This window comes from Pseudomonas sp. GD04091 (assembly GCF_029836165.1).
Lineage (GTDB): Bacteria > Pseudomonadota > Gammaproteobacteria > Pseudomonadales > Pseudomonadaceae > Aquipseudomonas.
The window spans coordinates 55,320-111,500 of sequence record NZ_JAOEBG010000007.1; the positions used below are offsets into that span (position 1 = coordinate 55,320).

The 56,181-nt window shown below is 65.4% G+C and carries 53 protein-coding genes (2 of these 53 running past the window's edge); 29 read left to right on the top strand and 24 right to left on the bottom strand.

What is annotated here, in order from left to right:
• Window positions 1-1,117: the 5' portion of an aldehyde dehydrogenase gene (locus N7422_RS11220; RefSeq protein ID WP_279806597.1), read on the bottom strand. It extends 404 nt beyond the left edge of the window; the window shows 1,117 of its 1,521 coding nt (coding positions 1-1,117); the start codon lies at window positions 1,115-1,117; its stop codon lies off the left edge, out of view.
• Between the two features lie 268 nt (window positions 1,118-1,385).
• On the opposite strand from N7422_RS11220, the gene N7422_RS11225 reads away from it, so the two are divergent.
• From N7422_RS11225 to N7422_RS11240, 4 genes are all read left to right on the top strand, one after another.
• Entirely contained in the window at window positions 1,386-3,344 is a 1,959-nt protein-coding gene (locus tag N7422_RS11225; protein WP_279806598.1) for a sigma-54-dependent Fis family transcriptional regulator, read from the top strand.
• A 66-nt stretch (window positions 3,345-3,410) separates the two neighbouring features.
• Window positions 3,411-4,760 (top strand): UDP-N-acetylmuramate:L-alanyl-gamma-D-glutamyl-meso-diaminopimelate ligase, encoded by a 1,350-nt coding sequence (mpl, locus tag N7422_RS11230; RefSeq protein WP_279806599.1) that lies wholly within the window; start codon window positions 3,411-3,413, stop codon window positions 4,758-4,760.
• Window positions 4,757-5,386: a flavin prenyltransferase UbiX gene (ubiX, locus tag N7422_RS11235; protein WP_279806600.1), complete on the top strand. Its 630-nt coding sequence runs from the start codon at window positions 4,757-4,759 to the stop codon at window positions 5,384-5,386. Before mpl ends, ubiX begins: the two co-directional genes overlap by 4 nt.
• Window positions 5,383-5,670, top strand: coding sequence for a YceK/YidQ family lipoprotein (locus N7422_RS11240; RefSeq protein WP_279806601.1), 288 nt, complete (start codon window positions 5,383-5,385; stop codon window positions 5,668-5,670). The genes ubiX and N7422_RS11240 overlap by 4 nt, the downstream gene beginning before the upstream one ends.
• A 79-nt stretch (window positions 5,671-5,749) precedes the next feature.
• Here N7422_RS11240 and N7422_RS11245 read toward each other — a convergent pair whose 3' ends face one another.
• From N7422_RS11245 to N7422_RS11255, 3 genes are all read right to left on the bottom strand, one after another.
• Window positions 5,750-6,394: an oxidoreductase gene (locus N7422_RS11245; protein ID WP_279806602.1), complete on the bottom strand. Its 645-nt coding sequence runs from the start codon at window positions 6,392-6,394 to the stop codon at window positions 5,750-5,752.
• A 28-nt stretch (window positions 6,395-6,422) separates the two neighbouring features.
• Complete coding sequence (locus N7422_RS11250) at window positions 6,423-8,156, bottom strand: C13 family peptidase (protein WP_279806603.1); 1,734 nt, start codon at window positions 8,154-8,156, stop codon at window positions 6,423-6,425.
• Between the two features lie 138 nt (window positions 8,157-8,294).
• Entirely contained in the window at window positions 8,295-8,750 is a 456-nt protein-coding gene (locus N7422_RS11255) for a MaoC family dehydratase (protein WP_279806604.1), read from the bottom strand.
• A 150-nt stretch (window positions 8,751-8,900) separates the two neighbouring features.
• Between N7422_RS11255 and N7422_RS11260 the strand changes: the two genes are divergently transcribed.
• From N7422_RS11260 to N7422_RS11270, 3 genes are read left to right on the top strand one after another with little or no spacing between them, the layout of a single operon-like run.
• Window positions 8,901-9,263, top strand: a complete 363-nt coding sequence (locus N7422_RS11260; RefSeq protein ID WP_279806605.1) for a CidA/LrgA family protein — start codon at window positions 8,901-8,903, stop codon at window positions 9,261-9,263.
• Window positions 9,260-9,976, top strand: a complete 717-nt coding sequence (locus tag N7422_RS11265) for an LrgB family protein (RefSeq protein ID WP_279806606.1) — start codon at window positions 9,260-9,262, stop codon at window positions 9,974-9,976. The genes N7422_RS11260 and N7422_RS11265 overlap by 4 nt, the downstream gene beginning before the upstream one ends.
• Window positions 9,977-9,985: 9 nt before the next feature.
• Window positions 9,986-10,576 (top strand): LON peptidase substrate-binding domain-containing protein, encoded by a 591-nt coding sequence (locus N7422_RS11270; protein ID WP_279806607.1) that lies wholly within the window; start codon window positions 9,986-9,988, stop codon window positions 10,574-10,576.
• Window positions 10,577-10,630: 54 nt separating this feature from the next.
• On the opposite strand, the gene N7422_RS11275 is transcribed toward N7422_RS11270, so the two are convergent.
• Entirely contained in the window at window positions 10,631-11,947 is a 1,317-nt protein-coding gene (locus N7422_RS11275) for a bifunctional DedA family/phosphatase PAP2 family protein (protein WP_279806608.1), read from the bottom strand.
• 3 nt (window positions 11,948-11,950) lie between these two features.
• Complete coding sequence (locus tag N7422_RS11280; protein WP_279806609.1) at window positions 11,951-12,643, bottom strand: DNA-3-methyladenine glycosylase; 693 nt, start codon at window positions 12,641-12,643, stop codon at window positions 11,951-11,953.
• Between the two features lie 306 nt (window positions 12,644-12,949).
• On the opposite strand from N7422_RS11280, the gene N7422_RS11285 reads away from it, so the two are divergent.
• From N7422_RS11285 to N7422_RS11345, 13 genes are all read left to right on the top strand, one after another.
• On the top strand, window positions 12,950-14,221 hold the full coding sequence (locus N7422_RS11285) for a glutamate-5-semialdehyde dehydrogenase (RefSeq protein WP_279806610.1): 1,272 nt from the start codon (window positions 12,950-12,952) through the stop codon (window positions 14,219-14,221).
• 1 nt (window position 14,222) lies between these two features.
• On the top strand, window positions 14,223-14,882 hold the full coding sequence (gene nadD, locus N7422_RS11290; RefSeq protein ID WP_279806611.1) for a nicotinate-nucleotide adenylyltransferase: 660 nt from the start codon (window positions 14,223-14,225) through the stop codon (window positions 14,880-14,882).
• 44 nt (window positions 14,883-14,926) lie between these two features.
• Window positions 14,927-15,355: a ribosome silencing factor gene (gene rsfS, locus N7422_RS11295; RefSeq protein WP_011535846.1), complete on the top strand. Its 429-nt coding sequence runs from the start codon at window positions 14,927-14,929 to the stop codon at window positions 15,353-15,355.
• Between the two features lie 9 nt (window positions 15,356-15,364).
• Window positions 15,365-15,832, top strand: a complete 468-nt coding sequence (rlmH, locus tag N7422_RS11300; RefSeq protein ID WP_011535845.1) for a 23S rRNA (pseudouridine(1915)-N(3))-methyltransferase RlmH — start codon at window positions 15,365-15,367, stop codon at window positions 15,830-15,832.
• 17 nt (window positions 15,833-15,849) lie between these two features.
• Complete coding sequence (mrdA, locus tag N7422_RS11305) at window positions 15,850-17,748, top strand: penicillin-binding protein 2 (RefSeq protein WP_279806612.1); 1,899 nt, start codon at window positions 15,850-15,852, stop codon at window positions 17,746-17,748.
• Between the two features lie 38 nt (window positions 17,749-17,786).
• Entirely contained in the window at window positions 17,787-18,890 is a 1,104-nt protein-coding gene (gene rodA, locus N7422_RS11310) for a rod shape-determining protein RodA (RefSeq protein WP_279806749.1), read from the top strand.
• 17 nt (window positions 18,891-18,907) lie between these two features.
• Window positions 18,908-19,918, top strand: coding sequence for a lytic murein transglycosylase B (gene mltB / locus N7422_RS11315; RefSeq protein WP_279806613.1), 1,011 nt, complete (start codon window positions 18,908-18,910; stop codon window positions 19,916-19,918).
• Entirely contained in the window at window positions 19,919-20,917 is a 999-nt protein-coding gene (locus tag N7422_RS11320; RefSeq protein ID WP_279806614.1) for a septal ring lytic transglycosylase RlpA family protein, read from the top strand.
• Between the two features lie 273 nt (window positions 20,918-21,190).
• Window positions 21,191-22,351 carry a D-alanyl-D-alanine carboxypeptidase gene (locus tag N7422_RS11325; RefSeq protein ID WP_279806615.1) on the top strand — a complete coding sequence of 387 codons (1,161 nt, stop codon included), beginning with the start codon at window positions 21,191-21,193 and terminating at the stop codon, window positions 22,349-22,351.
• A gap of 73 nt (window positions 22,352-22,424) precedes the next feature.
• On the top strand, window positions 22,425-22,700 hold the full coding sequence (locus N7422_RS11330; protein WP_279806616.1) for a DUF493 domain-containing protein: 276 nt from the start codon (window positions 22,425-22,427) through the stop codon (window positions 22,698-22,700).
• Entirely contained in the window at window positions 22,700-23,347 is a 648-nt protein-coding gene (gene lipB, locus N7422_RS11335) for a lipoyl(octanoyl) transferase LipB (RefSeq protein ID WP_279806617.1), read from the top strand. The genes N7422_RS11330 and lipB overlap by 1 nt, the downstream gene beginning before the upstream one ends.
• A gap of 2 nt (window positions 23,348-23,349) precedes the next feature.
• Window positions 23,350-24,366, top strand: a complete 1,017-nt coding sequence (gene lipA, locus N7422_RS11340; protein ID WP_279806618.1) for a lipoyl synthase — start codon at window positions 23,350-23,352, stop codon at window positions 24,364-24,366.
• A gap of 99 nt (window positions 24,367-24,465) precedes the next feature.
• A complete protein-coding gene (locus N7422_RS11345; protein ID WP_279806619.1) occupies window positions 24,466-25,404 on the top strand; it encodes an LD-carboxypeptidase in 939 nt (312 codons plus the stop codon).
• 102 nt (window positions 25,405-25,506) lie between these two features.
• Here the strand turns inward: N7422_RS11345 and N7422_RS11350 are convergent, their stop codons facing one another.
• The 5 genes from N7422_RS11350 to leuS form a co-directional block, all read right to left on the bottom strand.
• Window positions 25,507-26,820 carry a lytic murein transglycosylase gene (locus tag N7422_RS11350; RefSeq protein WP_279806620.1) on the bottom strand — a complete coding sequence of 438 codons (1,314 nt, stop codon included), beginning with the start codon at window positions 26,818-26,820 and terminating at the stop codon, window positions 25,507-25,509.
• Window positions 26,821-26,881: 61 nt separating this feature from the next.
• Window positions 26,882-27,046, bottom strand: coding sequence for an alternative ribosome rescue factor ArfA (arfA, locus tag N7422_RS11355; protein WP_028690395.1), 165 nt, complete (start codon window positions 27,044-27,046; stop codon window positions 26,882-26,884).
• Between the two features lie 88 nt (window positions 27,047-27,134).
• Window positions 27,135-28,172 carry a DNA polymerase III subunit delta gene (holA, locus tag N7422_RS11360; RefSeq protein ID WP_279806621.1) on the bottom strand — a complete coding sequence of 346 codons (1,038 nt, stop codon included), beginning with the start codon at window positions 28,170-28,172 and terminating at the stop codon, window positions 27,135-27,137.
• 37 nt (window positions 28,173-28,209) lie between these two features.
• On the bottom strand, window positions 28,210-28,815 hold the full coding sequence (lptE, locus tag N7422_RS11365) for an LPS assembly lipoprotein LptE (protein WP_279806622.1): 606 nt from the start codon (window positions 28,813-28,815) through the stop codon (window positions 28,210-28,212).
• 54 nt (window positions 28,816-28,869) lie between these two features.
• Window positions 28,870-31,476 (bottom strand): leucine--tRNA ligase, encoded by a 2,607-nt coding sequence (leuS, locus tag N7422_RS11370; protein WP_279806623.1) that lies wholly within the window; start codon window positions 31,474-31,476, stop codon window positions 28,870-28,872.
• Between the two features lie 238 nt (window positions 31,477-31,714).
• Here leuS and N7422_RS11375 point away from each other — a divergent pair, with 238 nt between their 5' ends.
• Together N7422_RS11375 and N7422_RS11380 are read left to right on the top strand one after the other, a co-directional pair.
• Window positions 31,715-32,029 (top strand): hypothetical protein, encoded by a 315-nt coding sequence (locus tag N7422_RS11375; RefSeq protein WP_279806624.1) that lies wholly within the window; start codon window positions 31,715-31,717, stop codon window positions 32,027-32,029.
• A 129-nt stretch (window positions 32,030-32,158) separates the two neighbouring features.
• On the top strand, window positions 32,159-32,920 hold the full coding sequence (locus N7422_RS11380; RefSeq protein WP_279806625.1) for a YdcF family protein: 762 nt from the start codon (window positions 32,159-32,161) through the stop codon (window positions 32,918-32,920).
• A 66-nt stretch (window positions 32,921-32,986) separates the two neighbouring features.
• Here N7422_RS11380 and lnt read toward each other — a convergent pair whose 3' ends face one another.
• From lnt to N7422_RS11420, 8 genes are all read right to left on the bottom strand, one after another.
• Window positions 32,987-34,504, bottom strand: coding sequence for an apolipoprotein N-acyltransferase (lnt, locus tag N7422_RS11385; RefSeq protein ID WP_279806626.1), 1,518 nt, complete (start codon window positions 34,502-34,504; stop codon window positions 32,987-32,989).
• Window positions 34,505-34,512: 8 nt separating this feature from the next.
• Window positions 34,513-35,352, bottom strand: coding sequence for an HlyC/CorC family transporter (locus tag N7422_RS11390; RefSeq protein WP_279806627.1), 840 nt, complete (start codon window positions 35,350-35,352; stop codon window positions 34,513-34,515).
• A gap of 26 nt (window positions 35,353-35,378) precedes the next feature.
• Entirely contained in the window at window positions 35,379-35,852 is a 474-nt protein-coding gene (gene ybeY, locus N7422_RS11395) for an rRNA maturation RNase YbeY (RefSeq protein WP_279806628.1), read from the bottom strand.
• Window positions 35,845-36,843 carry a PhoH family protein gene (locus N7422_RS11400; RefSeq protein ID WP_279806629.1) on the bottom strand — a complete coding sequence of 333 codons (999 nt, stop codon included), beginning with the start codon at window positions 36,841-36,843 and terminating at the stop codon, window positions 35,845-35,847. The genes ybeY and N7422_RS11400 overlap by 8 nt, the downstream gene beginning before the upstream one ends.
• A gap of 181 nt (window positions 36,844-37,024) precedes the next feature.
• Window positions 37,025-37,570 carry a tetratricopeptide repeat protein gene (locus tag N7422_RS11405; protein WP_279806630.1) on the bottom strand — a complete coding sequence of 182 codons (546 nt, stop codon included), beginning with the start codon at window positions 37,568-37,570 and terminating at the stop codon, window positions 37,025-37,027.
• A gap of 208 nt (window positions 37,571-37,778) precedes the next feature.
• Entirely contained in the window at window positions 37,779-39,062 is a 1,284-nt protein-coding gene (gene hemL / locus N7422_RS11410; protein WP_279806631.1) for a glutamate-1-semialdehyde 2,1-aminomutase, read from the bottom strand.
• 17 nt (window positions 39,063-39,079) lie between these two features.
• A complete protein-coding gene (gene thiE, locus N7422_RS11415; RefSeq protein WP_279806632.1) occupies window positions 39,080-39,703 on the bottom strand; it encodes a thiamine phosphate synthase in 624 nt (207 codons plus the stop codon).
• Window positions 39,704-39,717: 14 nt separating this feature from the next.
• Complete coding sequence (locus tag N7422_RS11420; protein WP_279806633.1) at window positions 39,718-40,515, bottom strand: hydroxymethylpyrimidine/phosphomethylpyrimidine kinase; 798 nt, start codon at window positions 40,513-40,515, stop codon at window positions 39,718-39,720.
• 265 nt (window positions 40,516-40,780) lie between these two features.
• On the opposite strand from N7422_RS11420, the gene N7422_RS11425 reads away from it, so the two are divergent.
• From N7422_RS11425 to N7422_RS11440, 4 genes are all read left to right on the top strand, one after another.
• A complete protein-coding gene (locus N7422_RS11425) occupies window positions 40,781-42,772 on the top strand; it encodes a hybrid sensor histidine kinase/response regulator (protein ID WP_279806634.1) in 1,992 nt (663 codons plus the stop codon).
• 108 nt (window positions 42,773-42,880) lie between these two features.
• Window positions 42,881-44,533, top strand: coding sequence for an acyl-CoA dehydrogenase family protein (locus N7422_RS11430; protein WP_279806635.1), 1,653 nt, complete (start codon window positions 42,881-42,883; stop codon window positions 44,531-44,533).
• 101 nt (window positions 44,534-44,634) lie between these two features.
• Window positions 44,635-46,098, top strand: a complete 1,464-nt coding sequence (gene amn / locus N7422_RS11435) for an AMP nucleosidase (RefSeq protein ID WP_279806636.1) — start codon at window positions 44,635-44,637, stop codon at window positions 46,096-46,098.
• A gap of 6 nt (window positions 46,099-46,104) precedes the next feature.
• Entirely contained in the window at window positions 46,105-46,734 is a 630-nt protein-coding gene (locus tag N7422_RS11440) for a pseudouridine synthase (RefSeq protein WP_279806637.1), read from the top strand.
• A 54-nt stretch (window positions 46,735-46,788) separates the two neighbouring features.
• Here the strand turns inward: N7422_RS11440 and N7422_RS11445 are convergent, their stop codons facing one another.
• The 3 genes from N7422_RS11445 to N7422_RS11455 all read right to left on the bottom strand — a co-directional run bounded on the left by N7422_RS11445 (window position 46,789) and on the right by N7422_RS11455 (window position 49,031).
• Entirely contained in the window at window positions 46,789-46,992 is a 204-nt protein-coding gene (locus N7422_RS11445; RefSeq protein ID WP_023378567.1) for a DUF2788 domain-containing protein, read from the bottom strand.
• A 53-nt stretch (window positions 46,993-47,045) separates the two neighbouring features.
• Window positions 47,046-47,522 (bottom strand): Lrp/AsnC family transcriptional regulator, encoded by a 477-nt coding sequence (locus tag N7422_RS11450; protein ID WP_003249795.1) that lies wholly within the window; start codon window positions 47,520-47,522, stop codon window positions 47,046-47,048.
• Between the two features lie 312 nt (window positions 47,523-47,834).
• Entirely contained in the window at window positions 47,835-49,031 is a 1,197-nt protein-coding gene (locus N7422_RS11455; protein ID WP_279806638.1) for an MFS transporter, read from the bottom strand.
• 197 nt (window positions 49,032-49,228) lie between these two features.
• Here N7422_RS11455 and N7422_RS11460 point away from each other — a divergent pair, with 197 nt between their 5' ends.
• Together N7422_RS11460 and N7422_RS11465 are read left to right on the top strand one after the other, a co-directional pair.
• Window positions 49,229-50,053 carry a DUF6515 family protein gene (locus N7422_RS11460; RefSeq protein WP_279806639.1) on the top strand — a complete coding sequence of 275 codons (825 nt, stop codon included), beginning with the start codon at window positions 49,229-49,231 and terminating at the stop codon, window positions 50,051-50,053.
• A gap of 191 nt (window positions 50,054-50,244) precedes the next feature.
• Entirely contained in the window at window positions 50,245-52,932 is a 2,688-nt protein-coding gene (locus N7422_RS11465) for a hypothetical protein (RefSeq protein ID WP_279806640.1), read from the top strand.
• 125 nt (window positions 52,933-53,057) lie between these two features.
• Here the strand turns inward: N7422_RS11465 and N7422_RS11470 are convergent, their stop codons facing one another.
• Window positions 53,058-53,927, bottom strand: a complete 870-nt coding sequence (locus N7422_RS11470; protein WP_279806641.1) for a cation diffusion facilitator family transporter — start codon at window positions 53,925-53,927, stop codon at window positions 53,058-53,060.
• Window positions 53,928-53,952: 25 nt separating this feature from the next.
• Window positions 53,953-54,372 carry a polyribonucleotide nucleotidyltransferase gene (locus tag N7422_RS11475; RefSeq protein WP_279806642.1) on the bottom strand — a complete coding sequence of 140 codons (420 nt, stop codon included), beginning with the start codon at window positions 54,370-54,372 and terminating at the stop codon, window positions 53,953-53,955.
• Window positions 54,373-54,491: 119 nt separating this feature from the next.
• On the opposite strand from N7422_RS11475, the gene hrpB reads away from it, so the two are divergent.
• Window positions 54,492-56,181, top strand: the 5' portion of a protein-coding gene (gene hrpB / locus N7422_RS11480) for an ATP-dependent helicase HrpB (RefSeq protein WP_279806643.1). 839 nt of this gene lie beyond the right edge of the window; the window shows 1,690 of its 2,529 coding nt (coding positions 1-1,690); it begins with the start codon at window positions 54,492-54,494; its stop codon lies beyond the right edge, outside the window.

Below are 56,181 nucleotides of genomic sequence, written 5' to 3' on the forward strand. Positions count from 1 at the left end.
CGACCTTGCCGCCGATCAACAGCTCGGCGCCTTCCTCCTGGGCAATCTGCAGGTACGACTGGATCTTCTCGAACTGCTGCTGCGAGGCCTGCGCGCCGACCATGGTCTCGGTGTCCAGCGGGTCGCCGCGCTTGATCTGCAGCACCTTCTTCATCACCACTTCCATGAACTGCGGGTAGATCGACTCCTGCACCAGGGCGCGTGACGGGCAGGTGCACACTTCGCCCTGGTTGAAGAACGCCAGCACCATGCCTTCGGCGGCCTTGTCGATGAAGGCCGGCTCGGCCTGCATGATGTCCTCGAAGTACACGTTGGGCGACTTGCCGCCCAGTTCGACGGTGGACGGGATGATGTTCTCGGCGGCGCATTTCATGATGTGCGAGCCGACCGGGGTGGAGCCGGTGAAGGCGATCTTGGCGATGCGCTTGCTGGTGGCCAGGGCTTCGCCGGCTTCGCGGCCATAGCCTTGCACCACGTTGAGCACGCCCTTGGGCAGCAGGTCGCCGATCAGCTCGAGCAGCACGGTGATGCCCAGCGGGGTCTGCTCGGCGGGCTTGAGCACCACGCAGTTGCCGGCGGCCAGGGCCGGTGCCAGCTTCCAGGCGGCCATCAGCAGCGGGAAGTTCCACGGGATGATCTGGCCGACCACGCCCAGCGGCTCATGGATGTGGTAGGCCACGGTGGTTTCGTTGATCTCGGCGGCGCCGCCTTCCTGGGCGCGGATGCAGCCGGCGAAGTAGCGGAAGTGATCGACCGCCAGCGGGATGTCGGCGTTGAGGGTTTCGCGGATCGGCTTGCCGTTGTCCCAGGTTTCGGTGATGGCCAGCACTTCGAGGTTCTGCTCGATGCGGTCGGCGATGCGCAGCAGGACGTTGGAGCGGTCCTGCACCGAGGTGCGGCCCCAGGCGTCGGCGGCGGCATGGGCGGCGTCGAGGGCCTTGTCGATGTCCTCGGCGGTGGAGCGGGGGAATTCGGCGATCGGCTGGCCGTTCACCGGCGAGGTGTTGGTGAAGTACTCACCCTTTACCGGAGGAACGAACTCACCACCGATGTAGTTGCCGTAGCGGCTCTTGAAGGACACCTTCGCGCCCTCGGTACCGGGATGTGCGTAACGCATGGTGTGTCTCCTGGTCGTTGTGATTGTTGCGGAGTTTCAAAGCGTAGAGCAAAGGTCGGGCCAGTGCCTTGAGGTGCTTTTGAATCAATGACTTGGATCAGGGTTGTTGAGGGTTCGGCGAATGCCTTGTGCCAGCGCCGGCACGGCCCTGGTGACACTTTGTACCGTTTGCGACACAGGACGTGACCGTAGGGTCGGCGCACCGTTGCAATGCGCTCCCGCCTGGAGGATGCTGGCGCAACGCTCTATCTGCGGAGAACAACAAGAAATGCAGAGCAACCCGTTCAGCCGCCATGCCCAGCAAGTGCTCACGGTCGCCCACGGCCAGGCCAGCGGGCCGGGCAGCGACCCGTCCATCGCCCGCTCCTGGCTGCGCTGCCTGGAGGACTATCACCTCGACCCTGCGCGGGCCCAGGCCCCCGTCGTGCTCGAGCACGGCCGCCTGCTGGAGAGCCGCGAGCGCCTGCGCCAGGTGCTGCGGATCGCCGACAACGAGATGAACAGCCTGCACCAGCAGTTGTCCGGCAGCGGACATGCGGTGCTGCTCACCGATGCCCGCGGGGTGATCCTCAATTGCGTCACCGCGCCCAGTGAGCGGCGGATCTTCGAACGCGCCGGGCTGTGGCTCGGCGCCGATTGGAGCGAGGCCCGCGAGGGCACCAACGGCATCGGCACCTGCCTGGTCGAGCGTCAGGCCCTTACCATTCATCAGGACGAGCACTTTCGCGGCCGCCACACCGGGCTGACCTGCTCGGCCAGCCCGGTGTTCGATCCCCACGGCGAACTGCTGGCGGTGCTCGATGTGTCGTCGGCGCGGCCGGACGTTTCGCGACAGAGCCAGTTCCATACCATGGCGCTGGTCAATCTCTCGGCGAAAATGATCGAAAGCTGTTATTTCCTGCGCCACTTCGAGCAGCAATGGCTGCTGCGCTTTCACTTGCAGGCCGAGTCGGTCGGGTTGTTCAGCGAAGGCCTGCTGGCCTTCGATGGCGACGGGCGGATCTGCGCCGCCAACCAGAGCGCGTTGAACCTGCTGGGTACCATCCGTGGCGGCGTGCTGGGCAAGGCGGTGGAGAGCTTCTTCGCCTGCGGCCATGACGAACTGTTCGGCCGCGCCACGCCACAAGGCAGTGCCGTCTGGCCACTGCATACCCGGGATGGTCGCCAGGTGTTCGCCAGCCTGCGTGGCCAGGCGCGTGCGCCGGCCTGGTCGGTGGCGGCGGCGCTGCCCATGGCCGCCGAACCGGGCATCTGCCTGCTCGACCCAGCCCTGCAGAGTGATTTCCAGCGTGCGGTACGGGTGTTCGAGCGCGATGTGCCGTTGCTACTGCGCGGCGAGACCGGTTGCGGCAAGGAGGCCTTCGCCCAGGCCGTGCACCAGGCGAGCGCCCGGCGGCTCAAGCCGTTCGTGGCGATCAACTGTGCCTCGATCCCGGAGAGCCTGATCGAGAGCGAACTGTTCGGTTATCGCGGCGGCAGTTTCACCGGCGCGCGCAAGGAGGGCATGCGTGGCAAGCTGCTGCAGGCCGATGGTGGCACCTTGCTGCTGGACGAGATCGGCGACATGCCGCTGGCGCTGCAGACGCGCTTGCTGCGGGTGATCGAAGAGCGCCAGGTGGTGCCGATCGGCGGCGAACCTCAGGCGGTGGATGTGCGGATCATCAGCGCCACCCACCGCGACCTGCTGGAGCGGGTGGAGCGGGGCAGTTTCCGCGAAGACCTCTATTACCGCCTCAATGGCCTGGAAGTGGCGCTGCCGGCGCTGCGCGAGCGCAGCGACAAGGCACAGTTGCTGGACTTCCTGCTGGCGCAGGAGGCCGACGGGCAGCCCATCGAGATCGAGCCCGGGGCGCGGCAGGCGCTGCTGGACTTCGCCTGGCCCGGCAACGTGCGGCAGTTGCGCAATGTGCTGCGCACGTTGGTGGCCTTGTGCGAAGAGGGGCGAGTCGAGTATCGGGATCTCCCACGGGTGGTGCGTAGCGCGGGAGCGGGCTTGCCCCGCGATGGCGTACGAGCAGACAACGCCAATGACCCTGCCGACGCCATCGCGGGGCAAGCCCGCTGCCACGATGGCAGTGCCTGTCTTGAGGGCGCCGAGCGCCAAGCATTGCTCGGCGCGCTGGAGGCAAATCACTGGCACATGACCCGCGTCGCCGAGCGCCTGGGTATCAGCCGCAATACCTTGTATCGAAAACTGCGCAAACACGGCATCGCCAGGGGCGGTTGAGCGAAACAGCGGGTGCGATTTCCCTCGCCCTGGGCTACCCTGCCTCGACGTTTTGCGAGGTCGATCATGCACATTCATATTCTCGGTATTTGCGGCACTTTCATGGGTTCGCTGGCGGTGCTGGCCAAGGAGCTGGGCCACCGTGTCACCGGTTCCGACGCCAACGTCTACCCCCCGATGAGCACCCAGCTCGAAGCCCAGGGCATCGAACTGACCCAGGGTTACGATCCGGCCCAGCTGGAACCGGCTCCCGACCTGGTGGTGATCGGCAATGCCATGTCGCGGGGCAATCCGGCGGTGGAGTACGTGCTGAACAAGGGCCTGCCGTATGTCTCCGGCCCGCAGTGGCTGGCCGACCATGTGCTGCAGGGGCGTTGGGTACTGGCGGTGGCCGGCACGCACGGCAAGACCACCACCAGCAGCATGCTGGCTTGGGTCCTGGAGCATGCCGGCATGAGCCCGGGCTTCCTGATCGGCGGCGTGCCGCAGAACTTCTCGGTGTCGGCGCGCCTGGGCGATACACCGTTCTTCGTGGTCGAGGCCGATGAGTACGACAGCGCGTTCTTCGACAAGCGCTCCAAGTTCGTCCACTACCACCCGCGCACCGCGATTCTCAACAACCTCGAGTTCGATCACGCGGACATCTTCCCCGACCTGGCGTCGATCGAGCGGCAGTTCCACCATCTGGTGCGTACCATCCCCAGCGAAGGCCTGGTCATCCACCCGACCACCGAGCAGGCGCTGGAGCGCGTGATTGGCATGGGCTGCTGGACCCCGGTACAGACCACTGGCGAGGGCGGGCAGTGGCAGGCGCGCCTGCTCAGCGCCGACGGTTCGCGCTTCGAGGTGCTGTTCGAAGGTGAGGCGCAGGGTGTCGTCGACTGGGCGCTGACTGGCCAGCACAACGTCGCCAACGCCCTGGCCACCTTGGCCGCCGCCCGCCATGTCGGCGTGGCGCCGGCCATGGGCATCGAAGGCCTGAGCGCGTTCAAGAGCGTCAAGCGGCGCATGGAGAAGGTCGCCGAAGTGCAGGGCGTGACCATCTATGACGACTTCGCCCACCACCCGACCGCCATCGCCACCACCCTCGACGGCCTGCGCAAGCGCGTCGGCGAGGCGCCGGTGATCGCGGTGATCGAACCGCGCTCCAACTCGATGAAGCTTGGCGCTCACCGTGACGGCCTGCCGGAAAGCGTCAACGATGCCGACCAGGTGATCTGGTACGCGCCACCGAACCTGGGCTGGGACCTGGCGGGTACCGCCGCGCAGTGCAAGGTGCCGAGCGTGGTGGCCGACAGCCTCGAGGCGATCATCGAGCGGATCAAGGGCCAGGCACGTCCGGGCACCCATGTGGTGATCATGAGCAACGGCGGCTTCGGCGGTCTGCACGGCAAGCTGGCCGAGGCCCTCAAGTGAGCGGCCCGGAACGCATCACCCTGGCCATGACCGGCGCCTCCGGGGCGCAGTACGGCCTGCGCCTGCTCGACTGCCTGGTGCGCGAGGATCGCGAGGTGCATTTCCTCGTCTCCAAGGCCGCGCAGCTGGTGATGGCCACCGAGACCGACGTGGTGCTGCCTGCCAAGCCCCAGGCGATGCAAGCGTTCCTCACCGAATACACCGGTGCGGCCGATGGCCAGATCCGCGTGTATGGCAAGGAAGACTGGATGTCGCCGGTAGCCTCGGGCTCCGGCGCGCCGTCGGCGATGGTGGTGGTACCGTGCTCCACCGGCACCCTGTCGGCCATTGCCACCGGTGCCTGCAACAACCTGATCGAGCGCGCCGCCGATGTGACCCTCAAGGAGCGTCGGCAGCTGATTCTGGTGCCGCGCGAGGCGCCGTTCTCGACCATTCACCTGGAAAACATGCTCAAGTTGTCGCAGATGGGCGCGGTGATCCTGCCGGCGGCCCCGGGCTTTTATCACCAGCCACAGACCATCGATGATCTGGTCGATTTCGTCGTGGCGCGCATCCTCAACCTGCTGAACATCCCGCAGGACATGCTGCCGCGCTGGGGCGAGCATCACTACGGAGTCGATGATTGAAGCGCGCCCTGGCAGGGCTGCTGATGCTGGCTCAGCTCGGCGGCTGCGCCACGGTGCGCACGCTCGATGCCAACAAGCCGGGAGCGCCGGTGGTGTATGCCGGGACGCGGCTGGACCTGTACGTGATCAATGGTGGATGTTGCCCTGAAGACCGTTTCGGGGCCAGGGCGCCGGCCTATCCGGGGTTGGACCTGCCGGGGAGCGTGCTGCTCGATACCTTGCTGCTGCCGTTGTCGCTGCTGACGGCGGCAGGGGTGGGTTTCAATGCCACGGGCGGTCTGTAACGAAGCAATCGCGGGGCAAGCCCGCTCCCACGATCACGTGGGAGCGGGCTTGCCCCGTCATGAGGCTGGTACTGGCGCCCTATTTCTTGCCCAGCTTGCGTAACTCGTCCGACTCGACCACGCGAATCCCGTCCTCTTCCTCCAGCGCCAGGCGCCACAGCGCCCGGGCCAGGGTGCAGGCCTCGATGCCCCGGTACTTGCCCGGTATGAGGCGGGCGAAGGGCGCCGCCATCCTTTCACCCAGCCGTGGCTCGATGCGCTCGCCCAGCAGCAGCGAAGGCCGGACGATGGTCAGCTGTGGCCAGTCCTGCTGCTTGAGCGCCTCTTCCATTTCGCCCTTGACCCGGTTGTAGAAGATCGACGACTTGGGGTCGGCACCGAGCGCGCTGATCACCAGCAGGTGGCGCGCGCCCATCTCCCGGGCGCGCTTGCTGAAGGCCACGACCATGTCCAGGTCGACGGCCCGGAAGGCGTTTTCCGAGCCCGCCTGCTTGAGCGTGGTACCCAGGCAGCAGAAGGCGATATCGACGCGACCGGCCAGTTGCGGGAGAAACACGGCCGGGTCACCCACCGGGTTTTCCAGGTGCGGGTGCTCGGCCAGTGGCCGGCGCGTCGGCGCCAGCACGCGGCTGATGGTGGGCTCGTTGAGCAGGCGATCGAGCAGGTGTTCACCTGTCAGACCCGTGGCACCGGCAAGCAGGACATGCTGAGGCGTCAAGTACATGAGGTCTCTCCCTTTGTTACTACACAGCTTAGTGGGCGGCAGGTGTTTTCGCCTGTTCCACCGGGGCTGGCTGGGCTTCATTGCGCAAGGCTTGTTCGGCTTGCTGCCGACGCAGGCGCTGCCAGTGACTGATCACTGCCGGCGGCGCCCAGATCTGCGGTTCAGAGGCCTCGAAGCCTTCCCTTCGTTCTCTTTCGGCAACGCTTTGTCGCGCCAGTTCAAACGCTTGTTTCAGATCGTCGGTCTGGTTCAACGCCTGGGCGAACAGGGCGTCGCCGAAGTAGGTGAAATCGGCCTCCTCCGAGCAGCCGAACGAGACCCGATCGGGGCGCGCGGCGGTCATGATCAGCGTGCGGTCGTCCTGAAGCGGGGCGATATAGCCGCCGGAATAGCACGCAGAGATGACGATGATCTTGTCGCGGGCCTTGAGCGGCGCCAGGGCGCTGGCCAGCTCGGCGGCGGACAGGTCGGCCAGTTGCAGGCGTGGCTGGTCGAGCACCAACTGGTGGTCATGGCTGCCATGGCTGGTCAGGTAGATGAACACCAGGTCCTCGGGGCCGCTGCGCTCGGCAAGGGTGCGGGCGGCGCGGGTGAGGTTCTCGCGGGTGGCCATGGGGCGGTCGGCCATGTGGTCGCGGTGGTTGACCAGGGTCACCTGGCCATGGGCGCCGAAGCGCACCTTGAGCATGTTGCTGACATAGTCGGCCTCGCGCAAAAACACGCTCTGCTGGCCGTCGCCGGCCACCACCAGGCTGTACAGCTGTACCGGCGCAACCGAGCGGGGCACTTTGGCCAGGGCTTCATCCAGCAGCCTGCCCTGGTTGAGCAAGGCCAGGTCGAGCGGGTCGGGAAGCAGCTTGCCCCCGGCGTCGCGCACACGCACGCCATTGACCCAGGTACCGCTCTCGACCCGACCCTCCGGGTGGGTCAACCGGCCCTGGCCGTGGTAGGCGTCATCGGCGAAACCGCCGACATACTGGCTGCCGTCGGCCAGCTGCAAGGTGCCGGCACCGGCGAAACGCCAGTCGCGGAAGCTGCCTTTGTAGCGACTGCCATCGCTGCCCAGCAGTTCGCCCTGGCCGCTCAGCGAGCCGTCCTTGAACTCACCGATCCACACATCGCCGTCGGCATTCTCGTAACGACCGCGGCCTTCGAGGTGGTTGTCCTTGAATTCGCCGATGTACTGTTCGCCGTCGATACTGTCGTAGGTGCCGGCGCCCTGCAGCTGGCCGTCGATGAAGTGGCCGCTGTACTGGTTGCCGCTGGTGTCGCTGCGTACACCGGCGCCGTTGGGCTTGCCCTTGGCGAACAGGCCCTGGTAGCGGCTGCCGTCGGCCAGTTCGAGCTGGCCCGCGCCTTCGTACTGGTCGTCCTTGAACTGGCCACGGTAGGTCTGGTCGTGCTGCTTGAGCGTGCCTTCGCCGTCTCGCCGGCCATGCTTGAAGGTGCCTGCATAGTGGCTGCCGGGGGTGGTCAGGTCACCCAGCCCCTGGAACAGGCCTGCGCTGAACTGGCCGCGGTAGACCTCGCCGTTGCTGCCATGCCATTCGCCCTGACCGTGCCATTGGCCATCCTTGAAGGCGCCGGCGTACCAGCTGCCGTTGGGATAGTCGATGCGCCCTTCGCCCTGCAGCAGGCCATCGACCACCTGGCCCCGGTAGCGGCCGCCATCGGGCAGCCGGGCATCCGGGGGCGACAGGGGCTCGCCCTCGCCACAGGCGGCGAGTAGCAGGATCAGGGTCAGCGGAAGCAGGGGGCGCATGGCGGGTTCCGGGCGAAACGATGCGCCGAGTATGCCGCAGAATGCGGGGAGCCGTGAATCGGGGTGCCCGTGGGAGCGGGCTTGTCTGATCGCTCCCACAGGGTTGGGGGAGACCCCACTAAGGTCGTGCCAGGGGCCTCAGACGAAACAGAGCGACAGCGGCTCAGCGATATAGGCGGGCTTTTCTTCGCCTTCGATCTCAAGGGTGACGGTCGCCTTGAGCAGCCATTGCCCCGGCTTCTTCTCGGTGGCGTCAGTCAGGTCGACTTTCAGCCGCACCTTGCTGTCGACCTTCACCGGCTGGATGAACCGCACGCTGTCCAGGCCGTAGTTGACCACCATCTTCAGCCCCTCGGGCAGCACGAGGATGTCTTCCATCAGCTTGGGGATCAGCGAAAGGGTCAGGAAGCCATGGGCGATGGTGGTGCCGAAGGGCGTTTTCTTGGCTTTCTCGGGATCGACATGGATGAACTGGAAATCGCCGGTGGCCTCGGCGAACAGGTTGATGCGTTGCTGATCGATCTTCAGCCAGGCGGAACGTCCCAGTTCCTTTCCAACGTACTGCGAAAGCTCTGTAACCGGTACATAGGGCATCGCGACTCTCCAGGTTGTCATTTGGTACGAAAGTGCAAGATCAGCACGGCGAACCGCCTCAGTCAAGTTGCCAGTCTTTCGCCGAATATCGCCTTATAGGCAGTTGCTTAGCGTGCTTATAATGGCCGCCATGCTCTGAGGGAGGTGGTTATGCTGTTGCGTGGTTTGACCTGGCTGGTGCTGTTCCAGTTGCTGGGGACGGCGATCAATCACCTGTTCCTGCCCATCCTGCCCGGGCCGATCATCGGCCTCTTGCTGTTGCTGGCCTTCCTGATGATCCGTGGCGAAGTCGGCAAGCCGCTCAACGAAGCCGCCGGCAGCCTGCTGCGCTACCTGCCGTTGCTGCTGGTGCCGCCGGCGGTGGGGGTGATGGTCTACGCCAGGGACATCGCCGCGGACTTCTGGGCCATCGTCGGCGCGTTGCTGATCTCGTGCCTGGCCACCCTGGTGTTCGTCGGTGTATTGATGCAGAAACTCATCCACCGCCAGAGCAAGCGCGAGGAGCAGCCATGATCCTCGACTGGCATGGCGCCCTCGATGCGGTCATCCATCACCCGTTGTTCGGCATCGGCATCACCTTGGCCGCCTACCAGCTGGTGCTGGCCGCGTTCGAGAAGACTCGCTGGATCTTCCTGCAGCCAGTGCTGGTTTCGATGCTGCTGGTGATCGGCATCCTGTTGCTCTGCGGCATCGACTACGCCGAATACCGCAAGAGCACCGAGATCATGAACATCCTCCTGGGCCCGGCCACCGTGGCCCTGGCGGTGCCGTTGTACCTGAACCTGCGGCGCATCCGCCAACTGTTCTGGCCGACATTTACTACGCTGGTAGTCGGAGGCCTGTTCGCCACCGTGGCATGCCTGGCGCTGGGCTGGTGGTTTGGCGCCGAGCACATGATCCTGATGACCATGGCGCCGAAGTCGGTCACCTCGCCCATCGCCATGCTGGTGGCCGAGCAGATCGGTGGCGTGGCGGCGCTGGCGGCGGTGTTCGTGCTGATCACCGGGGTGATCGGGGCGATCTTCGGGCCGGCGCTGCTGACCCGCTGTGGCGTGCTCAGCCCCGAGGCGCGGGGCATGTCGCTGGGGGTGACCGCCCATGCGGTGGGCACCTCGGTGGCCCTGCAGGAAAGTGACGAATGCGGCGCCTTCGCCGCGCTGGCGATGAGCCTGATGGGGGTGGCCACGGCGGTGTTCCTGCCGTTGGCGGTCAGCCTGGTGGCTTGAGGACTGAACATGACGCTACCGCTGTTTCCCCTCAATACCGTGCTGTTTCCCGGGTGCCTGCTCGACTTGCAGATCTTCGAGGCGCGCTATCTGGACATGATCGGCCGCTGCATGAAACAAGGCGAAGGCTTTGGCGTGGTGTGCATCCTCGAAGGCGAGCAGGTGGGCAAGGCACCACCGGTGGTGGCCTCGGTTGGCTGCGAGGCGCTGATCCGCGACTTCGTGCAGCAGGACAACGGCCTGCTGGGCATTCGTGTCGAAGGCGTGCGGCGTTTTCGCGTCGAACGGACCGAGGTGCGCAAGGATCAGCTGATGGTCGGCGAGGTGCAGTGGCTGCCGGAAACCGCGGACAGCCCGCTGGTGGAGCAGGACGACGACCTGCTGGCGTTGCTGCTGGCGCTGGGTGAGCACCCGATGGTGGAAGCGCTGGACATGCCGCGCGACGTGGACGGGCGGCAGTCGCTGGCCAACCAGCTGGCGTATCTGTTGCCGTTCATGGAGGAAGACAAGCTCGATCTGCTCGCCATCGATTCGCCGCAACTGAGGTTGGAGGCGATCCAGGCACTGCTGGAGCGGATCCAGGGCGAGTTGTTCGCCTGACCATCTTGTATCGGCCCTTCGCGGGTGAACCCGCGAAGGGCCAGCAGGGCCAACTCAATACTGGTAGCGCAGCAGCGCCGTGGGCAGCGCATGCAGGGCAAAGAACGCCAGCAGCGCGACGCACGCCGGCAGCACCAGCCACCACACCCGCTGTGGCAGCGCCATGAGCGGCTGGCGATGCTGCACCAAGGTCAGGCTCAGCGCGCACACGCAGCTGGCCAGCAGCGCCCCGGCGAGAATATCGGTCGGCCAGTGCACGCCCAGGTACACCCGCGACAGTGCGATCGCCAGTGCCGGCAGGCAGCCGAGCAGTATCCAGGTCAGGCGCATGCGCGGTGGCTGGCTGCGCCCGGCCAGCACTGCCAGGACCAAAAAGAATGCAAACGACGCCGAACTGTGGCCGCTGGGCATGCTGTAGCTGGTGAGCGGATCGGCCAGCACCTCGGGGCGGGCACGGGCGAACAGCCATTTCAATGAGCCGTTGGCAAGCGCGGTACCGATCAGCGCCCCGCCGGCGAACACGGCATGACGCCATTGCCGGGCCAGCAGCAGGAGCCCGGTCAGCAGGCCACCGAGGAAGAACTGGGTGCGGAAATCGCCCAGCCGGGTGACCAGCACCACGGCACTGTCGATGGCCTGGTTGCGGTGTTCCTGCACCAGCGTCATGACGCCCTGGTCGAACTCGCTCAGGTAAGGCCAGCCAAGGAACAGCGCCGCCAGCGCCACGCCGCTCAGCGCGGCGATCAGCCGGGTACCGTGGCGCTGGTCGCGGATGCTGGTGCTCAGGCTCAAGCCGATCAGCACGGCCAGGGTGCCGGCGACGATCCCGGCATCCAGCCAGAAGCCTTCCGGCAGTGGCAGGCGCATGGCCGCTCCGGTGGCCCAGCCGGGCAGCAGGTAGGCCACCGACCAGCCGGCACCCGCCACCAGGCTTACCGCGATGAAGCGCGGCAGCGGCATGTCGAACATGCCGGCGACCATCGGCAGCATGGGCCGCAGCGGGCCGATGAAGCGGCCGACCAGCAGGCTGGCGATGCCATAGCGCTGGAAGTACGCCTCGGCACTGCCGATCCACTCCGGGTGGCTGCGCAGCAGCGGCAGGCGCCGGATATTCTGGTGGAAGTACTTGCCGATGCCGTAGGAGATCGCGTCACCGAGCATCCCGCCGAGAAAGCCCAGCAGCAGGGTTTCGCCCAGGCTGAAGGTGCCGCTGCCAGCCAGCACGGCGACGGCGAACATCAGTACGGTGCCGGGCACGATGATGCCGGCGATGGCCAGGCATTCCACGCAGGCCACCACGAAGATCGCCAGGCCCAGCCATTGTGGATTGGCGCCAAGCCAGGCAGTCAGGCTGTCGAGCCATTGACCCATGGTTCAGTTTCCTTGTTCGAGCATGAAGAAATCCCGTCCTTCGATCTGGCCGCGGCGTAGCGGGTTGCGGGTGCAGAAACGGGCGAATTCGGCGTCGACGAAGCGATAGGGCAGGTGTTCGTCGCGGCCATGGGGGATCCCCAGGCGAGTGGTCTGGATCACCCGTGGCACGGCAATGCCGCAGTCCTCGACGTACAGTCGCTCGGGATCGAAGCGTTGCGCATCCCAATGCGGCACCTTCAGGCCCATGGCCCGGCACAGCAGGGTCTGGCCGTTGCACAGGCGCTCGGGCGAGCGCAGACCGCCGCTGGCGTCAGGGTTGTTGAGCTGCATCCGGGCGAGGCAGTTGGCGTCGGAGATGGCATCGGTCCAAGGGTAGGCGGACTTGATCAGCACCGCGTTGCCCGGGCCTTGGGCGCTGAAGTTCAGCGAGTCACCCCCGCGGGCGTAATACATGTAGATGTGGCCACCATCGAGGAACAGCGCCTTGCGCTTCTCGGTGAAGCCGAGGGAGGCGTGGCTGCCCTTGTCGCTGAGGTAGTAGGCCTCGGTCTCGATGATCCGTGCCGCCAGCCAGAGATCACCGTGGCGATGGCGGATGACCTTGCCCAGCAGGTCGCGGGCAAGGGTCTGGGCGTCGCGGTCGAAGAAACTGTCGGGCAGGACGCGGGCCGGGCAGGGGGCGGGTTCGGACATGCGGGCGGTTCGTGGTTGTCGAGGCGGCGATGATAGCAACGAATGGCTTAATCGAGGCTGAATCACCAGACCGGTGTGTTGGCCTTTTCGCGGGTAAAGCCGCTCCCACAGGTCATGCGCAGAGCCTGTGGGAGCAGGTTTCCCTGCGAAAGGGCCGGATCAGGTGCAGGAAATGCCGATACGGGTGGTTACATCTTTCCTACACATTCCTTCAGCCATTTTCGACCATCCGCCACCCGCCGCTGGGCGTACCCGAGCGCGCCAGTTATAATCAGCCGATTTCCCCTTCGCCAAGACACCGAGCCCATGACTGAGTCCGTTCTTGACTACATGACCCGCCTGGGTCGCGCCGCCCGCGAGGCCTCGCGGGTGATCGGCCGCGCCAGCACCGCGCAGAAGAATCGCGCCCTGCAGGCCGCCGCTGACGCGCTGGACGCCGCCCGCGCCGAGCTCGCCGCAGCCAACGAACAGGACCTGGCCGGTGGTCGCAAGAACGGCCTGGAGCCGGCACTGCTCGAGCGCCTGGCGCTCACCCCGGCCCGCATCGACGGCATGATCACCGGCCTGCGTCAGGTGGCCAGCCTGCCGGACCCGGTAGGCGCCATCCGCGACATGAGCTACCGCCCATCGGGCATCCAGGTCGGCAAGATGCGTGTGCCGCTGGGCGTGATCGGGATCATCTACGAGTCGCGCCCCAACGTGACCATCGACGCCGCCAGCCTGTGCCTCAAGTCGGGCAACGCCACCATCTTGCGCGGCGGTTCCGAAGCCATTCATTCCAACCGAGCCATTGCTGCCTGCATCCAGCGCGGCCTGGCCGAGGCGGGCCTGCCGCCGGCGGTGGTGCAGGTGGTCGAGACCACCGATCGAGAAGCCGTGGGCGCGCTGATCAGCATGCCGGAGTTCGTCGACGTGATCGTCCCGCGTGGTGGCCGTGGCCTGATCGAGCGTATCAGCCGCGATGCCCGCGTACCGGTGATCAAGCACCTGGACGGCATCTGCCACGTGTTCGTCGACGAGCATGCCGATCTGGACAAGGCCTGGCGCGTCGCCTTCAACGCCAAGACCTATCGCTACGGCATCTGTGGCGCCATGGAAACGCTGCTGGTCGACCAGCGCGTGGCCGAGCGTTTCCTGCCGGAAATGGCCCGCCGCTTCCAGGAGAAGGGCGTCGAGCTGCGCGGCTGTGAGCGCACCTGCGCGATCATCGACGCCAAGCCGGCCAGCGAAGACGACTGGCACACCGAATACCTCGACGCGATCCTGTCGATCCGCGTCGTCGATGGCCTTGAGCAGGCCATCGAGCACATCAACCACTACGGTTCGCACCACACCGATTCGATCATCACCGAGCACCAGGGCCAGGCCCGGCGTTTCATGGCCGAAGTCGATTCGGCGTCGGTCATGCTCAACACGCCGACCTGCTTCGCCGATGGCTTCGAATATGGCCTGGGCGCGGAGATCGGCATCTCCACCGACAAGCTGCACGCCCGTGGCCCGGTCGGCCTGGAAGGCCTGACCTGCGAGAAGTACGTGGTGATCGGTGACGGCCAGCTGCGCGGCCAGGAGCCGTGCTGAGTTGAGCAAGGCGGTGGCAGTCCGGCGCGTCGGCATTCTCGGCGGTACTTTCGACCCGGTGCATATCGGTCACCTGCGCAGCGCGCTGGAAGTGGCCGAGTTCATGCGCCTGGACGAACTGCGCCTGCTGCCCAACGCCCGCCCGCCGCACCGCGATACGCCGCAGGTGGCGGCGCAGGATCGCCTGGCGATGGTGCGCAGCGCCGTGCAGGGTGTCGAGCGCCTGAGCGTGGACGCCCGTGAGCTGGCCCGCGACAAGCCGTCGTACACCATCGACACGCTCGAATCGATCCGTGCCGAACTTAACGCGCACGACCAGTTGTTCCTGGTGCTGGGCTGGGACGCGTTCTGCGGCCTGCCCAGCTGGCATCGCTGGGAGGAACTGCTGCAACACTGTCACATCCTGGTGCTTCAACGCCCGGATGCCGACGTCGAACCCCCTGACGAGCTGCGCAACCTGCTGGCGGCGCGCTCGGAGAGCGATCCCACCGCCATGTCCGGCCCGGCGGGGCACATTTCGTTCGTCTGGCAGACGCCGCTTGCGGTGTCCGCCACGCAGATCCGACAGCTGCTGGCCAGCGGCAGGTCGGTACGGTTCCTGGTGCCGGACGCAGTACTGGCCTACATCGAGGCGCACGATCTGTATCGTGCGTCCAATTGACGGCGCCTGCGGGCGCCTCACTTAATGAGTTGAACGAGTTTTATATGACCAAGCAGAAAATCAATGGCATCAGCGGCGAAGAACTGGTCGAGCTGACCAAGGCCGCGCTGGAAGACGTCAAGGCCCAGGACATCCAGGTCATCGACGTGCGCGACAAGCACAGCCTGACCGACTACATGATCATCGCCACCGGTACCTCCAACCGCCAGATCAACGCGATGCTGGAAAAGGTCCGTGAAGCGGTCAAGGCCAAGGGCGCTCAGCCCCTGGGCGAAGAAGGCAAGGGCGACAGCGACTGGGTGTTGCTCGACCTGAACGACGTCATCGTGCACATGATGACCGCCGCCGCCCGTCAGTTCTACGACCTGGAGCGCCTGTGGCTGGGTGCCGAGCAGAGCCGTGCCGCCGATGGCAAGCACCACAGCCCGGAAAACACCCACGACTACTCCGACAAGCTCAAGGATCGGGAATAAGGAAGCGTCGTGCGTCTGCGTCTGATCGCGGTCGGCTCGCGCATGCCGAAATGGGTCGAGGAAGGCTGGCATGAATATGCCAAGCGCCTGCCCTCGGAGCTGGCGCTGGAGCTGGTGGAAATCCCGCTGAACACCCGCGGCAAGAATGCCGACGTCGCCCGCCTGATCCGTCAGGAGGGCGAGGCGATGCTGAGCAAGGTACAGCCGGGGGAACGCATCGTCACGCTGGAGGTCCATGGCAAGCCCTGGAGTACCGAGCAACTGGCGGGCGAACTGGACCGTTGGCGCCTGGATGCGCGCACGGTCAACCTGATGGTGGGCGGCCCGGAAGGGCTGGCGCCGGAAGTCTGCGCGCGCAGCGAGCAGCGCTGGTCGCTGTCGCCGCTGACGTTGCCGCACCCGTTGGTAAGGATACTCATCGGCGAGCAGATCTACCGCGCCTGGACCGTGTTGTCCGGGCATCCCTACCACAAATGAACCTGTAAGCCTGTCCGATGCCGCAGCAGATCCGCCTCAAGGACCACGAGAAAGACGCCCGCCTGGTGCGCAACCGCGTCGTCGTGGGCGCCGTGGCGGTGGTGGTGCTCGTCTGTGTGCTGATCGCCCGGCTGTACTACCTGCAGGTCATCCAGTACGACTACCACTCGACGCTGTCGGAGAACAACCGGGTGCATGTGCAGCCGATCCCGCCGACCCGCGGGCTGATCTTCGATCGCAATGGCGTGGTGGTGGCCGACAACCGCCCCAGCTTCAGCCTGGTGATGACCCGCGAGCGTGCCGGAAACGCCGGCAAGTGGCAGGAAGTGCTGGATGTGATCGTCGAGGTGCTCGAGCTCACCCCCGATGACCGCGCCCTGTTCGAGAAGCGCATGAAGCAGGGGCGCCGGCCGTTCGAGCCGGTACCGATCCTGTTCGAACTCAACGAAGAGCAGATCGCCCGCATCGCGGTCAACCAGTTCCGCCTGCCCGGCGTGGAGGTGGCTGCCCAGCTGGTTCGTCATTACCCTCAGGGCGCGCACTTCGCCCATTCGGTGGGGTACGTCGGGCGCATCAACGAGAAAGAGCTCAAGACCCTGGACCCGGTGAACTACAGCGGCACCCACCACATCGGCAAGACCGGCATCGAGCGCTTCTACGAAGACGAGCTGCATGGCCAGGTGGGTTACGAGGAAGTCGAGACCAACGCCCGTGGTCGGGTGCTGCGGGTGCTCAAGCGCACCGATCCGAAGCCGGGCAAGGACATCGTGCTGAGCCTCGACATCAAGCTGCAGGAAGCCGCCGAACAGGCGCTGGGCGGGCGCCGAGGCGCCATCGTCGCCCTCGACCCGCGTACCGGCGAAGTGCTGGCGATGGTCAGTCAGCCGAGTTTCGATCCCAACCTGTTCGTCACCGGCATCGGTTTCAAGGCCTATGCCGAGCTGCGCGACTCGATCGACCGGCCACTGTTCAACCGCGTGCTGCGCGGCCTGTATCCGCCGGGCTCGACCATCAAGCCCGCCGTGGCCATCGCCGGTCTCGACAGTGGCGTGGTCACCGCGTCCAGCCGGGTGTTCGACCCGGGCTACTACCAACTGCCCAACTACGATCACAAGTACCGCAACTGGAACCGCACCGGCGATGGCTGGGTGGACCTGGATGTGGCGATCATGCGCTCGAACGACACGTACTTCTACGATCTCGCGCACAAGATGGGTATCGATCGCCTCTCCACCTACATGAACAAGTTCGGCATCGGCCAGAAGGTCTCGCTGGACATGTTCGAAGAGTCGCCGGGCCTGATGCCGTCCCGTGAATGGAAGCGCGCCACGCGCCGCCAGGCCTGGTTCCCCGGCGAGACCCTGATCCTTGGCATCGGCCAGGGCTACATGCAGACCACGCCGCTGCAACTGGCCCAGGCCACGGCGCTGATCGCCAACAAGGGGGTGTGGAACCGCCCGCACCTGGCCAAGACCATCGAAGGGCAGCCACCGGTGGACGAGAACCCGATGGAGAACATCGTCCTGCGGGACAAGTCCGACTGGGCCAGGGTCACCCATGGCATGGAGCAGGTGATGCACGGCGCCCGAGGTACCGCGCGCAAGGCTGCCATCGGTGCGCAGTACCGCATCGCCGGCAAGAGCGGCACGGCCCAGGTCGTGGCGATCAAGCAGGGCGAGAAGTACGACCGCAACAAACTGCAGGAACGCCACCGCGACCATGCTCTGTTCGTCGCCTTCGCCCCCGCCGAGGCCCCGAAGATCGTGGTGTCGGTGATGGTCGAGAACGGCGAGTCCGGCTCCGGCGTCGCCGCCCCCGTGGTGCGCCAGGTCATGGATGCCTGGCTGCTCGACGAGAATGGCCGGCTCAAGCCTGAGTTCGCCCCCGCCACAGTCGCCCAGGAATCGGCCCCGTGAAGAACAACTTCGACCGCATGCTCTCCAGCGAGGACGTGATGCGCAGGCGCGCCAGCTTCCTGCAGCGCATCCACATCGATGGCCCCTTGCTGATCATCCTGCTGACGCTGGCCGCCGGCAGCCTGTTCGTGCTCTATTCGGCCAGCGGCAAGAACTGGGACCTGCTGATGAAGCAGGCCACCTCGTTCGGCATCGGCCTGACCTCGATGTTCATCATCGCCCAGCTCGAACCGCGCTTCATGGCGCGCTGGGTGCCGCTGGCCTACCTGGCCGGGGTATTCCTGCTGATCGTGGTGGACGTGATGGGCCACAACGCGATGGGCGCCACGCGCTGGATCAACATCCCCGGGGTGATCCGCTTCCAGCCCTCGGAGTTCATGAAGATCATCATGCCGGCGACCATCGCCTGGTACCTGTCCAAGCGCACCTTGCCACCGCACCTCAAGCACGTGGCGATCAGCCTGATCCTGATCGGCGTGCCGTTCATCCTCATCGTCCGCCAGCCGGACCTCGGCACCGCGCTGCTGATCCTGGCCTCGGGCGCTTTCGTGCTGTTCATGGGCGGGTTGCGCTGGCGCTGGATCATCAGCGTGATCACCGCGGCGGTACCGGTGGCGGTGGCGATGTGGTTCTTCGTCATGCACGACTACCAGAAGCAGCGGGTACTGACCTTCCTCGACCCGGAAAGCGACCCGCTGGGCACCGGCTGGAACATCATCCAGTCCAAGGCGGCGATCGGTTCGGGCGGCGTGTTCGGCAAGGGTTGGCTGCTGGGTACCCAGTCGCACCTGGACTTCCTGCCGGAAAGTCACACCGACTTCATCATCGCCGTGCTCGGCGAAGAGTTCGGCCTGGTCGGCATCTGCCTGCTGCTGCTGATCTACATCCTGCTGATCGGCCGCGGGCTGATGATCACCGCCCAGGCCCAGACGCTGTTCGGCAAGCTGCTCGCGGGCAGCCTGACCATGACCTTCTTTGTTTATGTGTTCGTCAATATCGGTATGGTCAGCGGCCTTCTGCCCGTGGTGGGCGTGCCGCTGCCCTTCATCAGCTATGGCGGAACTTCGTTGGTGACGCTGCTGTCAGCGTTTGGCGTTCTGATGTCGATCCACACGCACCGCAAGTGGATCGCGCAGGTTTGAAAAAGGTGAAGAATTTCATGCAAGCAGTGCGTGGCTGGGTTTCCCGTCTGGCGCCGTGGATCGGCGCGTTGGGTTTGCTCGGCGCAGTCCAGCAGGTCAATGCCGGCGATTACGATGGCTCACCGCAAGTGGCCGAATTCGTCGGCGAGATGACCCGTGACTACGGCTTTGCCGGCGAGCAGCTGATGGGGGTGTTCCGCGAGGTGCAGCGCAAGCAGGCGATCCTCGACGCAATCTCGCGGCCGGCCGAACGGGTCAAGCCGTGGAAGGAATACCGCCCGATGTTTCTCACCGACGCGCGGATCGCCCGCGGTGTGGACTTCTGGCGCCAGCACGAGGCCGTGCTGGCCCGCGCCGAGCAGGAATATGGCGTGCCGGCACAGGTAATCGTGTCGATTATCGGCGTGGAGACCTTCTTTGGCCGTAATACCGGCAATTACCGGGTCATCGACGCGCTGTCCACGCTCGGTTTCGACTACCCGCCGCGCGCCGAATTCTTCCGCAAGGAACTGCGCGAGTTCCTCCTGCTGGCCCGCGAAGAGCAACTCGACCCGTTGACGCTCAAGGGCTCCTATGCCGGGGCCATGGGCCTGCCGCAGTTCATGCCGAGCAGCTTCCGCGCCTATGCCGTGGACTTCGACGGCGATGGCCACATCAATATCTGGAACAACCCGGACGATGCCATCGGTAGCGTCGCCAGCTACTTCAAGCGCCACGGCTGGGTCGCCGGTGAGGCGGTGGTCAGCCGCGCGAGCGCGCGTGGCGAGCGTGTCGACGAAGGCCTGACCAGCGGTATCGAGCCAGTGAAGACGGTCGCGCAGTTGCGGGCGCTGGGCTGGTCGAGTCATGATGCGCTGCGCGATGATCTGCCGGTCACCGCCTTCCGCCTGGAGGGCGAAAACGGCCCTGAGTACTGGATGGGCCTGAAGAATTTCTACGCGATCACTCGCTACAACCGCAGCGTGATGTATGCCATGGCGGTGCATCAGCTTTCGGAACAGCTGGTTCTGGCACGGGGCGTCAAGTAAATGCGCGAACTCTTCACCCTCAACACCGCAAAACTGCTGACCTGCGTCGCCGTGGGCCTGGTCCTGGCCAGTTGCTCCTCGAGCCGGCCTTCCAGCCCGCAGACTGGCAACACCGTGCGCTCGCAGCCGGGCCTGGACATCAACCGGGCCCACAAGGACGGCGCGCCGTGGTGGGACGTGGACGTCAACAAGATCCCCGACGCCACCCCGACTGTGCACACCGGCAACTACAAGGCCAACCCGTATACCGTGCTGGGCAAGACCTACTACCCGATGCAGGACTCGCGCAACTACCGCGCCGAGGGCACCGCGTCGTGGTACGGCACCAAGTTCCATGGGCAGAACACCGCCAATGGCGAGCTCTACGACCTCTACGGCATGAGCGCGGCGCACAAGACCTTGCCGCTGCCAGCCTACGTGCGGGTGACCAACCTGGCCAACGGCCGCAGCGTGATCCTGCGGGTCAACGACCGTGGCCCGTTCTACTCCGACCGCATCATCGACCTGTCCTACGCCGCGGCGAAGAAGCTCGGCTATGCCGAGTCCGGCACCGCGCACGTGCGCGTCGAAGGTATCGACCCGCAGCAATGGTGGGCGCAGCGCGGCCAACAGCCGCCGATGATGCTCAAGGAGCCGCAGGTGGCCCAGGCCCAGCCGATTGCCGCCAGCACCGGCCGGGTCGAGCAGTGGACGCCGCCACCGCAGCAGCACGCGGCGCCGGTGGTGCCGGTGCAGGTGGGCGGCAACAACGTGCCGAACGCCAGCGGCGGCAGCTTCCTGCAGGTGGGTGCGTTCGCCAATCCGGATGCGGCCGAACTGCTGCGTTCGAAACTGAGCACCATGGTCAGCGCGCCGGTGTTCATCAGCTCCGTCGTGCGTAACCAGCAGACCCTGCACCGGGTGCGCCTGGGGCCGATCAACAGCCAGGGCGAGATCCAGCAGGCCCAGGACAGCATTCGCCTGGCGAACCTGGGGCAGGCCAAGGTCGTGACCGACTGACGCTTGCACCGGGCCATTCGCGGGTAAACCCGCCCCCCACAGGGTTTCGCTGCACCTGTGGGGGCGGCTTTACCCGCGAAGCCGAGCATACCGACCTGTCGGTTTGTTCATGAATTGCCGGGCTTGGCCATGTACAATGCCCGTTTTTGCCCGCAGCGGCATTACGCCGCAGGTCGCGGGCCAGGCCACGGGCCATAGAACTAGACTGACGGGGCGCTGGGCAAACGAACTTGCCCACGGAACATCAGACCATTAGCGATTTACGAGAGACGGATGAATATCACCAACCTTGCCAAACGACTTTGCCTGCCCGTTCTGCTGATGCTCACGCCCGCTGCCTTCGCGGCGGAGCAGATGACGCCGGCACCACCACAACTGGCCGCCAAGTCCTACGTACTCATGGACGCGTCCAGCGGCAACGTGCTGGTCGAGAACAACGGTGACGAGCGCCTGCCGCCGGCCAGCCTGACCAAGCTGATGACCGCCTACATCGCCACCCTGGACATCCGCCGTGGCCAGATTGGCGAGAACGACCCGGTCACCGTCAGCGAGAACGCCTGGCGCACCGGTGGTTCGCGCATGTTCATCAAGGTCGGCAGCCAGGTGACCGTCAGCGACCTGCTGCACGGCATCATCATCCAGTCGGGCAACGACGCCTCGGTCGCCCTGTCCGAGCACATCGCCGGCAGCGAAGACGCCTTCGCCGACATGATGAACAAGACGGCCACCGACCTGGGCATGTCCAACAGCCACTTCATGAACCCGACCGGCCTGCCGAACCCGGAGCACTACTCCTCGGCCCACGACATGGCCATCCTGGCGCGCGCGATCATCAACGAAGATCCGGCGCACTACGCCATCTATTCGCAGAAAGAGTTCTTCTGGAACAACATCAAGCAGCCCAACCGCAACCTGCTGCTGTGGCGTGACAAGACCGTCGACGGCCTGAAGACCGGCCACACCGACGAAGCCGGCTACTGCATGGTCGCCTCGGCCGTGCGTGACGGCCAGCGCCTGATCGCCGTGGTGTTCGGCACCAACAGCGAGCAGTCCCGCGCCGCCGAGACCCAGAAGCTGCTGACCTACGGTTTCCGCTTCTTCGAAACCCAGACCTTCTACCAGAAAGGTACCGAGCTGACCCAGGCCCAGGTATGGAAAGGCGCGACCAACCAGGTGAAAGCCGGCCTGGCCAACGACCTGACCATGACCATGCCTAAAGGCCAATTGAAGCGCCTCCAGGCTTCGATGACCATGAACCCGCAACTGACCGCTCCGATCGCCAAAGGTGACGTGATCGGCAAAGTGGAAGTCAAACTGGACGAGAAAGTGGTTCACAGCGCCGACCTCATCGCCCTCGATGGCGTGGAGGAAGCTGGTTTCTTCGGCCGTATGTGGGATAGCATCCGCCTGTTCTTCTACGGTTTGTTCAACTGATACGTGACCTGCACGCCCCCGTGAACCAGGCGGGGGCGATGTTGCTGCCACGGCTTACGAGGCCGTTTCCGCCATGAGCGAAGAAGACGTCAAGTCGCACAAGATCGAGTTCCCCTGCGCCGATTACCCGATCAAGGTGATCGGCGATACCGTGGTCGGTTTCAAGGACACGGTGATCGAGATCCTCAGCAAGCACGCCAAGGTCGACCTGTCGACGCTGGCCGAGCGCCAGAGCAAGGAAGGCAAGTACACCACGGTGCAACTGCATATCGTTGCCGAGAGCGAGAACCAGCTGCACGACATCAACAGCGCCCTGCGTGCCACCGGCATCGTGAAAATGGTGCTGTGATGCCCGCTTGTCTCGGCTTTCGCGATCTTGGCCTGCAGCCCTATGAACCGGTGCTGGAGGCCATGCGTCGCTTTACCGAGCAACGCGGTGCGGACAGCCTGGACGAAGTCTGGCTGGTCGAGCATCCGCCGGTATTCACCCAGGGCCAGGCCGGCAAGGCCGAGCACCTGCTGATCCCGGGAGAGATCCCGGTGGTGCAGACCGACCGTGGCGGCCAGGTCACCTACCACGGCCCCGGCCAGTTGGTGGCCTACCTGCTGCTGGATGTGCGCCGCCTGAGCATCGGTGTGCGCGAACTGGTCAGCCGTATCGAGCGCACGCTCATCGACCTGCTCGCCAGCTACGGCGTGCAGGCCAACGCCAAGCCCGACGCGCCGGGCGTCTACGTCGACGGCGCGAAGATCGCATCCCTTGGCCTTCGAATCCGCAATGGTCGTTCTTTTCACGGCCTTGCTCTGAACGTGGACATGGACCTTGCGCCATTCCGCCGAATCAACCCCTGTGGGTATGCGGGGCTGGCCATGACCCAGCTGCGCGACCTGGCAGGCCCGATCGAACTCGACGAGGTCAGGACAAGGCTGCGCGGACAGCTGGTCAGGCACCTCGACTATGCTGAGCAGACGACCCTGACGGGCGGAATCGACTGATTATGACAACTGTGCAAGAAGCCGTGCCGAACCTGATCCCCACGCAAGACGTGACCCCGCGCCCCGCGCCGAAGAAAGTCGAAGCCGGCGTGAAGCTGCGTGGCGCCGAGAAGGTGGCGCGTATCCCGGTGAAGATCATCCCCACCGAAGAACTGCCGAAAAAACCCGACTGGATTCGCGTGCGCATCCCGGTCTCGCCGGAAGTCGACCGTATCAAGCAGCTGCTGCGCAAGCACAAGCTGCACAGCGTGTGCGAAGAGGCCTCCTGCCCGAACCTGGGCGAGTGCTTCTCCGGCGGTACCGCGACGTTCATGATCATGGGCGACATCTGCACCCGTCGCTGCCCGTTCTGCGATGTCGGCCATGGCCGGCCGAAGCCGCTGGATGTCGACGAGCCGAAGAACCTGGCCATCGCTATCGCCGACCTGCGCCTGAAGTACGTGGTGATCACCTCGGTGGACCGCGACGACCTGCGTGACGGTGGTGCCCAGCACTTCGCCGACTGCATCCGCGAGATCCGAGCCCTGTCGCCGGGCGTGCAGCTGGAGACCTTGGTGCCGGACTACCGCGGCCGTATGGACGTGGCGCTGGAAATCACCGCGCAGACCCCGCCGGACGTGTTCAACCACAACCTCGAGACCGTGCCGCGCCTGTACAAGGCCGCGCGTCCGGGCTCGGACTACGACTGGTCGCTGGACCTGCTGCAGAAGTTCAAGCAGATGGTCCCGCACGTGCCGACCAAGTCCGGCCTGATGCTGGGCCTGGGCGAGACCGACGACGAGGTCATCGAGGTGATGCACCGCATGCGCGAGCACGACATCGACATGCTCACCCTCGGCCAGTACCTGCAGCCGTCGCGCAACCACCTGCCGGTACAGCGCTTCGTGCACCCGGACACCTTCGCCTGGTTCGCCGAGGAAGGTTACAAGATGGGCTTCAAGAACGTCGCCTCCGGCCCGCTGGTGCGTTCCTCGTACCACGCCGACCAGCAGGCTCACGAAGCCAAGATCAAGCTCTGAAGCGGGCTTGAGCGGGACATGCCGATGCGCGCCGGAAGGCGGCATCGGCATTTTTTTTGAGCTACAAGTCTCAAGCGACAAGCTGCAAGGAGTGGCGCGATGAATTGCCTGGAAACTGCTGAATACCTGTTGCCCAAGGCGCTGCCTGACAACGCCCGTTTCGCCATCATCGCCCCGGCCGGGCCGGCGCGGCTGGATACCGACAAGGCCCGCCAGTGGTTCGAAAGTCGTGGCCAGCAGTGCCGCATCTACCCAGGGGCGTTGCAGGCGGACGGTTACCTTGCCGGCGGCGACGAGCAGCGCCTTCGGGACTTGCACGATGCGTTCAGCGCCCCGGACATCGATGCCATCCTGTGTATGCGTGGCGGTTACGGCAGCATGCGCCTGCTGGACCGTATCGACTTCGAACTGATCCGTCGCCATCCCAAGCCGCTGGTGGGTTACAGCGACATCACCGCGCTGCATTCGGCAATCAACCGGCATGCCGGGTTGCTGGCATTCCATGGCGCAATGCTCAATGCCGACCTGCTGGGGGGCAAGCTCGAGCCCACCGTCAGCTCGCTGTTCGGGCAACTGCGCGGGCGGCTGGGCGCGGGCGATGCGATCGACCATCCTGCGCAGTCTCCGCTCACCAGCGTGGTGACCGGGGTGGCCAGTGGGCGTCTGGTCGGTGGCAACCTGTCGCTGCTCGGCACCACGTTGGGGACGCTGGCGGAAGTCGACACCCAGGACAGCATCCTGTTCATCGAGGACGTCAACGAGCCGCTCTATCGTGTCGACCGGCTACTGACCCAGCTGCGTCTGGCCGGCAAGCTGGAAGGGGTGCGAGGGGTGCTGGTGGGGGACTTTGCCGGGATCACGGTGGCGGCGATGACTCCGCTGCTGCTGGATATCTTCGGGCCGCTCGGGGTGCCGGTACTGGCTGGGTGGCGCAGTGGGCACTGTGATCCGAACGTGTGCCTGCCGTTGGGGGCCATGGTGATTCTGGACAGCGAGAAGCAGTGCCTGGTGTTGGCGCAGGACCTGTTCAAGTCCTGATTGCAGCCTTTGGTGGGTGAACCCGTTCCCACAGGTTTCCTTGCGCTGAGTCTGTGGGAGCGGGTTTACCCGCGATGGGCCGCGCAGCGGCCCCGATGCTGCTTAGCGGCGCAGGCTGTCGAGCAGCTTGTGCGTAGGGTACCCATCTGCCGGCCAGCCCTGCGCCTGCTGCGCATTGCGGATGGCCTTGCGGGTATTGGCGCCGATGATGCCGTCAGGATTGCCCGCCTCATGGCCATTGGCATTGAGCAGCGTCTGCAGCTCGATGCGCTCGGTGCGGCTCAGCGGCAGGTCGTCCTTGGGCCAGCTGCCGGCGATGAAGCCCCAGTTGGAGAAGCGATCGCCCAGCAGGCTTACCGCCAGCGCATAGGACGACGAGTTGTTGTACTTGAGGATCGCGCGGAAGTTGTCCAATACCAGGAACGCCGGGCCGCGCGCGCCAGCCGGCAGCAACAGGGCGGCCGACAGCTGGTTGGCGCCCGCGGGCACCTGGGTGCCGGAAGGCAGTTTCACGCCCAGTTGCAACCACTCGCTGACGCTCTTGCGCTGGCTGCCATCGGCCAGCCAGTAATCGAAGCCGGCGGGCACCTGCACCTCGAAGCCCCATGGCTGGCCACGCTTCCAGCCGGAGGCCTGGAGGTAGTGCGCGGTGGACGCCAGAGCGTCTGCGGTGCTGTTCCAGATATCGCGACGGCCGTCGCCATCGAAATCCACCGCGTGGGTGAGGTAGGTGGTCGGGATGAACTGGGTTTGGCCCATGGCCCCGGCCCAGGAGCCGCGCATGGCGTCAGGCTGGATATCGCCGTTCTGCAGGATCTGCAGGGCCGCGATCAGTTGGTCCTGGGCGAACTGCGGGCGGCGGCCCTCGTAGGCCAGAGTGGCCAGCGAGCGAATCACCGACTTGTTGCCCTGGAACTGGCCGAAGTTGCTCTCCATGCCCCAGACCGAAACCAGGACCTGGCGGTCGACACCGTAGCGCTGCTCGATGCGGGTCAGCAGCTCGGCGTTCTGTTCCAGCAGTTTCTTGCCATTGCGCACGCGCAGCGGCGACAGCGCACCGTCCAGGTATTCCCAGACCGGGCGGCTGAATTCAGGTTGGCTGCGATCGGCCTTGATCACGTCCATGTCCGGGATGACGCCGAGGAAGGCGCGGTCGAACAGGTTGGCGCCGATACCGGCTTGCAGGGCTTGCTGACGGAAGCCTGCCTGCCATTGGGCGAACGTCTGCAGGGGTTGGATTTCGTTGCCGACCCCGGCAGAGGTGCCGGGCAGTGTGACCACGGGAGCGGGCTGGGCGGGTGCCAGCGGCAGGGCATCGGCGGCGGTGGGTTTCTCGGCGCAGGCGACGAGCAGGATAAAGCTGGTGGCCGCGATCAACTGGCGGGGCTGCCAGCGCAGAGTGAGACGAGAGGGCATGCACGAATCCAGAATTGCAGGTCAGGTGCCGACCATACCATGACTGGGCTCTTCATGCCTTTCATGCGGCCATAAAGCAGGAAGCCTCCCAATCTCTCGATTGGAAGGCTTCGCGGCGGTAGCTGCCTTTGCCCTTTTCCGGTCGTTCCTGGCGGCAGCGGAACAGGGGTTGGGCGACGATCGACTTGGCCTTGTTCGGGCCGTGCTTTTTCGGCTTTTTGCTCATGGCGGGTTCCCGATGGGGTGGGTTTCGGGGCGCACTGTAGGCCTGTGGCCGGGGCAGGGCCAATTGATTGTGTATATGGTTCGCGGGCTTATTCGGCAGGCAGCGCCAGCCGCTGTCCGGCCATCAGCAGCGACAGGCGGGCCAGGCTGGTCCAGGGTGAGCCTTCGGCCTGGCCCTTGATCTGTGCATCGATACGCTGGGCATCCTGCAGCAACGCCGCCCAACGCTGCGCCGAGAGGCGCTGCAAGGCCTTGCTGACCAATGGGCGGCGCTTGTCCCATACCGGCGGCCGTGCCTGGCTGAAGGCCTTGTCCAGTGGCACGCCCTGGCTGAATTGCTGGGCAAGCCCCGCCAGCAGGCGCAGCTCGCGGGCCAGCGCCCAGAGAATCACTGGCGGCTCTACGCCTTCGCCGCGCAGCCCTTCGAGCATGCGCAGCGCATGCGCCGCCTCGCCGTTGAGGATGGCATCGACCAGCCCGAACACATCGAAGCGCGCACTGTCGGCAACAGCCGCCTGAACGGTGTCGACCGTAATCTGGTTGCCATCGGCCAGCAGCTTGAGCTTTTCGATCTCCTGGGCGGCGGCCAGCAGGTTGCCCTCCACCCGCGCGGCGATCAGATCCACGGCATCACGCTGCGCCGACAGGCCGGCTTGCGAGAGACGCTGGTTGATCCACTGCGGCAGTTGCTGGGCGTCCACGGGCCAGATCTGGATGAACTGGCAGTGCGCGCCCTCGATCAGGGCCTTGCCCCATTTGGTTTTCTGCGCACTGCCGTCGAGCTTGGGCAGGCTGATCAGCAACAGCGTGTCTTCGGCGGGGTTGGCACAGTACTCGATGAGCGCCGCGGCACCTTTGTCACCGGGCTTGCCGGAGGGCAGGCGCAGTTCCAGCAAGCGGCGCTGGGCGAACAGGGACAGGCTGGCGCCGGCCAGCAGCAGGTTGCCCCAGTCGAAATTGGCGTCGGCACTGAACACCTGGCGTTCGTCATGGCCTTGTTGGCGCGCCGCGCCCCGAATGGCGTCGGCGGCCTCCTGACACAGCAACGGGTCGTCGCCGCTGACGATATAGACGGGCGCAAGCCGGCCCTGCAGGTGTTTGTTGAGTTGGGCGGGGGAAAGCTTCATGGCAAGACACGGGGCACCTCAGGTGCCCCGTTCAGGCTCAGGGAACCGGGATTTCCATCGGCGACTGCTGAGGTGTCTCGTCGCGGATGCGTTGGGCTTCCTGAAGGGCGCGGGCCTCGGCTTCTGCACGCTCGTCGGCCTTGCGCTGCAAGTCGTCGAGGCGGGCCGGCGTCAGTTGCTGCAGGCGGGCCACCATGCCCTGGACCAGATCGCGGCGCATTTCTTCACGGACCTGATTTGCTTCCTGGCCGGAGCCGGTGATGTTGTTGCCGTTGTAGACGTAGTACTTCTGCACTTGCAGCTTGTCTTCAGCCAGCACGCTGTCGTTCCGGCCTTGGATCGTGTAGTTCAGCACTGTGGTCAACTCGTACTCCGCCGAGCGGTTACCGCCTGCGTAGGTCGCGGCGCGCTGGGTTTCCTGCTCGTTGGTCAGCACCAACTTGTAGGGGGCGCCCGAGTAGACTTTGACGCCGCTGCTTTCCAGGGTGCGGCGCAGCTGCATGACGGTTGCGCCGTACTGGTTGCGGGCGCCGAGATCCAGCTCCTTGATGCTCAGCTCGTTGGTGCCGGTGCCGCGCAGCTGGAAACCGCAGGCGCTGAGCATGACGGCCAGGCCCATTACCAGCAGATTGCGTTTGATCATGTTGTAGCTCCCTCGTGGACCGATTACGCCCGCCTGCGAAGGCGGGCGTTGCCATCAGTTGGCGACGATGTTGACCAGCTTGCCCGGTACGACGATGACCTTGCGGATGGTCAGGCCATCGGTGAAACGCAGGACATTTTCGTTGTTGCGGGCGGCCGCTTCGATTTCCTCGCGGCTGGCGGCGGCAGGCATTTCCACCTGGCCACGCAGCTTGCCGTTGACCTGCACCACCAGGGTGACGGTGTCCTGCACCAGGGCGCTTTCGTCGACGCTCGGCCAGGCCGCGTCGATCGCCGCCTGGTCGTGACCCAGCGCCTTCCACAGTTCGTGGGAGATGTGCGGGGTGATCGGCGCCAGCAGCAGGGTGACGGCCTCGAGGCCTTCCTGCAGCAGGGCGCGGTCCTGAGCGGTGGCCTGTGGCGCTTTTTCCAGCACGTTCATCACGGTCATCACCTGGGCGATGGCGGTGTTGAACTTGTGGAACTGGCCCACGTCGGTGCTGGCCTGCTTGATCGCGGCGTGAATGGCGCGGCGGATGACCTTCTGCTCGTCGTTCAGCGCGGCGATGTCCAGCTGACCCGGCAGGCCCTGGGCCACATGGGCCTGGGCCAGGCGCCAGACGCGGCGCAGGAAGCGGCTGGCACCCTCGACGCCGGAATCGGACCATTCCAGGCTCATGTCGGGCGGCGAGGCGAACATCATGAACAGGCGGCAGGTGTCGGCGCCGTACTGTTCGATCATCGACTGCGGGTCGACGCCGTTGTTCTTCGACTTCGACATCTTCTCGGTACCGCCGATTTCCACCGGCAGGCCGTCGGTCTTCAGGCGCGCGCCGATGATCTTGGCCTTGGCGTCACGCTCGACTTCGACGTCGGCCGGGTTGAACCAGTCCTTGCCGCCGTTGCTGGCGACGCGGTAGTAGGTTTCGGCGACGACCATGCCCTGGGTGAGCAGGTTCTTGAACGGCTCGTTGGAGGTCACCAGGCCTTCGTCACGCATCAGCTTGTGGAAGAAGCGCGCGTACAGCAGGTGCAGGATGGCGTGTTCGATGCCGCCGATGTACTGGTCAACCGGCAGCCAGTGGTTGGCGGCTTTCGGGTCGACCAGGCCCTTGTCGTAGTTCGGCGAGGCGTAGCGGGCGAAGTACCAGGACGACTCGACGAAGGTGTCCATGGTGTCGGTTTCGCGCTTGGCCGCGGCGCCGCATTTCGGGCAGCTGCATTCGTAGAATTCGGGCATGCGGGCCAGTGGCGAGCCGGCGCCGTCCGGTACCACGTTCTCTGGCAGGGTGACCGGCAGCTGGTCTTCCGGCACCGGCACGTCGCCGCAGGATGGGCAGTGGATGATCGGGATCGGGCAGCCCCAGTAGCGCTGGCGGCTGATGCCCCAGTCGCGCAGGCGGAACTGGGTGCGCGACTTGCCGAGGTCCTTGCGGATCAGTGCGGCTTCGATGGCGTCGAAGGCACCCGGGAAGTCCAGGCCGTCGAACTCGCCGGAGTTGATCAGCTGGCCGTGCTCGCCATAGGCGGCCTGCCATTCGCTGCCGACTTCATCGCCTGCGCTGGTACGCACCACGGCCTTGACCGGCAGGTCGTACTTGTGGGCGAACTCGAAGTCGCGCTCGTCGTGGGCAGGTACCGCCATCACGGCGCCATCGCCGTAGTGCATCAGCACGTAGTTGGCGACCCATACCGGCAGCTTCTCGCCGGTCAGTGGGTGCTCGACGAACAGGGAAGTGGGCATGCCCTTCTTCTCCTGGGTCGCCATGTCGGCCTCGGCGACGCTGCCGCTCTTGCATTCGTCGATGAACGCCTGCAGCGCCGGGTTGCCCTGCGCGGCCTGGGTGGCCAGCGGGTGCTCGGCGGCGACGGCGACGTAGGTGGCGCCCATCAGCGTGTCGGGACGGGTGGTGAAGACCTTGAGGGTGCCTTCATGGCCGATGCTGGCCTGGTCGTAGGGGAACTGTACTTCCATGCCGCGGGACTTGCCGATCCAGTTGCGCTGCATGGTCTTGACCTGCTCAGGCCAGCCCGGCAGCTCGTCGAGGCTTTCCAGCAGCTCGTCGGCGTAGTCGGTGATGCGGAAGTAGTACATCGGGATTTCGCGCTTCTCGATCAGCGCGCCCGAGCGCCAGCCGCGGCCGTCGATGACCTGCTCGTTGGCCAGTACGGTCTGGTCGGCCGGGTCCCAGTTCACGGTGCCGTTCTTGCGGTAGATCACGCCTTTTTCGAACAGGCGGGTGAACAGCCACTGTTCCCAGCGGTAGTAGTCCGGCTTGCAGGTGGTGACTTCACGGGACCAGTCGATGGCCAGGCCCAGGCTCTTGAGCTGGGTCTTCATGTAGTCGATGTTTTCGTAGGTCCACTTGGCCGGGGCGACGTTGTTCTTCATCGCGGCGTTTTCCGCCGGCATGCCGAAGGCGTCCCAGCCCATTGGCTGCAGGACGTTCTTGCCCAGCATGCGCTGGTAGCGGGCAATCACGTCGCCGATGGTGTAGTTGCGCACGTGGCCCATGTGTAGCTTGCCGCTCGGGTACGGGAACATCGACAGGCAGTAGTAGGTGTCTTTGCCTGGCTGTTCGGTAACAGCGAACGACTGTTGCTCGTCCCAGCTCTGCTGGGCGGCGGCTTCGATATCACGGGGCGTGTATTGTTCGTGCATGGCTACTTTTTACTGAGAGAGAAAGGACCCTGTTTCCAGGCAGCGGAACCTCGCTGCGTCCGGCACTCCGGTGTCGTTAGAGTGAACGCCGTAGCATACATGAGCGCCGCGCATCGTGGGAAACCCAGATTGCATCGGCTGTCGGGCGGGCCGTTGGTCGCGGCGACCGGCCGCTTTTGCGAGTGACGCTAAGCTCATTTGTGGGGGGAGATATTCTTACCTTCAATGAGGTGAACGGATGGGAGAGTCGCAGCTAACCGCAAACAAACCGGAGCTTTACGAACGCCTGATCGACCGCCTGGGCCTGGCACTGGAAGTGGCCAGGACTTCGGTCAGATTGCGCGATGAAATGCCCGCCGAACTGGAGTTGCGCGGCCTCAGCCACGCCGAGTTCGAAGTGATCAAGGCCTATCTGGAATCCCTTCCGGACGGTCGTTTTGCCTGTGCCGGTGCCTACCCGCGAGCGGAGCCTTCCTCGGCCAGGATCGTCTGGCTCAAGGATCGCAAGCGCGCAAGCGCCCCCGCAAGCTCCAGGACGCTGCCGTCCCGATAGCCGTTCAGGGCTGTTGCAGGCGCGATTCGATGCGCCGGGTCTTCACGTTGCACGTTTCGATCGGCGCCGGTTGCCCTTGAGGCCCGGTGCCGATCCTCTTAGGCTGCACGCCTTCCATGGAGGTGCGTGATGCCGATTCGCTATTTCATCAAACAATGGCTGATGCCGCCGGGCGTTCTGTTGCTGTTGCTGCTGGCTGCCTGGTGGTGGCGTCGGCGCCGGCCACGCCTGGCCGCCGGCTGTTTTGCCCTGGGCCTGGGCGGCCTGTACCTGATGAGCCTGCCCGCAGTGGTCGAACAGCTGGCGCGCACGCTGGAGACCGAGCCGGCACTGGCCGCCGACGACTGGGCCGGCTTGGCGCAGCGCGCGGATGCGATCGTGGTGCTGGGCGCGGGACGCGAGCGCGGCGACCCCGCCTGGGGCGGGGCAGACCAGCCGAGCCCGGTCGCGCTCGAGCGCATGCGCTACGCCGCACAACTGGCCAAGGCCTCGGGACTGCCGCTGCTGACCAGCGGCGGCCTGCACTATGGGACGCCACCCAGCGAGGCGCAGTTGATGGCCGACCGCCTGCAGGCCGACTTCGCAGTGAAGGTCAGCTGGAAGGAAGACGCCAGCCGCACGACCTGGGAAAACGCCGAATTCAGTGCCAGGTTGTTGCAGTCTCAGGGGATCAGGCGGGTGGTGGTGGTGACCCAGGCCTGGCATATGCAGCGTTCACGCTGGAGCTTCGAGCGGGCCGGGCTCGAGGTGGTGCCGGCGCCCGTGGGCTTCCTGGGGCGTGATCATGCGCGACCATTCGCCGGATTGCTGCCGGAGAGCCGGGCGGTCTGGCAGAACGGGCAGTTGCTGAACGAGGCGGTAGGGTTGCTGGGGTATCGGTTGTTCTATTGAGTGCAGGTCATATCGCGGGGCAAGCCCGCTCCCATATGGGAGCGGGCTTGCCCCGCGATTCCTTGGTCAGACCGTCTTGGCGATGCGTCCGGCCAGTAGCGCCCAGCCCAGCAGCAGCGCGCAGACGATCGCCAGGGGCCACGAGCGCCATTGCAGGTAAGGCGTCAATTGCTGCATCGGCACCACCTCGCCATACAGTACCGCCCGCTGGAACTGCGGGATCTGCGTGGTAATCCGGCCGAACGGATCGATCAGCGCGGTCACCCCGTTGTTGGTGGCGCGGATCATCCAGCGGCCGGCTTCCAGCGCGCGCATCTGGGCCATCTGCAGGTGCTGCAGCGGGCCGATCGAGGTGCCGAACCAGGTGTCGTTGCTGATGGTCAGCAACAGGTCGCTGCGGGCGGCCAGGCTGGCGGCGAATTCGGGGTAGACCACTTCGTAGCAGATGTACGGCGCCACCTGGTAACCCTTGGCCTGCAGCAGCGGCTGGTCCTCGGGGCCGCGGGCGAAGTCCGACATCGGCAGGTTGAAGAACTCGATCAGGCCACGCAGCATGTCCTGCAGCGGCACGTATTCGCCGAACGGCACCAGCTTTTGCTTGAGGTAGGTGCCGTCGCCTTCACCGGCCACGGTGACGCCGTTGTAGTAGCGGCGCTGCTGGTGAACCACCTGCCGCACCGGCACGCCAGTGATCAGCGCTGAATGCCGCTCGGCGGCGAAGGTGCCCATCATGTCGATGTAGCCCTGGGCCTGGTCCTGCAGCACCGGCACGGCGGTTTCCGGCCAGACCAGCAGGTCGACGGGCTTCGAGCTGAAGCTCATGTCGCGGTACAGCGCCAGCTGTGCGTTGACGTGCGCCGGGTCCCACTTCAGGTCCTGTTCGACGTTGCCCTGCAGGGCCGCGACCTTGAGCGGGTCGCCCGCGGGTCTGGTCCAGGCATGGTCCTTGAGGGCCATGCCGACGATCCACGGCGCGATCAGCAACAGCACGCCAGTGGCGAGGAACGCCGGGCGCTCGCGCAGGCGGTAAAGGTTGCACAGCACGGCGGCGGTCAGTGCCAGGGCGAAGGAGATCAGCCACACGCCGCCCAGCGGAGCGAGACCGGCGAGCGGCCCGTCGAGCTGGCTGTAGCCGGAATAGAGCCAGGGGAAGCCGGTGAGGAACCAGCCGCGGAAGGCCTCCTGCAGCAGCCACAGGGCGGCGAAGCACAGGGCGTCGGCCAATGGCGCCTCGTTGCGGCGCAACCAGCGTGCCCAGAGCCAGGCGGGCAGGGCGAAGAAGAAGGCCAGGCAGGCGAAGAACGCCACCAGCAACAGCACCGCCAGCAGCGGCGAGGCGCCGCCGTAGGTGTTCATGCTGACGTAGATCCACCAGGTGCCGGCGCCATACAGGCCGAAGCCGAAACACCAGCCACGGCCCATGGCTTGGCGCGGACTCAGCTCGCGCAAGCCGGCGTAGAACACCATCAGCGCCAGCAGCGCGATCGGCCAGATATCGAAGGGCGCCAGGGCCAGGAGGGTGGAGGCGCCGGCCGCCATGGCCAGCAGGTTACCGGGCCAGCCGGGGCGGGTGATCCAGCGCATGTTCTTCCTTAACGGTTGATCGGGGTCAGGCGCAGCAAGTGAATACGACGGCTGTCGGCATTGAGGATGCGGAAGCGGTAGCCGCCGATCTCGGTGGTCTCGTTGCGCTTGGGCAGGTGACCGAACGCACTCATCACCAGGCCGCCGACGGTGTCGAACTCGTCATCGGAGAACTCGCTGTCGAAGAACTCGTTGAAGTTCTCGATCGGGGTCAGCGCCTTGACCAGGAAGTCGCCGCTGGGCAGCGGCTTGATGTAGCTGTCTTCCTCGACATCGTGCTCGTCCTCGATGTCGCCGACGATCTGCTCGAGCACGTCCTCGATGGTCACCAGGCCGGCCACGCCGCCGTACTCGTCGATGACGATGGCCATGTGGTTGTGGTTGGCGCGGAACTCGCGCAGCAGCACGTTCAGGCGCTTGGATTCGGGCACGAAGGTGGCCGGACGCAGCAGGTCCTTGATGTTGAAGTTGTCGCCGTTCTCTTTGAGGATCAGCGGCAGCAGGTCCTTGGCAAGCAGGATGCCGAGCACATCGTCATGGCTTTCGCCGATCACCGGGTAGCGCGAGTGCGCGGCGTCGATCACCGCCGGCAGGAACTCGCGGGGCGACTGGCTGGCCTTGATGCTGATCATCTGCGAGCGCGGCACCATGATGTCGCGCACCTGCAGGTCGGCGACCTGGATGGCGCCTTCGACGATGGTCAGCGCTTCGCTGTCGAGCAGCTTGTTCTGATGGGCTTCGCGCAGCAGCTCGAGGAGCTCCTGACGGTTTTTCGGCTCATGGGCAAAAGCCTGGGTCAGCTTACCCAGCCAGGACTTTTGCCCGTTGCTCGATCGATCTTCGCTCATGGCGGTTACTCGTGATCCTTGCAGTGTCAGTGTGTGATTGATTCGGTTTCGTCGTCGGCGTACGGGTCAGGATGGCCCAGTTCCGCCAGCAATTCGCGTTCCAGCGCTTCCATCTCCTCGGCCTCGTCGTCTTCGATGTGGTCGTAGCCGAGCAGGTGCAGGCAGCCGTGAATGACCAGGTGCGCCCAGTGCGCCTCGAGCGACTTGCCTTGTTCGACGGCTTCGCGCTCGACCACCGGCACGCAGATCACCAGGTCACCCAGCAGGGGGATGTCGAGCAGGTCGTCGGGGACGTCGGCAGGGAAGGACAACACGTTCGTCGCGTAGTCCTTGTGCCGGTAGGTATGGTTGAGCTCGCGGCCTTCGGCTTCGTCGACCAGGCGAATGGTCATTTCCGAGTCGGCCGTGCGCTGGCGCAAGGCCAGTTCGCACCAGCGGCGGAAGGCGGCGTCATCCGGGGCAGCGGCCTCCGTGGCCCGTTGCAGGTCAAGTTCAAGCATCTTTGCCGGGTGCCTCGGGCTTGGCCTGACGGGCATCGAAGCGGTCGTAGGCTTCGACGATGCGCTGCACCAGCGGGTGGCGCACCACGTCCTTGGGCTGGAAGTGGGTGAAGCTGATGCCCGGCACGTCCTTGAGCACTTCGATCACATGGGCAAGGCCCGACTTGGTGCCGCGGGGCAGGTCGACCTGGGTGATGTCGCCAGTGATCACCGCGGTCGAGCCGAAGCCGATGCGGGTGAGGAACATCTTCATCTGCTCGAGCGTGGTGTTCTGGCTTTCGTCGAGGATGATGAAGCTGTTGTTGAGCGTGCGGCCACGCATGTAGGCCAGCGGGGCGATCTCGATCACCTGGCGCTCGATGAGCTTGGCCACGTGCTCGAAACCGAGCATCTCGTAGAGTGCGTCGTACAGTGGGCGCAGGTACGGGTCGATCTTCTGGGCCAGGTCGCCGGGCAGGAAGCCGAGCTTCTCGCCGGCCTCGACCGCCGGGCGAACCAGCAGGATGCGGCGCACCTGCTCGCGCTCCAGCGCATCGACGGCGCAGGCCACCGCCAGGTAGGTCTTGCCGGTACCGGCCGGGCCGACGCCGAAGTTGATATCGTTGGCCAGGATTTCCTTGACGTAGCGTTGCTGGTTGACGCCGCGCGGGCGGATGTTGCCCTTGCGCGTGCGCAACGAGACGCTGACTTCATTGATGGCCGGATTGTCGATGTTCTCGACGGTCGACTCCTGGAGATAGAGGTGGACCGTTTCCGGCGACAGGTCGGTGGCCTTGGCCTCGCGATAGAGGCGGCGCAACAGCTGTTCGGCAGCGGAGGTGGTCTTGGGCTCGCCAATCAGTTCGAACTGATTGCCGCGATTGCGGATTTCGATAGCCAGGCGCTGTTCGATCAGGCGCAGGTGCTCGTCGAACTGGCCGCACAGGTTGGCGAAGCGGTTGGCCTCGAAGGGCTCGAGGATGAAACGATGAGGTTGTATGGGTGCGTTCAAGGTCGTTTTTAGCCGCTCGACGGCAATGAATGTGAACTCAAGAATAACCCTTGAGTGGCAGTGGCGAAAGCACTGAAACGATCAAGGGTCGGTGCGAACGTTCCGATCCGCTCGCCGATTGTGGCAGGGCAAGTTGACGATTCGATTATGCAGGGGATCGCGGCGCGCTGTCGGGCGCAGGTCACGGCAGGGGCGAGAAAGGGGTGCGCCCTTCGGCGTTCTGCAGTTCCAGCAGGTACTTGCGGAAGATCTGGCCGAGCACCTGGGTGGCATGTTCGAGCTCGTCGCGGGGCATCTGCTCGGTGACTTCGTCGGCCATGTCCAGCGCATCCTCGGCACCGTTGACCGCGGCGATCTTCAGCAGGATGTAGGCCTGGACGTTGTTGGCCTTGACGCCTTCGCCATGGAAGAACATCGAGCCAAGCCGGTACTGGGCCTGGGCCTGGCCTTGCAGCGAGGCTTTTTCGAACCATTTCAGCGCATTGTCGAGATGACGTGGCGTGCCGCTGTAGTAGAACTCGCCCAGTTCGTACTGTGCTTCGGCATCCCCGGATTCCGCCACCTGCTCGCAGGCCTTCAGGGCGCTCTGCAGGTCCTCGGGGGCGGTATTGAGGGTGCAGCGGCCCGTCGCCGGAATCAGCAACGAGTTACCGCCCTCCGCCAGGGCCAGCAGGGGCTGAAGAAGCAACAGGCAGCCCAGGGTCAGGGCGCGGCCGGTGCGGTTCATGGGGATCGACTTACCTCTGCAAAGCTGCGGCCAATGTCTCTGGTGGCACATTATGGGATAAGCAGCGCCTACCTTACAAAGTTTTACTCGAATTTCTGCGTTGTGAAGGTCGTTGCAATGTGGCCTGTGCTGACGCCTTCGCGGGTAAACCCGCTCCCACAGGGGCGCCAATCAACCTGTGGGAGCGGATTTGCCCGCGAAGGGGGCCTTACTTGATCTTGGCGAACGCCCGCTCGGCCGCATCCAGGGTGATCTGCAGTTCCTTGTCGCCATGGGCGATGGAGGTGAAGCCCGCTTCGAACGCGCTTGGCGCCAGGTACACGCCACCTTCGAGCATCAGGTGGAAGAAGCGCTTGAAGCGTTCGGCGTCGCTGGCCATCACGTCATCGAAGGTGACGATGTCGTCGGCGCCACTGAAGTACAGGCCGAACATCGCGCCAGCCTGGGTGGTGACGAACGGAATGCCGGCGGCATCGGCGCGCTGCTGCAGGCCGTCGAGCATGCGGCTGGTGAAGTCGCTCAGTTCGGCGTGGAAGCCCGGGCGGCTGATCAGCTTCAGGGTGGTCAGGCCGGCGGCCATGGCCAGTGGATTGCCCGACAAGGTGCCCGCCTGGTAGACCGGGCCGAGCGGGGCGATGCAGCCCATGATCTCGCGTTTGCCGCCGAAGCAGCCGACCGGCATGCCGCCGCCGACGATCTTGCCGAAGGTCGACAGGTCCGGGGTGATGCCGTAGTGGCCTTGGGCGCCGCCCAGCGACACACGGAAACCGGTCATCACTTCATCGAAGATCAGCACCACGCCGTGCTTGTCGCACTGCTCGCGCAGGCCCTCGAGGAAACCCGGCGCCGGTGGAACGCAGTTCATGTTGCCGGCCACCGGCTCGACGATGATGCAAGCCACGGTCTGGCCGACATCGGCCAGGGTCTTCTCGACGGCGGCGATATCGTTGAACGGCAGGGTCAGGGTGTGTTTGGCGAAGTCCGCAGGTACCCCCGCCGAGCTCGGCACGCCTTGGGTCAGCAGGCCGGAACCGGCCTTGACCAGCAGGCTGTCGGAGTGACCGTGGTAGCAGCCTTCGAACTTGATGATCGCGTCGCGGCCGGTGTAGCCACGGGCCAGGCGGATAGCGCTCATGGTGGCTTCGGTGCCGGAGCTGACCATGCGCACCATTTCCATCGACGGCACGATCGAGCAGACCAGATCGGCCATCTCGGTTTCCATCGCGGTCGGCGCGCCGTAGGACAGGCCATGCTCGAGCTGCCGGCGCACCGCGTCCAGCACGTCCGGATGGCCGTGGCCGAGGATCATCGGGCCCCAGGAACCGACGTAGTCGACGTAGCGCTTGTCGTCTTCATCGATGACATAGGCGCCTTCGGCGTGCTTGAAGAACAGCGGCGTGCCGCCGACGCTCTTGAAGGCGCGCACGGGCGAGTTGACGCCACCGGGGATGTGCTTCTGGGCTTGGGCGAACAGGGCTTCGGAACGGGACATGGGATCTTCTCTCGAAATCAGCAAGCGAACAGGGCGTTGAAGGCGCGGGCGCGGCGGGTGACTTCCTGCGCGCTGTCGGCACCGAACAGGCCGTGGATCACCGCCAGCAGGTCGGCGCCATGGGCGACCAGCGGGGCGGCGTTGTCGAGGGTGACACCGCCGATCACGGCGATCGGCAGCTTGACCTGGGCGCGGGCCTGCTCCAGCAGATCGACGCTGGCGGCCGGCGCACCGGGTTTGGTGACGGAATTGAAGAAGCGACCGAAGGCGACGTAGCTGGCGCCTTCGCTGGCGGCCTGTTGCGCCAGCTCGAGGCTGGCGTGGCAGGTCGAGCCGATGATCGCCTGGCGGCCGAGCAGGGCGCGGGCCGGCGTGAGCGGGCCGTCGGTCTGGCCCAGGTGCACGCCGACGCCCAGGCGCGCGGCGAGCTCGGCGTCGTCGTTGATGATCAGCGCCGTGTCGTAGCGCTCGCACAACGTCCTCAGCGCCTCGGCCTCACGCAACCGGCGGGCGGCATCGTCGCTCTTGTCGCGGTACTGCAGCAGGCGCACGCCGCCTTCGAGCGCCGCTTCTACATGGGAGAGAAAACGGCCGGCCAGCAGTTGACTGTCGGTGATCGCGTACAGACCGCGGAGCTTCATCGGATGGCCTCGTATCAGGAACAGAAATCCAGGGGCAGGCGACGCGGCACGTACTGGCCCTTGCCCAGTTGCTCGGCGTCACGCAGGGTGCGCCAGGTGTAGTCCAGGGCGCTGCGCACGGCGCTCTCCAGGTGCTCGCCCAGTGCCAGGCGACCGGCCAGGGCGCTGGCCAGGGTGCAGCCAGAACCGTGGTAACTGCCCGGCAGACGCTGGCAGGTCCAGGTGTGCTGCTGGCCATCGCGGCTGTACAGGCGGTTGTGAATCTCGACTTCGTCGCCGTGACCGCCGGTGATCAGCAGGTGCCTGCAGAACGGCAGCAGCTTCTCGGCGCATTCGTCCGCCGTGCCTTGCGGCAGCTCGGCAAGGATGCGCGCTTCGGGCAGGTTCGGCGTGGCGATGGTGGCCAGCGGCAGCAGGCGTTCGCGCAGCGCGTAGCCGACTTCGTCCTTGCCCAGGCGGCCACCGCCACCGGCGCGCAGCACCGGATCGCAGACCAGCGGCAGGTGAGGGTGGGCAGCGAGCAGTTCGGCGACGGTGTCGACCATCTCGATCGAACCGAGCATGCCAAGCTTCACCGCCGCCACGGTGGAGTCGGCCAGCACGGCGTTGGCCTGGGCCAGGACCCACTCGCGATCGAGCACACGGAAGTCGGAAACGTTGACGGTATCCTGCACGGTCAGGGCGGTCACTGCGGGTGCGGCGTGACAACCCTGGGCGATCAGGGCTTCGATATCTGCCTGCAGTCCGGCGCCGCCACTGGGGTCGTGGCCGGAGAGACAGAGGACAACGGGGCGGGAGCTGTAGGTATTCATGGTCGGCGAGCTTATCACCAAACCTTTTTGCGCGGATCAGCCGGCGCCGGATAATTCCTGAGCGATTGGTCAGAATGCTTGGTGGTGATCCTCTGAAACTCGCGTTCTAGAGCCTCTGCGATCAAATTATTGGTGGCTTCTGGCCATGTCGGAAAGCTATGCTAGAGTGCTCGGATAACTCGATGAACGGGTACTGCCGGATCACGTCGTCTCAAAGGGATGGGAGGCAACCGCGATGCGACCGGACAGGCCATGCTGGGGCTGTATGCGCTATTTGCTGATTGTGCTTCTGGGCTGCTTGCCCTTGTTCGTCGAAGCGGTCGAGTTCGACGCTTCCACCGGGCGCCTTCCGCTGGGCAGGTTCATGCAGGTGTACGAGGACCACGACGGCAGTGCCAGCATCGCCCAGGTCAGCTCGCCTGCGTTCATTGGCCGTTTCCACGCGCACCAGGACGAGGTGCTCAACGCCGGCTATTCGACCTCGGTGTTCTGGCTGAAGGTCGATCTGACCTACGCCGTGGCCCCTTCTGCCGCACCACGCCAGTGGTTGCTGGAGCTGGCCTACCCACCGCTGGATCACCTGGAGCTCTATCTGCCGGACGAGCAGGGCGTGTATCGCCTGGCCCGTCGAACGGGCGATGCGTTGCCATACGCCAGCCGCCAGATCCGTCAGAACAACTACCTGTTCGAACTGCCCATGCGCCCTGGCCAGGCCATCACCGCCTATCTGCGGCTGCACAGCCAGGGTTCGATCCAGGCGCCGCTGACCCTGTGGTCTGCCGAGGGGTATCTGGAGGATCAGCCCACTCGCCTGTACGTGCTGGGGATGATCTATGGCGTGCTGCTGGTCATGCTGGTGTACAACCTGTTCATCTACCTCAGCGTGCGCGACGTCAGCTACCTCTACTACATCCTCTATATCGCTTCGTTCGGTCTGTACCAGGTCTCGGTCAACGGTGCCGGCATCGCCTACTTCTGGCCGGACAACCCTTGGTGGGCCAATGCCGCCACGCCGTTTTTCATTGGGGCGGCCGGGCTGTTCGGTTGCCAGTTCGCCCGTCACTTCCTGCAGATGGGACGGCTCAGCCGTGATTTCGATCGCCTGTTGATGCTGCTGATGGCTGGCGGCGCGCTGGTCATGGTGCTGGCCGTGACCCTGCGCTATGGCGTGGCGCTGCGCATGGCCACGGTGCTGGCGCTGCTGTTCACCGTGAGCATTTTCACGGCGGGGCTGTATGCCTGGTGGCGCGGCGTGCGCGTGGCGCGCTGGTTCATCATCGCCTGGACGGCGTTTCTCGTCGGTGGGCTGGTCAACACGCTGATGGTGCTCGGCTACCTGCCGAACCTGTTCCTCACCATGTACGCCAGCCAGCTCGGCTCGGCGCTGGAAGTGGCGCTGCTGTCGCTGGCCCTGGCCGACCGTATCAACAACCTGCGTGAGGAACAGGCCCGGACGCTGCGCGAAACCGGTCGCACCCTGGAGCAGATGAACCTGCAACTGGCCCGCAGCAACCGGCTCAAGGATGAGTTCCTCGCCACCGTGACCCATGAATTGCGCACTCCGATGAATGGCGTCATCGGCTCGCTGGAGCTGCTGCACACCCTGCCCATGAGCGCCGAGCAGGCCCAGTACCACCGCACCGCCACCGGTTCGGCCCAGGACATGATGGCGATGGTCGACGACATCCTCATCCTCACCGAGTTGCAGGCCGGACGCCTGCGCAGCCACGGCATGCCCTTCAGCCTGCGGCGCCTGATGCAGGAGCTGCGGGCCGGGTATGCCGGCCAGGCGCTGGCCAAGGGCCTGTACCTGAGCCTGGACATTCCTGCCGACCTGCCCGACAGCCTGGTCGGCGATGCGCAGAAGCTCGCGCGTTGCCTGGCCTGCCTGGTGGACAACGGCCTGAAGTTCACCCACCAGGGTGGGGTCACGGTGCAGGTCCGTGGTCGACGTACCGGGCCGGATACCGTGGCATTGGGGATTACCGTCAGTGACAGCGGCATCGGTTTCGAAGACCTGGACCAGGCGGTGCTGTACCAGCGCTTCTTCCAGGTGGACGGATCGATGACCCGGCGCTATGGCGGGCTGGGTATCGGCCTGTCGATCTGTCGGCAGTTGGGGGAACTGATCGGCGCGAGGCTGTCCCATGAGTCCACGCCTGGGCTGGGCAGTCGCTTCGAGCTGAGCCTGGCCCTGGCGGTGGCGCAGGTACAGGCGCCAGCGGCCTGTGCCGCGTCGACCGTGAACCGGTTTTAGCCTGACGGGGCGCGAAGCGCCCCCATGTAGTCCGTTTTGTCACTTTGACTGACCGGCCTGGGGTGCTTCACTGGGTTATCCAGCATGAGCGGAACCAGGAGGCCACCGATGAACCTGCACCAGTTCGCTGAAACCCACGAAGTCACCAACCAGCCGCCGTCGCTCGACGGTGCCAACCTGTATCGCCTCGACCAGCCTTTGCAGGAATGGTCGCGGCGCTTCGGGGCCGGTTGGGCCGAGTCGCGGATCGATGCCTACGGTGCCCTGGCTGGCGGGCCGCTGATGGCAGCAGGCTTCCTGGCCAACGCGCACAAGCCGGAGTTCAGCAGCCACGATCGCTATGGCCACCGCATCGACCTGGTCGAGTTCCACCCTGCCTATCACGAGCTGATGCGCACCGCCGTCGAACACGGCCTGCCTTCGTTGCCCTGGGCCGAGCCGCGTGCCGGCGCCCATGTGGCGCGGGCGTCGATGACCTACCTGCACAGCCAGGCCGAAGCCGGCACTGGCTGCCCGCTGACCATGACCTTCGCCGCCGTGCCGGCCCTCAGGTTGCAGCCGGAGTTGGCCCAATACTGGCTGCCGAAGGTGCTCGCCCGCGAGTACGATCCGCGCAATGTCGGCGACCGGCACAAGGCCGGCGTCACCATTGGCATGGCGATGACCGAGAAGCAGGGCGGCACCGACGTGCGTGCCAATACCACCCGCGCCTATCCGGTCGGCACCCCCGGCCCTGGCCAGCCTTATGAGCTGGTGGGACACAAGTGGTTCTGTTCGGCGCCGATGTGCGACGCCTTCCTCACCCTGGCACAGACCGAGAAAGGTCTTAGCTGCTTCCTGCTGCCACGTCACCGCCCCGACGACAACCGCAACCAGTTCTACATCCAGCGCCTGAAGAACAAGCTCGGCAACTGTTCCAACGCCTCCAGCGAAGTGGAATTCCGTGGGGCGCTGGCGTGGATGATCGGCGAAGAGGGGCGCGGCGTACCGACCATCATCGAGATGGTCGCCATGACCCGCTTCGACTGCATGGTCGGCTCCAGCGCCCTGATGCGCCAGGCCCTGACCCAGGCCGCGCACCACTGCGCCCACCGCAAGGTCGGTGGGCGCGTGCTCGCCGAACAGCCGTTGATGCAGAACGTGCTCGCCGACCTCGCGCTGGAAAGCGAGGCCGCGCTGGCCCTGAGCCTGCGCATGGGCCAGGCCCTGGATCAGCCGGACGACCCGCAACAGGCGCACTTCGCCCGGCTGGTGACGGCGGTGGGCAAGTACTGGATCTGCAAGCGCGCGCCCGGAATGATCAACGAGGCCGCCGAGTGCCTGGGCGGCGCCGGCTATGTCGAGGACAGCATTCTGCCAAGGCTGTACCGCGAAGCACCGGTCAACTCGACCTGGGAGGGCTCGGGCAACGTGCAGTGCCTGGATGTGCTGCGGGCGTTGTCCAAGGAGCCGGGTGTGCTCGACGCGCTGTTCGTCGAGCTCGGCGATGGCCATGGCGATCCGCGCCTGGCGGCGTTCATCGGCAACCTCAAGGGCGCCTTCGCTGACACCGGGGACATCCAGTACCGGGCGCGGCAACTGACCGAGGACATCGCCGTGGCGCTGCAGGCCAAGCTGTTGCTCGAGGCGGGCAATGCCCCGGTGAGCGATGCGTTCATCGGCAGCCGCCTGGGCGGCGGTGGGCGGGCGTATGGCGCGTTGCCGCGCGGGGTGGATGTCGAGGCGCTGGTTGCCAGGGCAACGCCGGTGTGGGCCGGATAACGTCATCGCGGGGCAGCTTCAGCGCCGATTATCGGGGGTGTATTTGCCCTGCAACGCAGGCAAGATGGCTGTCATGCATTCCATAAGACAGGAAGCCCAGCGTGAGCCAAGCGTTTGTAGTCGTTGATACCCCCGAACAGGCCGTCGACCGTCTGGCGGCCCTGCATGAACAGGCCACCGGGGCGCTGAGCCAGGCCCTCAAGCGCTACCTCAAGGACCGCACCGAGCCGGATGAGCAGGCGCGCGCGCTGTTCCGTTATCCGGCCCTGCGCCTGACCTACTACAGCCAGGGTGAAGTCGCCGCCACCACCCGCGCCTATGCCAAGGTCCAGGTGGCCGGCACCTACAGCGTCACCGTCACCCAGCCCGCGGCCTTTCGCAGCTACCTGCTCGAGCAGTTGCGCCCGCTGATGCACGACTACACCGTGACCGTGGAGGTCGGCATCAGCGAGCAGAACATCCCGTACCCCTATGTCGTCGACCAGGGCGACGAGCTGGCCGGCAGCGGCATCACCGCCGCGCAGCTGGCGCGGGTGTTCCCCAGCACCGACCTGTCGGCGGCCACCGACAACATCGCCGACGGCCTGTACGACTGGGAAAGCGCCGAGACCCTGCCGCTGGCGCTGTTCGACGCCGCTCGCGTGGACTTCTCGCTGCGCCGTCTGGTGCACTACACCGGCAGCGACTGGCGCCATATGCAGCCGTGGATCCTGCTCACCAACTACCACCGCTACGTCGACCAGTTCATCGCCCATGGCCTGGAGCAGTTGCGCGAGGATCCGCGCTTCGTGCGCATGGTCCTGCCGGGCAACGTGATCATCGAGAAGGGCATGGACAATGGCGAGGCCCAGGCCCTGGTCGCCGGGGTGGTCTGGCACCGCTACCAGATGCCGGCCTATCACCTGATCGCCGCCGATGGCGACGGCGTGACGTTGGTCAACATCGGTGTCGGCCCGTCCAACGCCAAGAACATCACCGACCACCTGGCCGTGCTGCGTCCGCACTGCTGGCTGATGATCGGCCACTGCGGCGGCCTGCGCCAATCCCAGACCATCGGTGACTACGTGCTGGCACACGCCTACATGCGCCGCGACGGCATCCTCGACCGCGTGGTGCCGCCGAACATCCCGATCCCGGCGCTGGCCGAAGTGCAGCTGGCGTTGCAGGAGGCAGCCGCGCAAGTCACCGGCGAGCGCGGCGAGCAACTGAAGAAGCGCCTGCGCACCGGTACCGTGCTCACCTATGACGACCGCAACTGGGAACTGCGCTGGGCCCAGGAGCGCCCGCTGATCAACCTGTCCCGCGCCGTGGCGGTGGACATGGAGAGCGGCACCATCGCCGCCCAGGGCTATCGCCTGCGCGTGCCGTACGGCACCTTGCTGTGCGTTTCCGACAAGCCGCTGCACAGCGAGATCAAGCTGCCGGGGTCGGCCAACGCCTTCTATAACCGCGCGGTCAGCCAGCACCTGAAGATCGGCATCGCCGCCCTCGACCTGCTGCGCACCGAGCTCAACTCGCTGCACTCGCGTAAACTGCGCAGCTTCGATGAGCCGCCGTTCCGCTGAGGATCCATGTCCCTGCCGCCCCGCAACAAACCGCGCCGCCCTGCGGCGCGCCCTTCCGGTCCGCGTCGCCAGCCCAAGGCGCCGCCGGCCGAGCCCCGCCTGATCCTGTTCAACAAGCCGTTCGACGTGCTCACGCAATTCAGCGATGGCGAAGGGCGCGCCACCCTCAAGGACTTCATCGACATTCCCGGCATCTATCCGGCCGGGCGTCTGGACCGTGACAGCGAAGGCCTGCTGCTGCTGACCAACGACGGTCGCCTGCAGGCGCGCATCGCCGACCCGAAGCACAAGCTGGCCAAGACCTACTGGGTGCAGGTGGAAGGCGAGCCGAGTGAAGAGCAGCTCAAGCGCCTGCGCGAAGGGGTTGAACTCAATGACGGACCGACGCTGCCGGCCGAGGCACGCTTGCTCGAGGAACCCGGGCTTTGGCCGCGCAACCCGCCGGTGCGTTTTCGCAAGAGCGTGCCGACGGCCTGGCTGGAGCTGGTGATCCGTGAAGGGCGCAACCGCCAGGTGCGGCGGATGACGGCAGCAGTCGGGTTACCGACCTTGCGCCTGGTGCGGGTGCGGATCGGTGACTGGACGATCGAGGGGCTGGAGCAGGGTTGCTGGCGCGAAGTGCCGGCCAAACGCTGATCTCTGGGCCGCTCCTACACGATGAGGGGTTGCTAGTGAACGCGGGGCAGGTCGCTACACCCCTTCGAGAAACCCCACCACCACGCTCTTGATGATGAACGCCAGCACGCCCAGGCCCAGTACGAAGAACAGGATCAGCGTGCCGAAGCGGCCGGCCTTGGATTTCTTCGCCAGGTCCCAGACGATGAAACCCATGAAACCGATCAGCACGGTGACCAGCACGATCATCATCCATTCTTCGAATACGGCGGGATCCATCGGTGCACTCCAGGCAGATTGAGCACCCGATCATACGCCGGGCACGCAAGGATTCAACGAAGGTGGGTCAATGGCAGCTCGGTGCTGGCCAGCACCTGGTTGAGCACGAAGCTCGAGCGCACGCTGGTCACGCCTTCGATGCGGGTCAGGCTGCCTAGTAGCAATTTCTGGTAGTGGTCCATGTCCGGCACCACCACTTTCAACTGATAGTCGGCATCCATCCCGGTGACCAGGCTGCATTCGAGCACCTGGGGCAGGTTGCGGATCGCCGCTTCGAACGTCTCGAAGCGTTCCGGGGTGTGGCGGTCCATGCCGATCAGCACATAGGCGGTCAGGCTCAGGCCAAGCTTCTTGCGGTCCAGCAGGGCCACCTGGCGCGAGATGTAGCCGTCATCTTCCAGCTGCTTGACCCGACGTGAGCAAGGGGAGGGGGACAGACCGATGCGTTCGGCCAGTTCCTGGTTGGAGATGCGCGCATCGCGCTGCAATTCGGCGAGGATGCTCAGGTCGTAGCGGTCGAGCTTGCTCATGGAAAGGACCTTTTCTGTTCGGATTGCGGCGAATTATCGATCCTGAGTGAAAAATTGCGCAAGCGCTATTTATCAGAGCAATCTTCGCAATCGTCTGCCCCGCGCCCTGGCCTATCTTTATCACCAGAATCACTGCCCGGACATCAGTCCACGGCGACGCGCCCCAGACGGGCGCTCGCGGCCAGCCATCCAACAGGATCCGCCAGGCCCCCGGGCTACGCACTGTCCAGAAGACGGCGCGAGGTGAGCCGGTGTCACAAGCGCCGAGCACGGACGACAATTCCCGAAGGGAGGCCGCGAGGCCTCCCTTTTTTATTGCGCCGAAGGCTGCGTCAGCGACGTTTCACGGTGGCCGGCCACCACCAGCGCCGCCAGCAGTACCAGCAGCCCGCCCGCCATGGCGATGAGAACGCCGTTGCGCGCTGTCGTGGCATCGACCCATTGGCCAGCGCCAGCCGCGCCAAGGGCCACGCCGACGTTCAGCCCGGCAAGCAGCCAGGTCAGGCCCTCGGTCAGCTGGCGCTCGGGCACGCTGCGCTCGACCAGGGCCATGGCCACGATCATGGTCGGGGCGAAGAACACCCCGGCCAGCATGACGGCCGCGGCGAGCAGGGCGATGTTGTCGACCAGCAGCAAGGGCAGGGTGCTCAGGGCGGTGGCCAGTGCGCCGAGCAGCAACTGCCGGGCTAGCGACAGGCGCCAGCGCAGGGCGCCGAAGGCCAGCCCGGACATGCAGGAACCCACGGCATAGGCCGACAGCACCAGGCTCGCGGCGGCCGGCTGGCCTTGCTCGCTGGCGAAGGCGACGCTGACGATATCCACCGTGCCGACGATCACGCCCATCGCCACCATCAGCAAGGTGAGCTGGCGCACCCGGGGGCTTCGCCATACCGGCAGCTCGCGCGGTGTCGGCGCCACCGGCGGCGGCTCGCTGTCCCTCTGTATCGCCAGCAGTGCCGTCCCCAGCAGAAGCAGCACGGCGCCAGCCAGCAATCCGACCTGGGGCCACAGCGCCACGCTGAGCCCGACCGCCAGGGGCGGCCCGGCGATGAAGCTGACCTCGTCGAGTACCGTTTCCAGCGAGTAGGCAGTCTGCAACTGTGGCTGACCCCGGTAGAGGTGCGTCCAGCGCGCACGAACCATGGCCGACACGCTGGGCATGCAACCGGCCAGCAGGGCGGCGCCGAACAGCATCCAGTCGGCACCGTCCAGCCAGGTACAGGCTGCCATCAGCAGCAACCCCAACCCGCTGAGCAGGGCGGCCACGGGCAGCACCCGCCGTTGCCCAAGGCGATCCACCCACCGCGACACCTGAGGTGACAGCAGCGCATAGGTCATGACGAAGGTCGCCGACACCGCGCCGGCCAGGGCATAGCTGCCGCGTGATTGCGCCACCAGGGTGATGATGCCGATGCCCGTCATGGGCAGTGGCAGACGAGCGAGCAGCCCAGCCAGGGCGAAGGCCCGGGTGCCGGCTGGAGCGAACAGCTCGCGGTAGGGGTTGGGCATGTCGGTTCTCCTTGCTGCGACGGCCGTCCTGGCAATCTACATACATGTCGTATGATTAAATATTCATACATTCCGTATGTAAAGAGTTGGCAAAGTGCTCGCGCAGAGGTTGCTGTCGGCTATTTCATCTGTTGGTATCGCGGGCGGCGGTAGACTGAAGGCCCGCAAGGGCGAGTGTTTGCATCGAGAGGAAGATCATGAGGTCGCGCATCTGGCAGTTGGCAGGTGTTGGTTTGCTGAGCATGGGCATCAGCCTGGGCGCCCTGGCGCAAGGGCCGGGTGACGGGCACGGCGCACAGCCGGAGCAAGGTGGCGAGCGACGCGGCTCGCCGCTCACTTCGCGCGATGAGGTGCGCCAGACGCAGCCTCCGCGCCAGGGTTATTACCAGGACATTCCCCGTCGTTACGACGACAACCGCCATTGGCAAGCCGCAGGGCCGGGGCAGCGGCCGGGCGGCGACTGGAGCGGCCGCCCGGATGGTCACGGTAATGGCTGGGGGCCGGGACCGCAGTACCGTCCGGGGCACACCATCGACCGCTTCCCGGATCGCTACTGGAAGGTGCCCTATCGCGGCCAGGATTACTTCTACTCCGGCGGCTACTGGTACCGACCCCATGGGGGTGGCTACGTCATCGTCACGCCGCCCTACGGTGTGCGTGTCGGCTACCTGCCTTCCTATGCGCGGGAGGTCTGGTTGAGCGGGGCGCTGTTCTTCGTGGTGGCCGACACTTACTACCAGTACCTGGCCGACAGCCGCGAGTACGTGGTGGTCACGCCGCCCACGGTCGCGCCTGCGCCCGCTCCGGCGCAGCCGCAGGGCTATGACGTGGTTGCCTATCCGATGTACGGGCAGGGGCCGGAGCAGCAGGAGCAGGACCGTTACCAGTGCCATCGCTGGGCGGTGAGCCAGTCGGGGTTCGACCCGGCGACCGCGACCTATGCGCCACCGGTGAATGTCGCGGACAGCTATCGGCGGGCGTTGGGGGCGTGCCTGGGCGGGCGCGGCTACAGCGTCAACTGACGAGCGGCGCCGGGGCACCTTTACGTGGCCCGTCTACCAGGGTGGTTGCCGCTTGCAGAGCCGCGAGCGGATCAGCCCACTTCAGCCATTGCCAGCCAGCCCCTATCAGATTTGCCAGTTGTTGGCCTGCCTCCTTCAGCCCTAAGTTGTCCCTGCCACTCTGGCAATCAAATAGCGCATGGAGAACGGACATGGAATGGGTCAATAATTCTGAGGCACCTGTAGAACCGCTGAACCAGGAAGACGTCATCGTCGATGACTCTGATGGCAAGCAGGCCATCGCCAGCGAACTCGCGGCCTTTGCCAAGAAGTACCCCGACACGGCGACATCCGGGTTACCTCGACCTTATGTGCAAGATGCATTGGTGGGTGTGCCCAGTGCGGATTTCGGTATCAGTAACGATCGAGTCGAAGACAACGAAGGCGTCCAGATCATCGTGCCTGCCTATCCGAACATGAAGGAAGGTGACCGCGTACGGGTGTTCTGGGGCAAGGGGCGGGTAGGGTCGATCAGGGTCAGTGCGGCGCAGGTGGGTAGCTATCTGACCGTGCGGGTAGACGCTGAAAATGTGCCTCGTAGCTTGCAGTCGCTGTATTACAAGGTCGGCAACAGAACCCGAGAAGAAAAATCGCCCACTGTCACCACGCTTTACCGTTTCGGACAACCCGGTGTGCAAGGGACGACAGGCGCAGGCCAAGAACTGGCCGCGCCGACTGTCGCGCTACCCGCGTCGGGTAGTGTCGGCGCGAACGATGCCAGGGCGAGTGTCAAGGTGACTGTGCCGGCATACCTGAACATGAAAGTGCATGATGTGATCACGCTGTTCTGGGGGGATGAACTGATCGACCACGTCGTCACCCAGGACCAGGTTGGAAAGCCTGTGGTGATCGAAGTCAGCGAAGCCGTCATCAAACGCGCCGGTGACAGCGACGCATTGCCTGTCTACTACTTCGTTACCGATGAGGTCGGCAACGAATCGGAGTGGTCAGGCGATCAATGGGTGAAGGTCAACCTCGCCGATCTCGAACTGGAGGCACCGGTCGTGCTGGACGGCGAGGGCGCGGCCAATAGCTCGGGCGAGATCGAATTGGGCAACGTTGACGTCAGCCCTGTCGTGATCGAGGTATCTGGACCATTCGAAGAAGGGGACAGCGTGGTATTGAACTGGGTCGGTACCACCGATGCAGGGCAGGAGATCCCGCTGAGCTATGGCCCCGTGTCCGTCACGCAAGGTGCCGCCACCCAGCGTTTCGAGGTGCCGTACGAGGTTCTGACCGCGTTGGGCGGGGGCGTGGTGCGCCTTACCCATACCCTTGTCCGCAACGGCAAGCAGACCACGTCCAAGGCCGCCTTCATCAATATCAAGGGCGCTCCTGCGCGGTTGCCGGCACCCTGGCTGCACAAGTCCGAGGATTATTGGGTAGACCCGGATCTTCCGGCCAATCATGTGCGCATCCCGGCCCAGGCGGGGTTGCAGGAAGAAGACGAGGTCACCGTCAAGTGGCTTGCCACCGCGTCCGATGGCACGACTTCGGCGTTGAGCAGCAAGATGTTCCGGGTGACGAAGAACCGGGCAGGCAAGACGATGTCGATCCGACTCGCGCGTGACCCGTTCTTCAAGCCCTTCGACGGTGGTTGGGTGGATGTCTCCTATGAGATCAAGCGGGGCACCCGGGTGCTGCGTTCGGAAGTGGTCAGGTACGACATCGGCGAGCCCGCCGAAACGCTGCCGGCACCTTTCACCGAGCCGACACTGCCGGATAACGTTCTCAACCCAGAATTGCCGGACTATGAGCTGTACATGGAGATCATCGTGCCGCCAGAGGCACCCAAGCCAACTCCTTCGACGGTAACGGTGATCTGGGAAACCTCCGAGGGTGGCTATTACGAGGATGAACAGGTCCTGCAGGCCGGTGATGAGGTCAGCCCCTTCCAGATTCCTGCGGAAGAATTGGCGATCAAGGGCGATGAGCCGGTCAAGGTATGGGCGTATTACCTGGTCGAGTGGGAAGGCAAGCCAACCCAGGTTTCCGAAGATTTCATCTTCCGGATCGCCACGCCGGCGATGCTGCGCAAGAACCATGCACCTGTCCATGTTCCTTCGGCCGGTGATGGCAAGCTGGACCTTGGGCAGGTGTCTGGCGACGGTTTGAAGGTCGAGATTCCACAGTACGAAGGCATGGCGGTTGGCGACCGGATCCTGATCAAGTTCGGTGACTCGACGGTGAAGGAACACGTGGTGACGCAGGTTGGCAAGCAGACCGTCACCCTTTCGCAACGCGATCTGGCGGGGCTCGACGGCAAGAAAAACGTGGTGATGACTTACGAGGTCGTGCGTTATCCGTCGGGGGACAAAATCGTCTCGCAGCCGGTGACGTTCGAGCTGGAAGGCGTCATCAAGCCTTCGGCTCTTCGCGAGGAGTTCGAGGAGCCCAATCATCCCGTGGCCTGGTTGAAAGCCAAGAGCGAACTGGATTATCCGACCATGAAGATCCGGTGTCTCTCGGGTCAGATGATTTCGGGGTTGATGAAAGGCGACGGAGGCAGGCCGATGGGGGGGCGGTGCTTCGGCTTGCATGCAACTTCTGTTGTGTCCTTTGAGCTGAAAACTGGCCCTGTTCGACAGGTGTCGTTCGATTGCATGGTTTCCCTGATTCATCCATTGAAGATTGAGCTTTTCAGTGACAAGGCGTGTACGGACAAAGTCGGCGATCTAAAAGTATTCCCATTGCCCAAAGGGACCGAGAGGCGGCCGGGGTATGCCCCTAATGTCCATCACTTGAGTTACACGTCGCCCGACAAGCCTATTCTGTCGTTCAAAGTCAGTAGTTATGTTTCAGCGCCGACATTCGACAACTTTGAGTTTGTACTTGCCTGATCTTGAGATTTATCCCGAGAGCTGGATGTCAGTCCCGCTCTCGGGATAGCTTGAGCCTGCTAGCGCTTTCAAGGTCAAGCATCGATCGCAACGCGACTCTTTCGATTTTGTCTGCCTGCATGCCCCTACACCGGATCGGCATGCACCATCACATCCGCCCGCGGGTAGCGTTCGCGGATCGCCTGCGATGCCTGCACGCACAGCGCATGGGCGTCGTGCAACGGCAGCTCGCCCGGCAGTTCCAGATGCAGCTGCACGAACCAGTGACTGCCGGAGACCCGGGTGCGCAGATCGTGCACGCCCTTCACGCCCGGAATCGCCATCACCACCTCGAGCATGCGCTCGCCGACATCCGCCGGCAGTTCCTTGTCCATGAGAATCGCCGTGCTCTCCCGGGCGATCTGCACCGCGCTCCAGAGGATGTACAGGGCAATCCCCAGGCCGAACAGCGCATCCAGCTGTGGCCAGCCGAAGCGCGCCAGCAGCAGTGCCAGCAGAATGCTGCTGTTGAGCAGCAGGTCGGAGCGGTAGTGCAGGGAGTCGGCGCGCACCGCGGTGGAGCCGGTCAGGCGGATGACCTTGCGCTGGAATGCCAGCAGCGCCACGGTCAGCGCCAGGGACAACAGCATCACCGCGATGCCGGCGGCGGTATCGCCCAGGGGCTCCGGCGACTTCAGCCGATCCACCGCCTGGACTGCGATCAGCACTGCACTGACCCCGATGAACAGCGCCTGGGCCATGCCGGCCAGGGCTTCGGCCTTGCCGTGGCCGAAACGATGGTCGTCATCGGCCGGGCGCAAGGCGTAATGCACGGCCAGCAGGTTGAGGAAGGAGGCGGCGGCATCCAGCGCCGAGTCGGTCAGCCCGGCCAGCAGGCTGACCGAGCCACTCAGCCACCAGGCCACCGCCTTGCTCAGCACCAGGATGCAGGCCACGCTCAGCGAGGCGCGGGTGGCCAGGCGCAGCAGGCGTTTGTGTTCGGCGGTCGCGGTCATGCGCGGCTGGTCGTCCTTGGCTGGGTCAGGCGGCCGGTACCAGGCCGTGGCTGGCCAGTTGCTCGACGCTGCCACGGTGCTGGATCAGCCGTGGATCGTTCAGCGGCAGGCGCTGGCCCAGTTCGCTTTCGAGGATAGCCTGCAGCTTGAGCTTGTCGACCTGGCCATCGGCGTTGATCGCGGGCGCGAGCTTGGCCGGATCGACATGGGCCGTGGTGCCCCCCGGGTAGTAGATGGCACCCGTGGCGAAGTCGATGCCGAAGGCGATCAGGCCGGGAATGACGTAGAAGAGAATGCCGATGGCATCCAGCGCCGCGACCACGGGGTCGATCTTGCCTTCGATCTGCCCCCGGCGATCGGGGTAGAACAGGGTGCCGCAGGCCGTCAGCTGGGTCAGCAGGGTGGCGATGAGGGCGCCACCGATGACGCGGGAAGGGATGCGCATGTGAATCTCCGAAAGGTAACGACGACAAGGGCGCGGCAGTCGCCGACGCCTGAAGCTTCAGACCATGATAGGGCAGCCTCGGTTCGCCGTTATACTCGGACGATTGTTCGAGGACCACCATGATTTCATTACCGATCGATGCCGTACTGTCCGACCTGCGCCAGGCCCTGGCCGAACGTGACGAAGCGGTGCTCGAGGCGCCTCCCGGCGCCGGCAAGACCACCCGTGTACCCCTGGCGCTGCTCGACGAGCCGTGGCTGGCCGGGCAGACCATCCTCATGCTCGAACCCCGGCGCCTGGCCGCCCGCGCCGCGGCCGAGCGCCTGGCCAGCGAGCTGGGTGAAAAGGTCGGCGAGACCGTGGGCTATCGCATCCGTCTGGACAGCAAGGTCGGCCCGAACACCCGTATCGAAGTGGTCACCGAAGGCATCCTCACCCGCCGCCTGCAGGCCGACCCGGCGCTCGAAGGCGTGGGGCTGTTGATCTTCGACGAGTTCCACGAGCGCAGCCTCGACGCCGACCTGGCGCTGGCCCTGAGCCTCAATGGCCGCGCGTTGCTGCGCGACGAGCCACCGCTGAAGATCCTGCTGATGTCGGCGACGCTGGAAGGCGAGCGGCTGTCGCGGTTGCTCGACGATGCCCCGATCGTCAGCAGCCAGGGCCGCATGCATCCGGTGGATATCCGCTGGGGGCGGCCTGGCCAGCCTGGCGAGTTCGTCGAGCCACGGGTGGTCGACTGCGTGCTCCAGGCCCTGGCGGACGAGACCGGCAGCCTGCTGGTGTTCCTTCCCGGCCAGGCCGAGATTCGCCGTGTTCACCAGTCGTTGCAGGAGGCCCTGGGCGACCGTCCCGGCATCCTGCTCTGCCCGCTGCACGGCGAGCTCGACCTGAGCGCCCAGCGCGCCGCCATCGAACCGGCTCCCCAGGGCCAGCGCAAGGTGGTGCTGGCCACCAATATCGCGGAGACCAGCCTGACCATCGACGGCGTGCGCGTGGTGATCGATGCCGGGCTGGCGCGGGTCCCGCGCTTCGATCCCGGCAGCGGCATGACCCGCCTGGATACCCAGCGCATTTCCCGCGCCAGCGCCACCCAGCGTGCCGGTCGCGCCGGGCGTCTGGAGCCCGGGGTGTGCTACCGGCTGTGGTCCGAAGCCCAGCATGAGCAGCTGGCGGCCCACGCCGGCGCCGAAATCCTCCAGGCCGACCTGGCCGGGCTGGCCCTGCAGCTGGCGCGCTGGGGCGTGCCCCCAGAGCAACTGAGCTGGCTCGACCAGCCGCCCATGGCCGCCTATGCCCAGGCCCAGGACCTGCTGGCCCGGCTCGGCGCTTTCAAGCCTGGCAGCCGTGACCACCTGAACGCCCACGGCCAGGCCATGGCCGAGCTGCCCGCGCATCCGCGCATCGCCCATCTGCTGCTGCGTGGCCAGGACCTCGGATTGGCCGCCATGGCCTGTGACGTCGCGGCGCTGCTGGGCGAGCGCGATATCCTGCGCGGCGGCGGCGCCGACCTGCACAGCCGCCTGGCACTGCTCAGCGGAGAAAGCCGGGTGTCCCGGGGAGGGCAAGGTGGCGTGCAACGCGCCCGGCAGCTGGCCCGCCAGTACCGGGGGCAGCTGCGCGGCAAGCCACGCTCGCCGATCGACGACCCTGATCATCCGCGTTGGCTGGGCGCGCTGCTGGCGCTGGCCTACCCCGACCGGGTGGCGCAACAGCGTCGCGAGGGCGGTGCCGAATACCGTCTGGCCAATGGCCGGGCGGCGCTGTTCGCCGAAGCCGACGCGCTGATGAAAAGCCCCTGGCTGGTGATCG

What these genes read in the sequence shown, in the direction of transcription:
- N7422_RS11475 (WP_279806642.1), bottom strand. Translation starts at nt 54,372, where the DNA reads ATGCGCATCCCTTCCCGCGTCATCGGTGGCGCCCTCATCGCCACCCTG.
- thiE (WP_279806632.1), bottom strand. Translation starts at nt 39,703, where the DNA reads ATGAAGCTCCGCGGTCTGTACGCGATCACCGACAGTCAACTGCTGGCC.
- N7422_RS11425 (WP_279806634.1), top strand. Translation starts at nt 40,781, where the DNA reads ATGCGCTATTTGCTGATTGTGCTTCTGGGCTGCTTGCCCTTGTTCGTC.
- leuS (WP_279806623.1), bottom strand. Translation starts at nt 31,476, where the DNA reads ATGCACGAACAATACACGCCCCGTGATATCGAAGCCGCCGCCCAGCAG.
- N7422_RS11255 (WP_279806604.1), bottom strand. Translation starts at nt 8,750, where the DNA reads ATGCCCTATGTACCGGTTACAGAGCTTTCGCAGTACGTTGGAAAGGAA.
- N7422_RS11350 (WP_279806620.1), bottom strand. Translation starts at nt 26,820, where the DNA reads ATGCCCTCTCGTCTCACTCTGCGCTGGCAGCCCCGCCAGTTGATCGCG.
- N7422_RS11470 (WP_279806641.1), bottom strand. Translation starts at nt 53,927, where the DNA reads ATGACCGCGACCGCCGAACACAAACGCCTGCTGCGCCTGGCCACCCGC.
- mltB (WP_279806613.1), top strand. Translation starts at nt 18,908, where the DNA reads ATGCAAGCAGTGCGTGGCTGGGTTTCCCGTCTGGCGCCGTGGATCGGC.
- N7422_RS11285 (WP_279806610.1), top strand. Translation starts at nt 12,950, where the DNA reads ATGACTGAGTCCGTTCTTGACTACATGACCCGCCTGGGTCGCGCCGCC.
- N7422_RS11270 (WP_279806607.1), top strand. Translation starts at nt 9,986, where the DNA reads ATGACGCTACCGCTGTTTCCCCTCAATACCGTGCTGTTTCCCGGGTGC.
- rodA (WP_279806749.1), top strand. Translation starts at nt 17,787, where the DNA reads ATGCGCAGGCGCGCCAGCTTCCTGCAGCGCATCCACATCGATGGCCCC.
- N7422_RS11455 (WP_279806638.1), bottom strand. Translation starts at nt 49,031, where the DNA reads ATGCCCAACCCCTACCGCGAGCTGTTCGCTCCAGCCGGCACCCGGGCC.
- N7422_RS11405 (WP_279806630.1), bottom strand. Translation starts at nt 37,570, where the DNA reads ATGAACCGCACCGGCCGCGCCCTGACCCTGGGCTGCCTGTTGCTTCTT.
- N7422_RS11430 (WP_279806635.1), top strand. Translation starts at nt 42,881, where the DNA reads ATGAACCTGCACCAGTTCGCTGAAACCCACGAAGTCACCAACCAGCCG.
- ybeY (WP_279806628.1), bottom strand. Translation starts at nt 35,852, where the DNA reads ATGCTTGAACTTGACCTGCAACGGGCCACGGAGGCCGCTGCCCCGGAT.
- N7422_RS11260 (WP_279806605.1), top strand. Translation starts at nt 8,901, where the DNA reads ATGCTGTTGCGTGGTTTGACCTGGCTGGTGCTGTTCCAGTTGCTGGGG.
- lipB (WP_279806617.1), top strand. Translation starts at nt 22,700, where the DNA reads ATGCCCGCTTGTCTCGGCTTTCGCGATCTTGGCCTGCAGCCCTATGAA.
- N7422_RS11450 (WP_003249795.1), bottom strand. Translation starts at nt 47,522, where the DNA reads ATGAGCAAGCTCGACCGCTACGACCTGAGCATCCTCGCCGAATTGCAG.
- N7422_RS11250 (WP_279806603.1), bottom strand. Translation starts at nt 8,156, where the DNA reads ATGCGCCCCCTGCTTCCGCTGACCCTGATCCTGCTACTCGCCGCCTGT.
- N7422_RS11380 (WP_279806625.1), top strand. Translation starts at nt 32,159, where the DNA reads ATGCCGATTCGCTATTTCATCAAACAATGGCTGATGCCGCCGGGCGTT.
- N7422_RS11460 (WP_279806639.1), top strand. Translation starts at nt 49,229, where the DNA reads ATGAGGTCGCGCATCTGGCAGTTGGCAGGTGTTGGTTTGCTGAGCATG.
- N7422_RS11245 (WP_279806602.1), bottom strand. Translation starts at nt 6,394, where the DNA reads ATGTACTTGACGCCTCAGCATGTCCTGCTTGCCGGTGCCACGGGTCTG.
- N7422_RS11440 (WP_279806637.1), top strand. Translation starts at nt 46,105, where the DNA reads ATGTCCCTGCCGCCCCGCAACAAACCGCGCCGCCCTGCGGCGCGCCCT.
- hemL (WP_279806631.1), bottom strand. Translation starts at nt 39,062, where the DNA reads ATGTCCCGTTCCGAAGCCCTGTTCGCCCAAGCCCAGAAGCACATCCCC.
- N7422_RS11265 (WP_279806606.1), top strand. Translation starts at nt 9,260, where the DNA reads ATGATCCTCGACTGGCATGGCGCCCTCGATGCGGTCATCCATCACCCG.
- N7422_RS11325 (WP_279806615.1), top strand. Translation starts at nt 21,191, where the DNA reads ATGAATATCACCAACCTTGCCAAACGACTTTGCCTGCCCGTTCTGCTG.
- holA (WP_279806621.1), bottom strand. Translation starts at nt 28,172, where the DNA reads ATGAAGCTTTCCCCCGCCCAACTCAACAAACACCTGCAGGGCCGGCTT.
- N7422_RS11420 (WP_279806633.1), bottom strand. Translation starts at nt 40,515, where the DNA reads ATGAATACCTACAGCTCCCGCCCCGTTGTCCTCTGTCTCTCCGGCCAC.
- N7422_RS11225 (WP_279806598.1), top strand. Translation starts at nt 1,386, where the DNA reads ATGCAGAGCAACCCGTTCAGCCGCCATGCCCAGCAAGTGCTCACGGTC.
- mrdA (WP_279806612.1), top strand. Translation starts at nt 15,850, where the DNA reads ATGCCGCAGCAGATCCGCCTCAAGGACCACGAGAAAGACGCCCGCCTG.
- N7422_RS11280 (WP_279806609.1), bottom strand. Translation starts at nt 12,643, where the DNA reads ATGTCCGAACCCGCCCCCTGCCCGGCCCGCGTCCTGCCCGACAGTTTC.
- N7422_RS11330 (WP_279806616.1), top strand. Translation starts at nt 22,425, where the DNA reads ATGAGCGAAGAAGACGTCAAGTCGCACAAGATCGAGTTCCCCTGCGCC.
- N7422_RS11445 (WP_023378567.1), bottom strand. Translation starts at nt 46,992, where the DNA reads ATGGATCCCGCCGTATTCGAAGAATGGATGATGATCGTGCTGGTCACC.
- N7422_RS11390 (WP_279806627.1), bottom strand. Translation starts at nt 35,352, where the DNA reads ATGAGCGAAGATCGATCGAGCAACGGGCAAAAGTCCTGGCTGGGTAAG.
- lipA (WP_279806618.1), top strand. Translation starts at nt 23,350, where the DNA reads ATGACAACTGTGCAAGAAGCCGTGCCGAACCTGATCCCCACGCAAGAC.
- lptE (WP_279806622.1), bottom strand. Translation starts at nt 28,815, where the DNA reads ATGATCAAACGCAATCTGCTGGTAATGGGCCTGGCCGTCATGCTCAGC.
- arfA (WP_028690395.1), bottom strand. Translation starts at nt 27,046, where the DNA reads ATGAGCAAAAAGCCGAAAAAGCACGGCCCGAACAAGGCCAAGTCGATC.
- N7422_RS11275 (WP_279806608.1), bottom strand. Translation starts at nt 11,947, where the DNA reads ATGGGTCAATGGCTCGACAGCCTGACTGCCTGGCTTGGCGCCAATCCA.
- lnt (WP_279806626.1), bottom strand. Translation starts at nt 34,504, where the DNA reads ATGCGCTGGATCACCCGCCCCGGCTGGCCCGGTAACCTGCTGGCCATG.
- rsfS (WP_011535846.1), top strand. Translation starts at nt 14,927, where the DNA reads ATGACCAAGCAGAAAATCAATGGCATCAGCGGCGAAGAACTGGTCGAG.
- N7422_RS11375 (WP_279806624.1), top strand. Translation starts at nt 31,715, where the DNA reads ATGGGAGAGTCGCAGCTAACCGCAAACAAACCGGAGCTTTACGAACGC.
- N7422_RS11345 (WP_279806619.1), top strand. Translation starts at nt 24,466, where the DNA reads ATGAATTGCCTGGAAACTGCTGAATACCTGTTGCCCAAGGCGCTGCCT.
- N7422_RS11320 (WP_279806614.1), top strand. Translation starts at nt 19,919, where the DNA reads ATGCGCGAACTCTTCACCCTCAACACCGCAAAACTGCTGACCTGCGTC.
- mpl (WP_279806599.1), top strand. Translation starts at nt 3,411, where the DNA reads ATGCACATTCATATTCTCGGTATTTGCGGCACTTTCATGGGTTCGCTG.
- N7422_RS11465 (WP_279806640.1), top strand. Translation starts at nt 50,245, where the DNA reads ATGGAATGGGTCAATAATTCTGAGGCACCTGTAGAACCGCTGAACCAG.